Origin of the sequence: Paraburkholderia sp. UYCP14C (assembly GCF_004197395.1) — a bacterium.
GTDB lineage: Bacteria > Pseudomonadota > Gammaproteobacteria > Burkholderiales > Burkholderiaceae > Paraburkholderia.
This window is the reverse complement of sequence record NZ_SELS01000006.1, coordinates 170,130-224,930: the sequence shown is the minus strand read 5'-3', so window position 1 is coordinate 224,930 and position 54,801 is coordinate 170,130. Positions and strand designations below refer to the sequence as shown.

61 protein-coding genes and 2 tRNA genes (2 of these 63 running past the window's edge) are annotated in these 54,801 nt (G+C 62.5%); 36 read left to right on the top strand and 27 right to left on the bottom strand.

What is annotated here, in order from left to right; all coding sequences use genetic code 11:
* On the bottom strand, positions 1-363 hold the start of the coding sequence (locus EVC45_RS08110) for an acyl-CoA dehydrogenase family protein (protein WP_129957488.1). It extends 936 nt beyond the left edge of the window; 363 of the gene's 1,299 nt are visible here — the first part of the coding sequence; the start codon lies at positions 361-363; its stop codon lies beyond the left edge, outside the window.
* Complete coding sequence (locus tag EVC45_RS08105) at positions 360-611, bottom strand: acyl carrier protein (RefSeq protein WP_129957487.1); 252 nt, start codon at positions 609-611, stop codon at positions 360-362. The genes EVC45_RS08110 and EVC45_RS08105 overlap by 4 nt, the downstream gene beginning before the upstream one ends.
* 378 nt (positions 612-989) lie before the next feature.
* Between EVC45_RS08105 and EVC45_RS08100 the strand changes: the two genes are divergently transcribed.
* From EVC45_RS08100 to EVC45_RS08080, 5 genes are all read left to right on the top strand, one after another.
* Complete coding sequence (locus EVC45_RS08100; protein WP_129957486.1) at positions 990-1,523, top strand: GNAT family N-acetyltransferase; 534 nt, start codon at positions 990-992, stop codon at positions 1,521-1,523.
* A gap of 552 nt (positions 1,524-2,075) precedes the next feature.
* Entirely contained in the window at positions 2,076-3,959 is a 1,884-nt protein-coding gene (locus EVC45_RS08095) for an alpha/beta fold hydrolase (RefSeq protein ID WP_129957485.1), read from the top strand.
* Positions 3,960-4,076: 117 nt separating this feature from the next.
* The gene (locus EVC45_RS08090) at positions 4,077-4,643 is read left to right on the top strand and encodes a flavin reductase family protein (RefSeq protein ID WP_129957484.1); all 567 of its coding nucleotides are present in this window, start codon (positions 4,077-4,079) and stop codon (positions 4,641-4,643) included.
* A gap of 388 nt (positions 4,644-5,031) precedes the next feature.
* A complete protein-coding gene (locus tag EVC45_RS08085; protein WP_129957483.1) occupies positions 5,032-5,751 on the top strand; it encodes a FadR/GntR family transcriptional regulator in 720 nt (239 codons plus the stop codon).
* A 200-nt stretch (positions 5,752-5,951) separates the two neighbouring features.
* Entirely contained in the window at positions 5,952-6,998 is a 1,047-nt protein-coding gene (locus tag EVC45_RS08080; RefSeq protein ID WP_129957482.1) for a Gfo/Idh/MocA family protein, read from the top strand.
* 32 nt (positions 6,999-7,030) lie between these two features.
* Here EVC45_RS08080 and EVC45_RS08075 read toward each other — a convergent pair whose 3' ends face one another.
* From EVC45_RS08075 to EVC45_RS08045, 7 genes are all read right to left on the bottom strand, one after another.
* Positions 7,031-7,690, bottom strand: a complete 660-nt coding sequence (locus tag EVC45_RS08075) for an amino acid ABC transporter permease (RefSeq protein WP_129957481.1) — start codon at positions 7,688-7,690, stop codon at positions 7,031-7,033.
* A 185-nt stretch (positions 7,691-7,875) separates the two neighbouring features.
* Positions 7,876-8,670 carry a cystine ABC transporter substrate-binding protein gene (locus tag EVC45_RS08070; protein ID WP_129957480.1) on the bottom strand — a complete coding sequence of 265 codons (795 nt, stop codon included), beginning with the start codon at positions 8,668-8,670 and terminating at the stop codon, positions 7,876-7,878.
* 111 nt (positions 8,671-8,781) lie between these two features.
* Positions 8,782-9,804: a quinone-dependent dihydroorotate dehydrogenase gene (locus tag EVC45_RS08065; protein WP_129957479.1), complete on the bottom strand. Its 1,023-nt coding sequence runs from the start codon at positions 9,802-9,804 to the stop codon at positions 8,782-8,784.
* A 100-nt stretch (positions 9,805-9,904) separates the two neighbouring features.
* Positions 9,905-10,738: an arginyltransferase gene (locus tag EVC45_RS08060; RefSeq protein WP_129957478.1), complete on the bottom strand. Its 834-nt coding sequence runs from the start codon at positions 10,736-10,738 to the stop codon at positions 9,905-9,907.
* A gap of 101 nt (positions 10,739-10,839) precedes the next feature.
* Positions 10,840-11,577, bottom strand: coding sequence for a leucyl/phenylalanyl-tRNA--protein transferase (gene aat, locus EVC45_RS08055; RefSeq protein ID WP_129957477.1), 738 nt, complete (start codon positions 11,575-11,577; stop codon positions 10,840-10,842).
* Positions 11,578-11,586: 9 nt separating this feature from the next.
* Positions 11,587-12,132: an NUDIX hydrolase gene (locus EVC45_RS08050; RefSeq protein ID WP_035494591.1), complete on the bottom strand. Its 546-nt coding sequence runs from the start codon at positions 12,130-12,132 to the stop codon at positions 11,587-11,589.
* Positions 12,133-12,496: 364 nt separating this feature from the next.
* Positions 12,497-12,573: transfer RNA gene (locus EVC45_RS08045), tRNA-Met, on the bottom strand.
* Positions 12,574-12,796: 223 nt separating this feature from the next.
* Here EVC45_RS08045 and EVC45_RS08040 point away from each other — a divergent pair.
* Both EVC45_RS08040 and EVC45_RS08035 read left to right on the top strand, forming a co-directional pair.
* Positions 12,797-13,294, top strand: coding sequence for a heme-degrading domain-containing protein (locus tag EVC45_RS08040; RefSeq protein ID WP_129957476.1), 498 nt, complete (start codon positions 12,797-12,799; stop codon positions 13,292-13,294).
* Positions 13,295-13,298: 4 nt separating this feature from the next.
* Positions 13,299-13,637 carry a multidrug efflux SMR transporter gene (locus EVC45_RS08035; RefSeq protein WP_129957475.1) on the top strand — a complete coding sequence of 113 codons (339 nt, stop codon included), beginning with the start codon at positions 13,299-13,301 and terminating at the stop codon, positions 13,635-13,637.
* A gap of 46 nt (positions 13,638-13,683) precedes the next feature.
* Here the strand turns inward: EVC45_RS08035 and EVC45_RS08030 are convergent, their stop codons facing one another.
* On the bottom strand, positions 13,684-14,073 hold the full coding sequence (locus tag EVC45_RS08030; RefSeq protein ID WP_129957474.1) for a hypothetical protein: 390 nt from the start codon (positions 14,071-14,073) through the stop codon (positions 13,684-13,686).
* Positions 14,074-14,158: 85 nt separating this feature from the next.
* A complete protein-coding gene (locus tag EVC45_RS08025) occupies positions 14,159-14,350 on the bottom strand; it encodes a hypothetical protein (RefSeq protein WP_129957473.1) in 192 nt (63 codons plus the stop codon).
* Between the two features lie 285 nt (positions 14,351-14,635).
* Between EVC45_RS08025 and EVC45_RS08020 the strand changes: the two genes are divergently transcribed.
* Entirely contained in the window at positions 14,636-14,923 is a 288-nt protein-coding gene (locus tag EVC45_RS08020) for a hypothetical protein (RefSeq protein ID WP_129957472.1), read from the top strand.
* A 198-nt stretch (positions 14,924-15,121) separates the two neighbouring features.
* On the top strand, positions 15,122-15,436 hold the full coding sequence (locus EVC45_RS08015; RefSeq protein ID WP_129957471.1) for a DUF1488 domain-containing protein: 315 nt from the start codon (positions 15,122-15,124) through the stop codon (positions 15,434-15,436).
* Positions 15,437-15,499: 63 nt separating this feature from the next.
* On the opposite strand, the gene EVC45_RS08010 is transcribed toward EVC45_RS08015, so the two are convergent.
* The gene (locus EVC45_RS08010; protein ID WP_129957470.1) at positions 15,500-16,474 is read right to left on the bottom strand and encodes an NAD-dependent epimerase/dehydratase family protein; all 975 of its coding nucleotides are present in this window, start codon (positions 16,472-16,474) and stop codon (positions 15,500-15,502) included.
* A 146-nt stretch (positions 16,475-16,620) separates the two neighbouring features.
* Here EVC45_RS08010 and EVC45_RS08005 point away from each other — a divergent pair, with 146 nt between their 5' ends.
* Both EVC45_RS08005 and EVC45_RS08000 read left to right on the top strand, forming a co-directional pair.
* Positions 16,621-17,466 carry a TetR/AcrR family transcriptional regulator gene (locus EVC45_RS08005; RefSeq protein WP_129957469.1) on the top strand — a complete coding sequence of 282 codons (846 nt, stop codon included), beginning with the start codon at positions 16,621-16,623 and terminating at the stop codon, positions 17,464-17,466.
* A 45-nt stretch (positions 17,467-17,511) separates the two neighbouring features.
* Positions 17,512-18,648, top strand: a complete 1,137-nt coding sequence (locus EVC45_RS08000) for an enoyl-CoA hydratase/isomerase family protein (protein WP_129957468.1) — start codon at positions 17,512-17,514, stop codon at positions 18,646-18,648.
* A gap of 108 nt (positions 18,649-18,756) precedes the next feature.
* Here the strand turns inward: EVC45_RS08000 and EVC45_RS07995 are convergent, their stop codons facing one another.
* Positions 18,757-19,182: a hypothetical protein gene (locus tag EVC45_RS07995; protein ID WP_129957467.1), complete on the bottom strand. Its 426-nt coding sequence runs from the start codon at positions 19,180-19,182 to the stop codon at positions 18,757-18,759.
* A gap of 168 nt (positions 19,183-19,350) precedes the next feature.
* Positions 19,351-19,491, bottom strand: a complete 141-nt coding sequence (locus EVC45_RS45550; protein WP_168991429.1) for a hypothetical protein — start codon at positions 19,489-19,491, stop codon at positions 19,351-19,353.
* A 227-nt stretch (positions 19,492-19,718) separates the two neighbouring features.
* Here EVC45_RS45550 and ssuD point away from each other — a divergent pair, with 227 nt between their 5' ends.
* The 4 genes from ssuD (at position 19,719) to EVC45_RS07975 (ending at position 23,174) form a co-directional block, all read left to right on the top strand.
* A complete protein-coding gene (gene ssuD / locus EVC45_RS07990; protein WP_129957466.1) occupies positions 19,719-20,906 on the top strand; it encodes an FMNH2-dependent alkanesulfonate monooxygenase in 1,188 nt (395 codons plus the stop codon).
* 39 nt (positions 20,907-20,945) lie between these two features.
* The gene (ssuC, locus tag EVC45_RS07985; RefSeq protein WP_129957465.1) at positions 20,946-21,794 is read left to right on the top strand and encodes an aliphatic sulfonate ABC transporter permease SsuC; all 849 of its coding nucleotides are present in this window, start codon (positions 20,946-20,948) and stop codon (positions 21,792-21,794) included.
* Positions 21,791-22,891, top strand: a complete 1,101-nt coding sequence (locus EVC45_RS07980; RefSeq protein ID WP_129957464.1) for an ATP-binding cassette domain-containing protein — start codon at positions 21,791-21,793, stop codon at positions 22,889-22,891. Before ssuC ends, EVC45_RS07980 begins: the two co-directional genes overlap by 4 nt.
* Before the next feature lie 67 nt (positions 22,892-22,958).
* Positions 22,959-23,174, top strand: a complete 216-nt coding sequence (locus tag EVC45_RS07975; protein ID WP_129957463.1) for a molybdopterin-binding protein — start codon at positions 22,959-22,961, stop codon at positions 23,172-23,174.
* Between the two features lie 35 nt (positions 23,175-23,209).
* Here the strand turns inward: EVC45_RS07975 and EVC45_RS07970 are convergent, their stop codons facing one another.
* On the bottom strand, positions 23,210-23,470 hold the full coding sequence (locus EVC45_RS07970; RefSeq protein WP_129957462.1) for a hypothetical protein: 261 nt from the start codon (positions 23,468-23,470) through the stop codon (positions 23,210-23,212).
* A gap of 254 nt (positions 23,471-23,724) precedes the next feature.
* Between EVC45_RS07970 and EVC45_RS07965 the strand changes: the two genes are divergently transcribed.
* Entirely contained in the window at positions 23,725-23,922 is a 198-nt protein-coding gene (locus EVC45_RS07965; RefSeq protein WP_129957461.1) for a hypothetical protein, read from the top strand.
* Between the two features lie 147 nt (positions 23,923-24,069).
* Positions 24,070-24,312: a DUF6566 family protein gene (locus tag EVC45_RS07960; RefSeq protein ID WP_129957460.1), complete on the top strand. Its 243-nt coding sequence runs from the start codon at positions 24,070-24,072 to the stop codon at positions 24,310-24,312.
* Between the two features lie 226 nt (positions 24,313-24,538).
* Here the strand turns inward: EVC45_RS07960 and EVC45_RS07955 are convergent, their stop codons facing one another.
* The 4 genes from EVC45_RS07955 to dusA form a co-directional block, all read right to left on the bottom strand.
* On the bottom strand, positions 24,539-24,808 hold the full coding sequence (locus EVC45_RS07955) for a hypothetical protein (RefSeq protein ID WP_129957459.1): 270 nt from the start codon (positions 24,806-24,808) through the stop codon (positions 24,539-24,541).
* A gap of 475 nt (positions 24,809-25,283) precedes the next feature.
* On the bottom strand, positions 25,284-25,793 hold the full coding sequence (locus tag EVC45_RS07950) for a hypothetical protein (protein WP_129957458.1): 510 nt from the start codon (positions 25,791-25,793) through the stop codon (positions 25,284-25,286).
* Between the two features lie 506 nt (positions 25,794-26,299).
* Positions 26,300-26,375: transfer RNA gene (locus EVC45_RS07945), tRNA-His, on the bottom strand.
* A gap of 89 nt (positions 26,376-26,464) precedes the next feature.
* Positions 26,465-27,415 carry a tRNA dihydrouridine(20/20a) synthase DusA gene (gene dusA / locus EVC45_RS07940; protein ID WP_248295059.1) on the bottom strand — a complete coding sequence of 317 codons (951 nt, stop codon included), beginning with the start codon at positions 27,413-27,415 and terminating at the stop codon, positions 26,465-26,467.
* Between the two features lie 364 nt (positions 27,416-27,779).
* On the opposite strand from dusA, the gene EVC45_RS46150 reads away from it, so the two are divergent.
* Together EVC45_RS46150 and EVC45_RS46145 are read left to right on the top strand one after the other, a co-directional pair.
* Entirely contained in the window at positions 27,780-28,208 is a 429-nt protein-coding gene (locus tag EVC45_RS46150) for a hypothetical protein (protein WP_211193389.1), read from the top strand.
* A gap of 29 nt (positions 28,209-28,237) precedes the next feature.
* Entirely contained in the window at positions 28,238-28,483 is a 246-nt protein-coding gene (locus EVC45_RS46145; protein ID WP_211193388.1) for a hypothetical protein, read from the top strand.
* On the opposite strand, the gene EVC45_RS47590 is transcribed toward EVC45_RS46145, so the two are convergent.
* Positions 28,480-28,863 (bottom strand): pyocin activator PrtN family protein, encoded by a 384-nt coding sequence (locus EVC45_RS47590; RefSeq protein WP_306770769.1) that lies wholly within the window; start codon positions 28,861-28,863, stop codon positions 28,480-28,482. The two genes, EVC45_RS46145 and EVC45_RS47590, sit on opposite strands and share 4 nt — an antisense overlap.
* Before the next feature lie 85 nt (positions 28,864-28,948).
* Positions 28,949-29,239: a DUF1643 domain-containing protein gene (locus tag EVC45_RS07925; protein ID WP_168991428.1), complete on the bottom strand. Its 291-nt coding sequence runs from the start codon at positions 29,237-29,239 to the stop codon at positions 28,949-28,951.
* Between the two features lie 650 nt (positions 29,240-29,889).
* Here EVC45_RS07925 and EVC45_RS07920 point away from each other — a divergent pair.
* From EVC45_RS07920 to EVC45_RS07880, 9 genes are all read left to right on the top strand, one after another.
* On the top strand, positions 29,890-30,852 hold the full coding sequence (locus EVC45_RS07920) for a transporter (RefSeq protein ID WP_129957455.1): 963 nt from the start codon (positions 29,890-29,892) through the stop codon (positions 30,850-30,852).
* A 363-nt stretch (positions 30,853-31,215) separates the two neighbouring features.
* Complete coding sequence (locus EVC45_RS07915) at positions 31,216-31,956, top strand: SDR family NAD(P)-dependent oxidoreductase (RefSeq protein ID WP_129957454.1); 741 nt, start codon at positions 31,216-31,218, stop codon at positions 31,954-31,956.
* A gap of 80 nt (positions 31,957-32,036) precedes the next feature.
* On the top strand, positions 32,037-32,909 hold the full coding sequence (locus EVC45_RS07910) for an ABC transporter substrate-binding protein (protein ID WP_129957453.1): 873 nt from the start codon (positions 32,037-32,039) through the stop codon (positions 32,907-32,909).
* A 146-nt stretch (positions 32,910-33,055) separates the two neighbouring features.
* Positions 33,056-33,637, top strand: a complete 582-nt coding sequence (locus tag EVC45_RS07905; RefSeq protein ID WP_129957452.1) for a flavin reductase — start codon at positions 33,056-33,058, stop codon at positions 33,635-33,637.
* A 38-nt stretch (positions 33,638-33,675) separates the two neighbouring features.
* Positions 33,676-35,229: a 4-hydroxyphenylacetate 3-hydroxylase family protein gene (locus tag EVC45_RS07900; protein ID WP_129957451.1), complete on the top strand. Its 1,554-nt coding sequence runs from the start codon at positions 33,676-33,678 to the stop codon at positions 35,227-35,229.
* Positions 35,230-35,329: 100 nt separating this feature from the next.
* Entirely contained in the window at positions 35,330-35,920 is a 591-nt protein-coding gene (locus tag EVC45_RS07895) for a malonic semialdehyde reductase (protein ID WP_129957450.1), read from the top strand.
* A 31-nt stretch (positions 35,921-35,951) separates the two neighbouring features.
* Positions 35,952-36,842 (top strand): FAD synthetase family protein, encoded by an 891-nt coding sequence (locus EVC45_RS07890; protein WP_129957449.1) that lies wholly within the window; start codon positions 35,952-35,954, stop codon positions 36,840-36,842.
* Positions 36,843-36,859: 17 nt separating this feature from the next.
* Entirely contained in the window at positions 36,860-37,930 is a 1,071-nt protein-coding gene (locus EVC45_RS07885; protein WP_129957448.1) for a maleylacetate reductase, read from the top strand.
* A gap of 84 nt (positions 37,931-38,014) precedes the next feature.
* Positions 38,015-38,845 carry an intradiol ring-cleavage dioxygenase gene (locus EVC45_RS07880; protein ID WP_129957447.1) on the top strand — a complete coding sequence of 277 codons (831 nt, stop codon included), beginning with the start codon at positions 38,015-38,017 and terminating at the stop codon, positions 38,843-38,845.
* A gap of 87 nt (positions 38,846-38,932) precedes the next feature.
* Here EVC45_RS07880 and EVC45_RS07875 read toward each other — a convergent pair whose 3' ends face one another.
* The 5 genes from EVC45_RS07875 to EVC45_RS07855 form a co-directional block, all read right to left on the bottom strand.
* The gene (locus EVC45_RS07875) at positions 38,933-39,877 is read right to left on the bottom strand and encodes a LysR family transcriptional regulator (RefSeq protein WP_129957446.1); all 945 of its coding nucleotides are present in this window, start codon (positions 39,875-39,877) and stop codon (positions 38,933-38,935) included.
* A gap of 618 nt (positions 39,878-40,495) precedes the next feature.
* Positions 40,496-40,762, bottom strand: coding sequence for a hypothetical protein (locus tag EVC45_RS07870; RefSeq protein ID WP_129957445.1), 267 nt, complete (start codon positions 40,760-40,762; stop codon positions 40,496-40,498).
* Positions 40,763-40,810: 48 nt separating this feature from the next.
* Complete coding sequence (locus EVC45_RS07865; RefSeq protein WP_168991427.1) at positions 40,811-42,268, bottom strand: efflux transporter outer membrane subunit; 1,458 nt, start codon at positions 42,266-42,268, stop codon at positions 40,811-40,813.
* The gene (locus tag EVC45_RS07860; protein WP_129957443.1) at positions 42,265-43,872 is read right to left on the bottom strand and encodes a DHA2 family efflux MFS transporter permease subunit; all 1,608 of its coding nucleotides are present in this window, start codon (positions 43,870-43,872) and stop codon (positions 42,265-42,267) included. The genes EVC45_RS07865 and EVC45_RS07860 overlap by 4 nt, the downstream gene beginning before the upstream one ends.
* Entirely contained in the window at positions 43,869-45,284 is a 1,416-nt protein-coding gene (locus EVC45_RS07855; RefSeq protein WP_129957442.1) for an HlyD family secretion protein, read from the bottom strand. Before EVC45_RS07855 ends, EVC45_RS07860 begins: the two co-directional genes overlap by 4 nt.
* A 420-nt stretch (positions 45,285-45,704) precedes the next feature.
* On the opposite strand from EVC45_RS07855, the gene EVC45_RS07850 reads away from it, so the two are divergent.
* The 5 genes from EVC45_RS07850 (at position 45,705) to EVC45_RS07830 (ending at position 50,552) form a co-directional block, all read left to right on the top strand.
* A complete protein-coding gene (locus EVC45_RS07850) occupies positions 45,705-46,898 on the top strand; it encodes an alpha/beta hydrolase family protein (RefSeq protein ID WP_129957441.1) in 1,194 nt (397 codons plus the stop codon).
* 193 nt (positions 46,899-47,091) lie between these two features.
* The gene (locus EVC45_RS07845) at positions 47,092-48,069 is read left to right on the top strand and encodes a fatty acid desaturase (protein ID WP_211193387.1); all 978 of its coding nucleotides are present in this window, start codon (positions 47,092-47,094) and stop codon (positions 48,067-48,069) included.
* On the top strand, positions 48,066-48,944 hold the full coding sequence (locus EVC45_RS07840; RefSeq protein WP_129957439.1) for a cyclopropane-fatty-acyl-phospholipid synthase family protein: 879 nt from the start codon (positions 48,066-48,068) through the stop codon (positions 48,942-48,944). Before EVC45_RS07845 ends, EVC45_RS07840 begins: the two co-directional genes overlap by 4 nt.
* Positions 48,941-49,654, top strand: coding sequence for a Phenylacetic acid catabolic protein (locus EVC45_RS07835; protein ID WP_129957438.1), 714 nt, complete (start codon positions 48,941-48,943; stop codon positions 49,652-49,654). Before EVC45_RS07840 ends, EVC45_RS07835 begins: the two co-directional genes overlap by 4 nt.
* 10 nt (positions 49,655-49,664) lie before the next feature.
* Positions 49,665-50,552 carry a serine aminopeptidase domain-containing protein gene (locus tag EVC45_RS07830; RefSeq protein WP_168991425.1) on the top strand — a complete coding sequence of 296 codons (888 nt, stop codon included), beginning with the start codon at positions 49,665-49,667 and terminating at the stop codon, positions 50,550-50,552.
* Between the two features lie 54 nt (positions 50,553-50,606).
* On the opposite strand, the gene EVC45_RS07825 is transcribed toward EVC45_RS07830, so the two are convergent.
* Complete coding sequence (locus EVC45_RS07825) at positions 50,607-51,578, bottom strand: LysR family transcriptional regulator (protein ID WP_129957436.1); 972 nt, start codon at positions 51,576-51,578, stop codon at positions 50,607-50,609.
* 100 nt (positions 51,579-51,678) lie between these two features.
* Here EVC45_RS07825 and EVC45_RS07820 point away from each other — a divergent pair, with 100 nt between their 5' ends.
* The 3 genes from EVC45_RS07820 to EVC45_RS07810 all read left to right on the top strand — a co-directional run.
* On the top strand, positions 51,679-52,755 hold the full coding sequence (locus EVC45_RS07820) for an ABC transporter ATP-binding protein (RefSeq protein ID WP_129957435.1): 1,077 nt from the start codon (positions 51,679-51,681) through the stop codon (positions 52,753-52,755).
* A 69-nt stretch (positions 52,756-52,824) separates the two neighbouring features.
* Positions 52,825-53,538, top strand: a complete 714-nt coding sequence (locus EVC45_RS07815) for an HAD-IA family hydrolase (protein WP_129957434.1) — start codon at positions 52,825-52,827, stop codon at positions 53,536-53,538.
* A 2-nt stretch (positions 53,539-53,540) separates the two neighbouring features.
* On the top strand, positions 53,541-54,801 hold the 5' portion of the coding sequence (locus EVC45_RS07810) for an FAD-binding oxidoreductase (RefSeq protein ID WP_129957433.1). It continues 74 nt past the right edge of the window; 1,261 of the gene's 1,335 nt are visible here — the first part of the coding sequence; it begins with the start codon at positions 53,541-53,543; its stop codon lies beyond the right edge, outside the window.

Here is a 54,801-nt window from a genome sequence, read left to right as displayed (position 1 = left end):
CTGATGCATCGCATAGATCATCGCGGTCGACGCGCAGCCCTGTGCGAGCGTCTCGCAGATCGCGCCGACCTCGGCAAGCGACAGACCTGCACCGCCGTAAGCGGCGGGCACCATCGCCGAGAGCAGACGTTCACGCCTGAGCGCGTCGAATGCTTCGACCGGAAAGCGCGCTTCGCGATCGACCGCGTCCGCGTGTTGTGCTGCGACCGCGGCGCATCGATGTGCCGCAACCCGCCACGCGGGTTCGCTCGTGAGCGCGGCAAGCGCAACGGCTGCTGCTGCGTTGTCGTGGCTCTGTTTGCCGGCATAGGGCGCGCCGGCTTCAGCCGCGATGGCGGCTGGCTCTCTCAGCGGATCGCTCATGCTGCCGCCTTTGCCTGCAGCAGTTCGGCGATCGCGGCCGCCATCGAGTCGATGCTCGAGAACAGGCGCCGCGTGAGCATGCGGTCGGGAATCTCCACGTTGAATTCGTCTTCTATCGCGAGCATCAGATGCACGGTCGCGAGTGACGAGAGACCGGCGGCATAGAGATCTGCGTCATCGGCAAGACCTTCTGCCGGGATGTCGAGGCGGGCGGATTCGGAAAGGATGCGTCTTAATGCGGTCTTCATCTGATTCTCCCCTTCGGGTCCAAAGCGTCGGTTGGATAGCAAAGCGGTGATCGGAACTCGCGTCCCATCTAATCGGTTTATAGGTGGCTGGTCCGGGTGGTGTGCGCGCCGCGTGGCGCGAACACCTTTGATGCGGGGCAATTCTTGAGCGGGTCCCTCCGGGCCATCCACGCTGATGGCGGTACATGCTGGGCCGCGTTCCGGTAGCGCGTATTTAAGAGTTCTCAGGGAAAGGCGTCAGTGCGATGGCGCACGGAAGCCCTCGGTTCACGCACGTACCGTGTAGCCCATGACGAAGGGCCGTAATGCGCGAGCTTCCCATCGGGTGTCCCGTGCATGGTCGGTCCCACCTAATCTTTTTATCGCAGGGGGTGCGAGATGAACTGGAAGACGCTGGAATTCGATCAGCTATCCGCACGGGAGTTGTATGTTCTGCTGCGCGCGCGCAGCGCGGTATTCGTCGTCGAGCAATCGCATGTATGCCTCGATGCCGACGGTCGCGACGAAAATGCGTTGCACGTTTTCGCGACCGACGACATGACCCGGCCGATGCCGATCCTCGCCTATGCACGCGTGCAGCCAGGCGATGCCGAAGATCCGGAAGTGAGGATCGACAAGGTGTTGACCAGCCCGCTGCGGCGCGGTGACGGCACGGCCGAGATGCTGATCGAGCGGGTCCTCGAAGCGGTCGCCGAACGCTGGCCGGGCCGCGCCACGCGCGTGAGCGCGCCGGTCGGCCTGCGCGGTTTCTACGAGCAGTTCGGCTTTCGTAAATCCGAGGGGCCATACCTCGAGCACGGCGTGCCGTTCATCGGCCTCACGCGCCAGGTGCGCGGCAGTCAACAACGCTTCGGCGCGCGGCGCCGCGTCAGCGACGCTCCATCGTTCGTCGATACGTTCGAGCTGCTGTAGTGTCCGTGTGCGTGTCACGAAGTTGCCACAAAAATCGCATCGCGCGTTCAACGCGATCGCGCGCCGCAACATCTCCGCGCGAGGCAGTCGCGCGTCCTGGATACCGATCTGGTCTGTCACGCGCCTGTGTTGGTTGCCGTACATAGAGACGAGATCGGGAGGAAGTTAAGCTCTATGCTGATGAGGTAGCGTGTCGCGTGACCGATCGTCGATCGCACGAACCGTTGTTTCGGGATGGATGGTAGCTCCGGTTCACGGGCAGCGCGACGAACCAGCACGCGCAGCGAACGCGCGATGCATCTTGATTTGCACCCCACCTCCAAGCGGGCCGCGTTACGCGAAAAAGCCATCGCCTCTTGCGTAACGTCGTCTCCGCATTCGGTAAAGCAGCATGTCAGCGTAGAGAACGGTCCCACATTCGCGGGCTGTGATGCTGCGCGCGCCGCTTCCGATGCGTGATCCGGAGTCCGAAGCAAATGTGGTGAGGCGCACATATGAGCGAAAGGACGTTTGTTGTAATTCCCGAAAGAAGAACCCGCTAAGGAGCGTACCGTGACACCCATCGTCTTCGACGGCAACTTCGGCTGGTTGCATCCAGCGGACGGTCCGGATGGCGTTGTGCTGTGTTCTCCGTTCGGCTACGACGCTCTGGGCACGCACCGCGGCATGCGCCGGCTTGCCGAACGGCTCGCGGCGCGCGGCGTGCCGGTCTTGCGCTTCGACTATCCGGCCACGGGCGATTCGGCTGGCGATCCGACCGACATGGGTCTGTGGCGCGCGTGGATCGATAGCATCAAGCAGGCGGTCGCGCAGCTGCGCGCGGCGAGCGGCGTCGAGCGCGTGACTCTGTGCGGACTGCGGTTGGGCGGCATGCTTGCCGCGCTCGCCGCGCAGGAACTGGGCGATGTCGATGGTCTCGTCATGCTGTCGCCGGTACTGTCGGGCAAAAGCTACCAGCGCGAGTTGCGCGCGCACTACCGGCAGTGGGTGACGCTGCCTGAAACGTTGGACCGCGTGGTCGAACCTGAGACCGACGAGTTCGTCGAGGCGTATGGTTTCCGGATCTATCGCGACACGCTCGCAAGCCTGCTCGCGGTCGATCTGTGGCGCGACACGAGCCGGCCGGCCGCGCGCGTGCTGCTGCTGGATGCGCTCAATCCCGCGCGCGTCGATGCGCTTGCTTCGCACTATGCGCAGCACGGCGTCGAGGTCGAGCGTCAGTCATTCGACGAGTACAGCCGCTTCATGACGGAGGCGCTCGACAGCGAGATGCCGAACGCGGCGTTCGACGCCATCGAGAACTGGTTGGCGGCAGGCGGCGCGCCGCTCGCGCACACCCCGGCTGCGGTGCCGCAACGCGGCGAGGACGGTGCGGGCGGTCACCATGTCGCGCCCGGCGTGCTCGAAACGCCGGTTTGGCTGAACGGCGGCAAGGTGTTCGGCATCTATTGCCTGCCCGACGGCGCGGCCGCCGCGAGTGCGCCCGCGGTGGTGCTGCTGAATACCGGCGCGGAATCGCGCATCGGCAATGGGCGTTTCGGTGTGCGTCTCGCACGGCGTCTCGCGCGTCAGGGGATCGCATCGCTGCGCATCGACGCCGGCAACATCGGCGATAGCATGCCGTTGGCCGAAACGCTGAATCTCGATGCGCTGTACTCGCAGACGAGCGCCGAGGATGCGGCGCGCGCCTCGCGCTGGCTCGTCGAACGCGGCCATGCGGGTGGAGTGCTGGTCGGCATCTGCTCGGGGGCATACATCGGTCTGCATGCGGCGACGCGCGAAGCGACGGTGATCGGCGCGGTGCTCGTCAACCTGCAGAAGTTCAGATGGAACGATGTCTGCGACGAGCACGGCAAGCCGATGGCCACGGCCACCCGGTTCGGCTCGACGCGCAGCTACCTGCGCTCGCTGACCAAGCCGGACAAATGGCTGCGCTTCCTGAAGGGCGAGAGCGGCGGTCTCGGCGTGCTGCGCGAACTGGCGATGCGGATGGCGTCGCGGGCCGGTGTCACGTTGGCCGATCGCGTTGGCCGCTTGTGTGGGATCGAGCTTGGCGCAACAGATGAACGCCGCCTGTTCGCCGGGCTCGATGAGCGCGGCGTCGATATTCATCTGGTGTACGGCGTGCTCGACGCAGGCCTCGAGGAGCTCGAGCGCTGCTTCGGCGCGCGCGGCACGCGGTTGCGGCGCTTCGAGCATATCCAGGTGGCTTTCTGCAAGCACACCGATCACGCGATCCTGTCGTCGGTCGCGCAGGAAAACGTCATTTCGTATGTGGAAAAGGTTTATCGCGGCGGCTTCACGAAGCTGCGTCAGCCGCACATCGCTGCGCTCGACGGCGACCTGCGCAATCAGCCGGGCGAGCGGCAGAGTGCGGGCGCGGGCCCGGCGCTGGCCGAGCCCGGCAGCGGGTTCCAGCCGCTCGGCAAGGCGTGATGATAGTGCGCCGACACGTCCGCGTCACTCGCGCACATCGCGCGGCTGGCGCACGCGCTGCCGGTGTCGCTGGCTCGCGCCGCGTACGGCAAGATGGCCGTCACCAGGGGAGCGCCCATGCGCGCAACGGCAGTTCAGACTGACAAGCCGTCCGATCAAACGCCCGAGCCGCCGTCATTCGACGAGCGGCGCTTTCGTCATGCGCTCGGGCGCTTCGCGACAGGCGTAGTGGTGATCTCGACCGGCAGCGGCGACAGCCTTCACGCGATGACCGCCAACGCGTTCATGTCGGGGTCGCTAAAGCCGCCTCTGATCGTCGTGTCGGTCGGGCATCGCGCGCGCATGCACGCACGGCTGATGGACGCCGAGCTGTTCGGCGTCAGCGTGCTGTCCGAAACCCAGGAGCCGCACAGCCGCCATTTCGCGGGCGAGGCGCAGAGCCACTTCGCGCCACCTTGCGCGCCGCGCTTCGCGGCGGTCGACGGCCTCGCCGGCGTCGTGCTGCTCGAGCATGCGGCCGCGCGCTTCGCCGCGCGCGTGGTGGACCGCCATCCGTGCGGCGACCATACGCTGTTCGTCGGCGAGGTGCTGGTGTTCTCGCTCGACGAGCACGCGCCGCTGCTGTTCTTCGGCGGCCGCTATGCGTCGGTCGCGGCGAGCGCGTCGAACGTAGTCTCGGCTTGATCCTGCTCGATGCGGCGTCCGCGCGCGCCGAGAACCCGCCTGAGTTGATTGCGTTGTCCACGACATCTTTGTGCGCTGGAACACGCAGGCGTCTGCCCACGTCCGCGCAAATCAGACAATTTCATCACGCAAACGTGCGAATGCGCACTAATTAAACCCCACATCGCAGGCACGCTTTGTCGAGCGAGCTTTGAGCCTGACGAAACAGATAGCGTTACACGAACGAAACAAATCTTCAGAGGGATAACCCTGTCAGGAAGTGTCCCAACTGGCGCATCGGTTTCGAAGCTAGCAACGTATCGGAAAACGATCCTATTTGCATAAAACGATACGTACGGGCCCTTCATTAACAGGCCACGCGGGGACAACACCGCTTCGGGGATATCTCATGGAACACGCAAACAAGGATCGCTCGCTGGTGAGCAAAGTGATGGACGGGCTCGTCAGCGGCATCGTCGAGGAAAAATACGGCGCGATACTGCCGCCGCAGGATGTGCTGTCGAAGGAATTCGACGTGAGCCGCACCGTGATGCGCGAGGCGCTATCGATGCTGCTCGCGCGCGACATGCTCGACGTGCGGCCGAAGATCGGCACGCGCATCCGGCCGATGAACGACTGGCGGATGATCGACGAGGACGTCGTCAACTGGCGTTTTCGCGCAAAGCCCGATCCGATGTTTCTGCGTGACGTGATCGAGTTTCGCATCCTGATCGAACCGCGCGCGTCGGCGCAGGCGGCCGCGCGCGGCAGTGCCGCGGACGTCGCGGCGATTCGCGAGGCCTTCGAGGCGTTTCGCGTGATCCGTCCGTCCGAGCCCGGCTATCAGGACGCCGACGAACTGTTCCATACGCGTATCGTGATCGCGAGCGGCAACCAGTTCTTCAAGCAGATGGCGGCGATCATTCGCGGCGCGCTGTCGACCGTCAATCCGATCATGCACGACCGGGAAGGGCTGTGGGAGAGCGCGGTCGCGTCGCATCAGCGCGTCGTCGAGGCGATCGAGCGGCGCGATCCGAAGGAGGCCGAGATCGCTTCGCTCGCGATGATCGATTACTCCGCCGAAGAGCTGGGCGGCCGGTTTTCCGCGGAGCCGCCGGCGCGGGTTTGAGTTCGGGATTGGGCTCGCGTGTGAGCGCGGGCTGAGCGTATCAGTGAGCGCCAGGCGGCCGGGGAGGCGGGGCGCGGGTGTCGAAGGTCGGTGCGCGGCAGTGATGCCGCAGGGTGCGGGTTGGCCGGGTTCGCCGCGTTCGCACGCGGCATCGGCGACAATGGCGGCTGTTTCGAACCGCATGGACCTTTGCCCACACGATGACAGATACGACAGCGGCACCGCACGCATCCACCGCCCAACCGACCGATCAGATAGCTCAGGACACCACTTCATCGCGCGAGATCCGCTGGGGGATCGTCGGCACCGGCCGGATTGCGCGCCGCTTCGCGCAAGGGCTCGCCTTCGTGCCGCGGGCGCGGCTCGCCGCGCTGTGGTCGCGTCGCGTGGAATCGGCCCAGGCGTTCGCCGATGAGTTCGGCGGTACCGTCTGCGATGGTTTCGACGCGCTGCTCGCGAGCGGCATCGACGCCCTCTATATCGCGACCCTGCAAGACAGTCACATCGACTATGCGATCCGCGCGTTGCAAGCCGGGCTGCATGTGCTGTGCGAGAAACCCGCGTGTATCAATCGTGCGCAGCTAGAGCGCGTGCTCGAGGTCGCGCGCGCTTCGCAACGGCTCTTCATGGAAGCGATGAAGCCGCCGTTCTATCCGCTCTACAGAAAATTGCGCGAGCACCTCGCAGCCGAGCCGATCGGCGAGGTTGGCCTCGTGCGCGCGGGCTGCTCGGTGCCGGGCGTGCCGGCCGATCATCCGTCGCTGTCGTTCGAGCATGCGGGCGGCGCGTTGCTCGATATCGGCATCTACGAGATGTTTCTCGCGGTCGACTGGCTCGGCGCGCCACGCGACGTGCAGACCTTCGGCCGGCTCGGCGCGACCGGTGTCGATACGTTCGCGAGTCTGAATAGCCGGCACGAGCGCGGCGGCATCGCCCAGCTTTTCTGCGGGCTCGATCTGCATGGCAAGGGCGATGCGCTGCTGATGGCCAAAGGCGGTCACGTGACGCTGCACGAGCCGTGGTGGAACCCGTCGCGCGCGACGATCCGTTACGCGGACGGGCGCGTCGTCGAGCTCGACGAGCCGTTCGAAGGCGGCGGTTTGAACTACGAGACCGCGCACTTTTGCGAACTGATTCGGGCGGGCCGGCTGGAGAGTCCGCTGATGCCGCACGACACGTCGCTGCAGATGATCGCGATGGCCGACGCGGCGCGCGCGGCATTGGGGCTCAGGTTCGCCGGCGAATGAGCCGCCGGGGTGTACCAGCGGGCGCGCGGCGCTCAGTGCCGCGTCGGCAGCGACAGACGCCGCTCGTACCAGCGCTGCGCCCATTCGAGCACCTGACACAGCACCCAGTACACGGCCGCGGCAGCCAGATAAAGCGGCAGCGGCTGATAGGTCGACGCGATCATTTCCTGCGCGCTGCGCAGCAGCTCGGTCACCGTGATCACGGACACGAGCGAGGTGTCCTTGATCAGGCTGATCAGGCTGTTCGACAGACTCGGCACCGCGATGCGCAGCGCCTGCGGCGCTATCACGTAGCGCAGCGTCTGACGCCGCGACAGCCCGAGGCTGTTGGAGGCGAGCCACTGGCCCTGGTGGATGCCCAGAATCGCGCCGCGCATGCTCTCGGACAGATACGCGGCGACGTTCGCGGACAGCGCGATCACGCCGGCCGGCGTCGGATCGAGCGAAATGCCGAAGCTCGGCAGGCCGTAATAAATCACGAAGATCTGCACCAGCAGCGGCGTGCCGCGCATCACGCTCACATAGACGCGCGCGATCCAGTTCAGCGGACGACTGTGGCTGATGCCCATCAGCGCGAGCACGGCGCCGCCGATCAGACCGAAGATCATCGACAGGATCGCGAACTTGATCGTCAGCAGGGCGCCTTGTGCGAGCACCGGCAGCGATTGGAGCAGCAGGGATGTGATGGACATGGGCAGTGTTGTTATTGACGCACAAAGCGCACATCATAAACTTTGGCGCGCGTTAAGGCGCGGGTCGCGCGATGCGGCTTGGGGTATACGCGACGCGCGAAGCGGGTCGTCGGGCTCGCGCGGGCCGCAAAAACGCGAAGGGCGGCATCGATCACGATGCCGCCCTTCGTTCGATTACACGCGTGTTACTTGATCGGCTTGCTCACGTCGATGCCGAACCACTTGTCCGAGATCTTCGTGAAGGTGCCGTCCGCTTCGAGCTGGGTCATTGCTTCGTCGAGCGCCTGCGCGAACTTCGGGTTGCCCTTCCTGAACGGGATGCCCGACGGGTTGCCGGCGCCGACGTTCGCGCCGGTGCGCAGCGGCAGGTTCGAGTTCTTCAGCAGGTACGCGAGCATCAGGCGGTCGTTCAACGCCGCGTCGAGCCGGCCGGCGGCCAGATCGCGCAGGTATTCAGGCGCGCCCGGGTAGGTCTTCACGTCGATGCCGGGCACCGACTTCGCCATGTCCATGTAGTTCGTGCCGAGACCGACACCGAGCTTCTTGCCCTTCAGGTCTTCGAGCGAGGTGAACTGGCGGTTGTCGTCCTTGCGCTGGATCAGCTGTGCGGCCGAGTACGTGTACGGCGGCGAGAAGTCGAGCGTCTGCTTGCGCGCGTCGGTGATACCAACCTGGTTGACGATCACATCGAACTTCCCTGCCTGCAGGCCGGCAATGATGCCGCTCCACTCGGTCGTGACGAACTCCGGCTTCACGCCGAGCTTCGCGGCGACGGCCTTCGCGATGTCGACGTCGTAGCCGACCAGCTCGCCCGACGGCGCCTTCGAATTGAACGGCGGGAAGGTGCCTTCGAGACCGATGCGCAGCGTGCCGCGCTGCTTGACCTGGTCGAGCAGGTCTTCCGCGTGCGCCGCGACGGCGCTCAACGACGCGCCGATCAGCGCGGTGGCGAGGAGCTTTTTCAGCAGACCGAATTTCATCGTGTTCCTTTTTGTACGTCTGACGTTTTGACGGTCGAGAGCATAACAAACGAGACTATCGCGATCTAAATATCGTTTGTTTATGTCTATATACGCCGGCGACGCGGATGCTCAGCGCAACGCCTGCGCGCATTCGGCGACGAGGGCCGGTCCGCGGTAGATGAAACCAGTATAAAGCTGCACCAGCGACGCGCCGGCTGCGAGCTTCGCGCGCGCGTCGTCGCCCGAGAAAATGCCGCCGACGCCGATGATCGGCACCGCCTCGCCGACTTCGGCGCGCAGCTTGCGGATCACCTGGTTCGACGCGTCGAACACCGGCTTGCCCGACAGGCCGCCGGCTTCGTCGCCGTATTGCATGCCGGCGACGGCGGTGCGCGATAGCGTCGTGTTGGTCGCGATCACGCCTTCGAATTTGTGGCGCAGCAAGGTGTCGGCGATCGATTTGATCTGCTCGTCGTCGAGATCCGGCGCGATCTTCAGCGCGAGCGGCACGAGCTTGCCGTGCATGTCGGCGAGCCGTTGCTGCTTGTCCTTCAGCGCGGCGAGCAGCGCGTCGAGTTCGTCGGCGCCCTGCAGCTGGCGCAGGTTCTTGGTATTCGGCGACGAGATGTTGACCGTCACGTAGCTCGCGAACGGGTACACGCGTTCGAGGCAGTAGAGATAGTCTTCGGCGGCGCGCTCGATCGGCGTGTCGGCGTTCTTGCCGATGTTCAGACCGAGGATGCCCCGATAGCGCGCGGCCTGGACGTTCTTCACGAACTGGTCGACGCCGGCGTTGTTGAAGCCCATCCGGTTGATCACGGCGTTCGCCTGCGGCAGCCGGAACATGCGCGGGCGCGGATTGCCCGGCTGCGCGCGCGGCGTCACGGTGCCCACTTCGATGAAGCCGAAGCCGAGCGCCGCCAGACCGTCGATGCACGCGCCGTCCTTGTCGAGGCCGGCCGCGAGCCCGACCGGGTTGCGGAACGTCAGGCCCATCACGGTGCGCGGCGAATCCGGCGCGCGCGCCGCGAGCGCGCCGGCGAGGCCGGTGCGGCCGGCGGCGCCGAGCATGCGCAAGGTCAGATGGTGAGCGTCTTCCGCGTCCATGCGAAAGAGTTGGGCGCGAACGAGCGGATAAAGGGAACTGAGCACGGGATGAAGCCGGACGGCCGGAAAATGGGAACCCGCTATTTTACCGGCTTTGGGCTTTTGTGAGACTGGAAGGGCGTTGCTGGCGGCGAGCAGGACTCGATTACGGCTTGAGCGGTCCGCGTCGCCCATGCAGCGCGAAATCGACCGGCGGCAGCTCGATGCTGGTCGGGTCGAGCACGCGCCACGCGCCGTCGATCAAGCCTTCGAGCGGCCGGAAATTGGCCTTGTACGCCATTTTCGGGCTTTCGCGAATCCAGTAGCCGAGATACACGTACGGCAGATTCAGGCTACGCGCCTGCTCGATCTGCCAGTAGATGTTGTAGGTGCCGAAGCTCGCGTGCGGCAGGTCCGGCTCGAAGAACGTGTACACCGACGACAACCCGTCGCCGAGGATATCGATCATGCTGATCATGCGCAGCGCGCCCTGCGCATCGGGGCGTCCATCGGGCCGCAGCGGCGCCGGCTCGCGAAACTCGACGAGCCGCGAGTTGATCCGGCTTTGCAGCAGGAACTGCTCGTACTGGTCGCGGCTGTCGCGGTCCATGCCTCCGCCCGCGTGGCGCGCCGACTGGTAACGCATATACAGCGCGTAGTGCTCCTCGTCGTAATGCAGCGGTGCGACTGTCGCGATCAGGTCGCCGTGCTTTTTCCATACTCGCCGCTGCGTGCGGTTCGGTTGAAAACGCTCGACCGGCACGCGCACCGGCACGCACGCGCGGCAGCCGTCGCAATACGGGCGGTACGTGAACACGCCCGAGCGCCGGAAACCCGCCTTGACGAGGTCGGTGTAGACGTCCGAATTGATCAGGTGACTGGGTGTGGCGACCTGCGAGCGCGCGATGCGGCCGTCCAGGTAACTGCAGGGATAGGGCGCCGTTGCATAAAATTGCAGCGCGGAAAGCGGTGAAAGAGGCAGCTCGTTGGGATGAGTCACGTTGGCAGCTCTCGAAGCGTCTCTGTATTGCAAACCCGGCGCACCTGGCAGTTGATGCCGCATTTTCGTAGGCGGCGGACCCGGATTCGGCCTGATTTTTCCTACGCCGCCCGCGTGACGATTTCGAGCAGGGCGGTCTTGTCGAAGCGCCATGGAATGGCCGGTGCGCCGACAGACGCGCGAACATGCGCGACGAACGCCTTGCGCGCTATCTCGCGGCCGCCGAGCGACGCCAGATGCGACGTGTTCTGCTGGCAGTCTATCATTTCTATTTCGTGACGTCGCAAGTGGCCGACCAGCGCGGCCAGCGCCATTTTCGAGCCGTCGGTGACGTCGGTATACATCGATTCGCCGAAGAACATCCGGCCGAGCGACACGCCATACAAACCCGCTACACGCTCGCCCTCGAACCAGGTTTCGATGCTGTGCGCGTCGCCGAGGCGGTGCAGCGACGAATAGGCTTCGACCACATCTGCGGTGATCCACGTGCCGCGCTGGCCGCGGCGCGGCGCCTGCGCGCAGGCGCGCATCACGCCCGCGAAATCGTGATCGACGCGGATTTCCCATGCGTCGTCGCGCAACACCCGCTTGAGCGTCTTGCGCAGCGACGGCGACAGCTTGAACTCGACGGGACGCAGGATCATGCGCGGATCGGGGCTCCACCACAACACCGGCTGACCGTCCGAGTACCACGGGAAAATGCCGCGCCGGTAAGCGTCGATGAGGCGCGAGGGCAGCAGATCGCCGCTGGCCGCGAGCAGACCGGGCGCGCCGCTGGTGGCGCCGAGCGCGCGCTCGACGGGCGGAAACGGATCGTCAGCTCCGAGCCAGGGAACCATGCGCGCCGCTCAACCTTCGCGCAGGGAGCGGAAGATGTCGCCGGTATGCAGGCCGAAACTGCCGGCCGCGCGGTCGGCGAAAAAGAAGCGCAGCGTCTGGCCGACGGTCGGAAACGCGATCTCGTCCCACGGAATCTCGTGCTCCTCGAACAGCTTCACTTCGAGGCTTTCCTCGCCGGCGGCGACGTCGAGATCGAGCAGCCGTGCCATGTAGAACAGATGCACCTGATGCACGTGCGGCACGTTCAGCAGTGAAAACAGGTTCTGCACCTCGACGCGCGCGCCGGCTTCCTCGAGCGTTTCGCGCGAGGCGGCTTCGGCGGTCGTTTCTCCCATCTCCATGAAACCGGCGGGCAGCGTCCAGTAGCCGTAGCGCGGCTCGATTGCACGACGGCACAGCAGCACCTTGTCGTCCCACACGGGAACGGTGCCGACCACGTTACGCGGATTCTGATAATGCACGGTGCCGCAACTGCCGCATACGAAGCGCTCGCGATTGTCGCCCGGCGGAATGCTCAGACTGACGCCGTGGCCGCAGACAGAACAGAATTTCATTGGAAAGGGGACGAGAAGGAGTGATAGGAGTTTATCACCGGGGCGGGGGATTACTGAGGCGCCGGCAGGGGCTGCGCGATGGGACGTTCGATGCGGCGAGCGTCTTTGCGCCTGACATTGGTTGACAGTCGATTTTCGGATGCGCTGATAGCATCGGTCCTGATGGTTGCGATGGAGGCCCCCCGCGTCCACCACAGTCATCTTTTCTCTCTTGTACATTGCCTCGTAGTCTTGGCGCGTCATTCGGTTGACGCGCTTTTTTTTCGTCTGAGGGCAGGGCAATGAACGGGATCGCCAATACGACGCCGCAAAAACAAAAAAGGGTTACACGCCAATGCGTTGTAACCCTTCAATGATTTCGTCTTGGTTGCGGGGGTAGGATTTGAACCTACGACCTTCGGGTTATGAGCCCGACGAGCTGCCAGACTGCTCCACCCCGCGTCCGTCGAAGAAAAGATTATAGACCAGCCTGACAGCCAGCGCAATAGCCATGTAAGGATTGGCTTCATTGCGCTTCGCGCCGCCCGCGCGACGCCACCTATCGGAAGGGCTCTGGAAAGCCGGGCGTGGGCGCTGCGCTAGAATTCAGATTCTCCACGCGGCTCGTCCGGTCTTCGCGACGGCGCCTCGTTCGACACTGATCCTCCGACCCGTTCTAAACCCCATGGATATCGCTCACGATCTGCAGGTCATCGCCATTCAGGAAAAGACCCTCGTGTTTCCTCGCTTCGATGCCGACCGCGCGTGGCAAGTCGGCGCGTATCTGCATGAAGTCGCGAAAGCGCGTGGCATTGCCGCCGCGATCGACGTGCGCACGTTCGGCCAGCCGCTGTTCTTCAGCCTGCTCGACGGCGCGACGCCCGACAACGTCGACTGGGCGCGGCGCAAGGGCAACACCGTCGCGCAGTTTCGCCGTAGCTCGTACGCGATCGGGCTGAAGATGCAGCTCGCCGGAGCGACGCTCGCCGACAAGCACGGTCTGCCCGCCACCGAGTACGCATCGCACGGCGGCGCGTTCCCGCTGACGGTGGAAGGCGCCGGCGTGATCGGTTCGATCACGGTGTCCGGACTGCCGCAGCGCGCCGATCATGAACTCGTGGTCGAAGCGCTGTGCGCGCATCTGGGTCACGACTACGGCAAGCTCGCGCTCTCGAAAAGCTGACGCGATGCGTGTACCCCCGTATGCACTGCTCGCGATCGCGATCGTCGCCGAAGTGATCGCGACTTCCGCGATGCGCGCGTCGGACGGCTTTTCGCGGCTGCTGCCGTCGACGGTCGTCGTGCTCGGCTACGGCATCGCGTTTTATTGCCTGTCGCTGACGCTCAGGAGCATTCCAGTCGGCATCGTCTATGCGATCTGGTCCGGCGCGGGCATCGTGCTGATCACGCTGGTGGCACTGGTGCTGTACCGGCAGGTCCCCGACCTGCCGGCGATCATCGGACTGGGATTGATCGTCGCTGGCGTCGCGGTGCTGAATCTCTTCTCGAAGATGCAGGCGCATTGAGCGCCCGCGCAAGCCGCCACGATCGCCACCCAGCACGTAGCCCGGCTTATTTGCAGCGCACGATCATCGAGCGGCCTTTCACATTCGCCGATGCGACGTTCGTGATGCTGCCGCCGGCCGCGCCGCCTTCGTCGTTATCCTTCGACACGATGTCGTAGCCGGTCGCGCCGCAGGCTTTTCCCGCTTGCACGTAGCACGAGGCCCAGCTCGAGCCGGCGTCGGCGCCGCTGCAATTGACCGCGAAGCCGCTCTGGCCGTTCGGCAGATTGATCAGCGTGGTCGTGTTCGACGACGCGCAGCCGCCCAGTCCCGCGGCGAGCAACAGCGCGGCAGGCAATGCGGCCGACAGCGACGCGCGACGCACGAGGGCAAGCGCGGCGCTGGATCGAAGGCAGTGGAATCGGCCGGCGCGCCGCGGTTGCGTCGTGAATTGCATCGTGTTGTGTCCTTTCATTCAAATGGAGGGGGCTGCCGGGCCGTCGCCGGGGGCGGTTGCGGGACGCGATGACGCGGGCCAGGTCTCAGGGCGCTTCGACCGTGATGCCCGCCGCACTGACGAGCCGCCGGGCTTCCGCGCCTTCTTCAGTGGCCGCGTCTTCCCAGATGCTGATCGCTTTCGGGATGTCGATGCCGTGACTTTCCGCGTACTCAAACCATTTGTTTGCCGCATCCGGCTCCGGCAGTTCTTGATTCTGCAGAAAATATTTTCCCATATTGCGCTCGCTGGCCTCGAAATGACGTTGTCAAAGGTACCGTGCCGCAGCACGGAGCATGCCGATCAGGACCATTCGACCCGCGCACGCGACCGAAGTGCGACGCGGCTTTGAGTGCGGTGCGGGGGCCCGTTTCGCGGGGAGAACTTATCGCGCGGCGACGCGCCTTATCGTAATGGGGCGGGCCGCTCGCACACCCGGTGCAGCGGCGCGCCGCATGCTGAAGCAGCAAGGCGGCGCCGTCGCGACAGGCGCCAGTTCCCGAACCGCAACAGGAGGACGAAGATGGCTGAACGGGTCAGTGGCCCTTATCGCGGCTATTACATCAGCGCCGCCGCGCGCCTCGTGCCATTGGGCAGCACGTCGGGCACGTCGGGCGACGCGCAAGCCAAAGGGGATGGTACCTACGTCGGTTCGGTCAGCCTCGCCGAAGCCGGCCCGGACGATCCGCATCGGATGGAAACGTTGCTCGAACTCGGCGACCGGCAACGCTTCGGCAGCGAAGAAGAGGCGCTCGCGTTCGTCGAGCAAGCGGCCCGTGACTATGTCGACCGCTTGCTGGATGGGCAGTGAGCGTGCCGCTGATTCCCGCGCGAAGGGCCTGCCGAACAGGTCGCCAACGCAGCGGCCGAAGCCCTGAATCAGGCACCCGCGCGCGCTGGACCGTGATCCGGCGGCGCGAGTACCATAGCGGGACCCGCGAGGATCGGCGGCACGCAGCGGCGTTCCGCGCGGGCTACCTTCTCGCCGCCACCTTCTGACGAGGCGACCATGGAAATCCGCTTTCCCGCAGACGAGCCTGCTTACCGCGACTCCAACCTGACCGTCGTTTTTTCCGCGCTGGTGGACGGTGAGCCGGTGCCGTGCGCGATCTCGGTGGAAGCGCTCGAGGATCATTTCGGCGCTTACAGCGAGGACCTCGAAGGCTGGCTGCGCGCGTTCGATGTAGGCAGGCCGCGTATCGAGGCCGTTGCGCGTGAGCATTTGCAGATCAGCAACGGCACACCCGTGCTGCTCAAGAGCGGCCACTTTCCGCCGGGCCAGATGGCAGGCAAAGCGGAACGGCCGACGGACCATCGGCGCTAAAGGCCGGGCGCTCGTCCAGCTCTGCGGTTTTCCCTCCACCAACGCATCGCCAACACCTTGCCGCTAGTTCACGCCGCGTGCCGGCACCGCCTCGCGCGCCGCTTCGAAGCAGCGCCTGATCCCTTCCTGATACGACGTCTTCCTGAGCGGCCCAATCAACGCCGCCAGCGCCGAATCATCGAGCACGACCGGCTCGGTCAGCAGATAGTTCATCTCGACCAGTTCGCGCATCAGCGGATTGAATAACCCGAGCACGCGCAGCATGCCCTTGCCGGCGACCATCAGCTTCGGCTCGCGGCCCGCGAGCGCGTAGGCCTCGCGCGCCACTTCGTGCTGTGTGATCGTGCCGGCGCCCGCGAGATGCCACCAGCGGCCGTAGGCCTCGGGCGTGCGCGTCAGCCGCTCGACCACGGGGCCGACATCCGGCAGAAAGATGAATTCGTGCGCTACGTCGATGGGACCGAGCACCTGCGCGCGCTTGCCCGTAGCGGCGCCGACGAAGACGCCGTTCAACAGGCTGCGCTCAACTCCTGGTCCGTAGAAATCGGGCAGCCGCAATACCAGCGTTTCGAGACCATTCCGGCCATGCGCGGCCAGCACGAGCTTTTCCTGTTCGAGCCGCATGCGGCCCTTGAACGTGTGCGGCTCGCGCGGATGATCTTCGCGGATCGGATTGCCGCGCGCGCGCCCATACGGATACACAGTGCCGATCAGAATGAAGCGCTCGACGCCGGCGGCCGTCACGCCGGCGAGCGTTTTCTCCATCAACGGCGGATGCTGCACGAACTGGTCGTAGGGCACGCCGACGAGGTAGATCACGGTCTGCAGACCGGCGGCCGCGGCGCGGACCGAGGCGGGATCGTCGGGGTTCCAGGTGACGATCTCCGCGTGCGGGTCGCTACCGAAGCTGCGTTGCAATGCGTCGCGCGAGCGGCCGACCACCCGATAATCGCGGCCCGCCGCGCCAAGCGCCGCCGCGATGCTTTGACCCGCCGCGCCCGCGGCACCGAATAGACCGACCTTTCCCGTAGCTTGCATCACGACTCCCTGAGATGGCGGCGCGACGTCGTCGCGTGCCGCTGTGGCTGCACAATTTGACGGACGAAAATTTTATGAACATCGTTCAGTAAACGGTGTTCAGTTTAATTTGACTTTTCAGTTTGTCAATCTGAAAATTGCGCATCATGGGAATCGCCGAACGAAAGAATCGCCAGAAGCAGGCGCTGCGCGAACGCATCCTCGATGCCGCGCGGCGTATCGTCGTGCGCGAGGGCTTTGCCGCGCTGTCGATGCGCAAGATCGCCGACGCCATCGAGTATTCGCCCGCCACCTTGTACCTCCATTTCGCGAGTCGCGACGACATCGCGCGGGCCTTGTGCGCGGAGGGTTACGCGCAATTGCTCGCGACCTTCGTGCCGCTCGTGCAGATCGCCGATCCGGCCGAGCGGCTGAAGGCGCTCGGGCGCGCGTACGTCGCGTTTGGCGTCGAGCATCCGGAAACCTACCGGCTGATTTTCATGGAGGATCCGAGCTATACCGGCGCGGCGCTCGGCGGCGCGGCTGGCGCGGGCAAAGACGGCGGCAACCCGGGTGACGCAGGCGGGAACGCCGGGCATCGCGGTTCAACCGCCTCCCGAGGCGGGGCCGCCGACGAAACGAACGACGACCCCGGCGACGCCGCGCTGCACATCATGATCGACGCGCTCGACGAGTTGCGGGCGGCGGGGCGTGTGTCGGCGTCGGTCGCATCGATGGAGCCGGCCGTCTGGGCCGAGGCGTTGTGGGCCAGTCTGCATGGCATCGTCGCGCTGAATCTCACGTGCCCGGTGTTTCCGAGCGCGCCGCTCGAGACGCTCGTCGGCGTGACGCTCGACGCATGGCTCGGCGCACCGCAGGCCGTGGAGGCGGGCGCAACCCACGGTGCCGCAGTGCGCGGCAGAAAACCCGTCGCGCGGCGCCACGCCGAGCCCGCCGGCTCCACGGATCCAGCCCCCGAGCCCGCCAGCAAACGCAAAGCGGCAGGCCCGTGATAACGTTCAGTTCCACCTGATCCCACGCTCCCGCGCCAGCTCTCCATGTCCACCTCCGCCTCGCCCGCCGCTAGCGACGAAATCGCGACCCACGTAACCAACCGCATCGGCTTCATCGAACTGGAGCGGCCGAAAGCGCTGAACGCGCTGTCGACCGGCATGATCCGCGCGATTCACGCGGCGCTCGATCAGTGGCGCGAGGATCCCGAGGTGCTGGCCGTCGTCGTGCGCAGCCGGCATGAGCGCGCGTTCTGCGCGGGCGGCGACATCCGCTTCATGTACGAGGCGGCGCAGCGCGGCGACCAGCAGGCGCGCGACACGTTCTTTACCGAGGAATACCGTCTCAATCACGCGATCTTCGTGTATCCGAAGCCGTATATCGCGTTGATGAACGGCATCGTGATGGGCGGCGGGATGGGCATTTCGCAGGGCGCGCATCGCACCGGCGGTCTGCGCGTCGTCACGCAATCAACGAAGATGGCGATGCCCGAAACGCGTATCGGCCTCTTTCCCGACGTCGGCGCGAGCTGGTTTCTCGCGCGCACGCCCGGCGCGATCGGCCGCTATCTGGCGGTGACCGGCGAGACGATCGGTGCGGCCGACGCGCTGTACGCGGGCCTCGCCGATGCGTACATCGACGACGCGGCGTTACCCGCGCTCGTCGATACGTTGAGCGGCGAGCCGTTCGAGCGCGGCGCGGATGTGGTGGCGTGCGTCGAGCGCGAGACGGCCGCGTATCAGGTCGCGCCGCAGCCTGAGGAGAGCGCGCTGGCGAAGGCGCGGACGTTGATCGACCGGCATTTCGCGCTGCCCGACGTCGCGCGGATACTCGCGTCGCTCGAACAGGAACGCGAACGCGGCGGCGACGCGGCCGAGTGGGCCGAGCAGACGATCGCGGTGCTGCGCGAGCGCTCGCCGCTGTCGATGGCGGTCTCGCTCGAAGTGGTCACGCGCGCGGAAGGGTCGATGGCCGACGTGCTGCGCGCCGATCTCGATCTGACGCGCTCGAGCTTCCTGCTCGGCGATACGGTCGAAGGCATTCGCGCGCGCATCATCGACAAGGACAACGCGCCGCGCTGGCGTTTCGCGCGCATCGAAGACGTCAATCGGACCGATGTGGAGAAGATGTTCGACAGCCCGTGGCCGGCGAACGAGCACCCGCTAAGCGCTCTGCGTGGATGAGCGGTTACTGAACGCGCGCTGAGCTTGCGGTGAGCTCGCACCGAACGCACGGCGTCGCGATCCCGCCCGCGCGAATCTACGCGTTGCGCGAATTCACGCGCGCCGCGCTTATTCCTCTTCCTCGCTCGCCATGAACGCGCGCATGAACACGAGCGCGCCCCAGCCCCACATCGCATTCGCCGCGAAGCCCACCGCGAGGCGCGGCAGCATGTTGCCGCTCGGCCAGATGCCGCGCAGCGGATCGACGACGAACACGCTCGCCGCCGTCAGCACGATGCCGCCGAACACGAACGCCGGTACCCAAGGCGCGTGCCGATGCGGCGCGACGCGCAGGAGCCAGGCCATCAGCACGGCCCAGCACGCGCTCCAGATCGCGTTCGCAATGAACTCAGGCAGGCCGAGCGGCAAAAAAGGCGCTATCGAAAAACCGCTGGGATCGATCATGCCGGCGGCGTGCATCAGCGCCAGCGTCGATTCGCGAAAGAACAGGGAAGCCAGAAAACCGGCGACGAACGGCAGAATAATTTTGTGCATGCATTGCACCGGCAACGTACAGGCGACGCGAATCGCAAGACCTGTACCGGGTGATTGGAAACGAGCGCCATTATATCGATCGGGGTGCGGCGGCCGGGGCGGCGTGTATAAAGCGCAACAACCGTATGCGGTAACGCCGGGCTAATCAGGAAAGCGGAAATCCTAAGCTCAAAAAAATCGTTCAAAAGCCGCGGACCGCTCCATAGACTGTTTCCTCATGCAGACGGCGCGGGTGTCGCCGTCATCCGTTAAATCGAGCGCATCACGCGCCCGCTGGTCGAGGAAAGCCGTCGCAATGTCGAGCCTCACGCCGAATCTCCGTTGTTGCAGAACCCGCGCGCGGTCGTGTTCGCGGTGCCGTCCGCCAGGCGCATAGGCTTTCGTTGCTTTGATGCAGCCGCCGATGGACTGAGTCCATCGTCCGTATCTCAATCCTTCAACACGTCGCAGCGCCTTGCCGGTTGCCGGCTCGATGCGCGCGGCCGGCGCTCGCGCCCACCGTTTTCAATCCGTCAAGAACAGGCAGGAGCAACAACATGAATGTGTTCTGGTTCATTCCGACTCACGGCGACAGCCGCTATCTCGGTACGTCCCAAGGCGCACGCGCAGCCGATTACGACTACTTCCGGCAGATCGCCGTCGCCGCCGATACGCTCGGCTACGAGGGCGTGCTGCTGCCGACCGGCCGCTCGTGCGAGGACGCCTGGGTCGTCGCGTCGAGCCTGATTCCCGCGACGCAGCGATTGAAGTTCCTCGTTGCGATTCGCCCGGGGCTGTCGTCGCCGGGGCTCGCCGCACGCATGGCGGCAACGTTCGACCGGCTGTCCAACGGGCGTCTGCTGATCAACGTGGTGACGGGCGGCGACGCGGCCGAGCTGGCCGGCGACGGCGTGTTCGTCGATCACGACACGCGCTACGAAATCACCGACGAGTTCCTGCATATCTGGCGCAAGCTGCTCGCGGCTTCGCACGGCAACGAAGCGATCGATTTCGACGGCAAGCATCTGCAATCGAAGGGCGGCAAGGCGCTGTATCCGCCGGTGCAGAACCCGCATCCGCCGCTGTGGTTCGGCGGCTCGTCGGCGGCCGCGCACGATATCGCGGCCGAGCACATCGACACCTATCTGACGTGGGGCGAGCCGCCCGAAGCGGTCGCGAAGAAGATCGCCGACATTCGCTCACGCGCGGCGGCGCGCGGCCGGCAGATCCGCTTCGGCATCCGTCTGCACGTGATCGTGCGCGAGACCGAGGAGGAAGCGTGGGCTGCCGCCGACAAGCTGATCAGCAAGCTCGACGACGACACGGTCGCGCGTGCGCAGGCCTCGTTCGCGAAGATGGATTCGGAAGGGCAGCGCCGCATGGCCGCGCTGCACGGCGGCAAGCGCGGCGGGCGCGAGCAGCTCGAAATCTATCCGAACCTGTGGGCGGGCGTCGGGCTCGTGCGCGGCGGCGCGGGCACCGCGCTGGTCGGCAGTCCGGAGCAGGTGGCCGCGCGCATGAAGGAGTACGCCGCGCTCGGCATCGAGACGTTCATCCTGTCGGGCTATCCGCATCTCGAGGAATCCTACCGTTTCGCCGAACTCGTGTTTCCGCTGCTGCCGCAACGTTTCAGCAAGGTCGCCAACGGGCCGTTGTCGGGGCCGTTCGGCGAAATCGTCGGCACCAGCTATCTGCCGAAAGCGGCGAGCGCGAGCGGAATGAACGCGAACGCGTGGTCTGGGTGACACGCGCACGACGATCGACAGGCAAGGAGAAGAGCCAACATGAGTGACACTACTTTGAGCGCGGGATCGGGGGCAGCCCCACAGCCCGCGCCCACGACGCGCGCTGTCGCGCTGCGCCGTTTCGGCGCGCACGTGCTGCCCTGGCTCGCGCCGATCGCGATCCTGCTCGCGTGGGAACTCGCCGCGCGCAGCGGCGCGCTGTCGACGCGTGTGCTGCCGGAGCCGCTCGCGGTCGTGAAGGCCGCATGGTCGCTGATCCAGTCCGGCGAAATGTGGGCCGACGTGAAGGTCAGCACGTGGCGTGCGGTGTCGGGCTTCGCGATCGGCGGGGGCATCGGTCTCGTGCTCGGACTCGCGACGGGGCTGTTCAAACCCGCCGAAATCGTGCTCGATTCGACCGTGCAGATGATCCGCAACATCCCCGCGCTCGCGATGATCCCGCTCGTGATCCTGTGGTTCGGCATCGAGGAAGAAGCGAAAGTGTTTCTCGTCGCGCTCGGCGTGTTCTTCCCGGTCTACGTGAACACGTTCCACGGCATCCGTTCGGTCGACGCGAACCTGATCGAGATGGCGCGCAGCTATGGCGTCAAAGGCTTCGCGCTGTACCGCCACGTGATTCTGCCGGGCGCGCTGCCGTCGATCCTGGTCGGCGTGCGCTTCGCATTCGGGCTGATGTGGGTCACGCTGATCGTCGCCGAGACCATTTCCGCGCAATCGGGCATCGGCTACATGACGATGAACGCGCGCGAATTCCTGCAAACCGATGTGGTGGTGGTCGGCATTCTGCTGTACGCGGCGCTCGGCAAACTCGCGGACATGCTCGCGAAGAGCCTCGAGCGCGTGTCGCTGCGCTGGCATCCGGCCTATCAGCGAGGAGCAAAAGCATGAACGCAACGACGCTATCGACGACTTTCGGCGGCATCGCGGGCAGCGATCTCGAGACCGAACTCGCGCAGCCGCGGCTCGCGGATCATGACGCGAACGAGGCTGCGCAGGTTGAGCGGGATGCTGTGGGCGGTGCAAGTTTCGGCTCACATCACGGCTCGCAGCGCGGCTCACATCACGGCTCACATCACGGCTCACTTCACGGATCACATCACGGATCACATCACGGATCACAGCGCGGCTTGCAACCCGCCGCGCTGGCTCGCGGCGATGCGCGCCGCGCCACCGACTACGCGGTGCAATTGCGCGGCGTCGGCAAACGCTATGGCGAGCGCGAGGTGCTGTCGGGCTTCGATCTGTCGATCGAGCGGGGCAGCTTCGTCGCGATCGTCGGCCGTAGCGGCTGCGGCAAATCGACCTTGTTGCGGCTCGTCGCGGGTCTCGAAGAGGTCAGTTCGGGCCTGCTCGAAAAGCGCGCGGAGAACGGCGGTCCGCTCGACACCCGCATCATGTTTCAGGACGCGCGTCTGCTGCCGTGGAAAAGCGTGCTGCAGAACGTGATGCTCGGCCTCGGCCGCGGCGCGCGCGACGATGCGCGCGCGGTGCTCGCGGAAGTCGGTTTGCTCGAACGCGCGAACGACTGGCCCGCGCAGCTATCGGGCGGCCAGCGGCAGCGCGTCGCGCTTGCGCGGGCGCTCGTGCATCGTCCGCAATTGCTGCTGCTCGACGAACCGCTCGGCGCGCTCGATGCGTTGACGCGCATCGAAATGCATACGCTGATCGAAAGGCTGTGGCGCGAGCATCGCTTCACCGCGCTGCTCGTCACGCACGACGTGCACGAAGCCGTCGCGCTCGGCGACCGGATTCTGCTGATCGAGGAAGGCCGCATCGCGCTCGATCAGCCGGTCGCGCTTGCGCGTCCGCGCGCGCGGGCGTCGGCGGGCTTCGCCGCGCTGGAAGAGCACGTGCTGCAACGCGTGCTGAAAAACGCGCCGAACGACGACACGCTCGCGCATCGCGCGTATGAGCCTTATGACCCGTACGGCTTGCCCGAAGCGGGCCGTCTCACGCGGCCGAGCGAGGTGCGCTGGGCCGTCTGAGTTTTCCGGCCGAATCGATCCGATCCGTTCCGTTCCGTTATCAACTGCTTCTGTGGAGTTATCTGAAATGAGCATTACCGCCATCAACGTGCGCAATCAGTTCAAAGGCAAGGTCAAGGAAATCATCCGCGGCTCGGTGGTGTCCGAGGTCGACGTGGAGACGCCGTTCGGCATCGTCACGTCGGTGATCACGACGCGCTCGGTCGACGAACTCGACCTGAAAGTCGGCTCGGAAGTGGTCGCGCTCGTGAAGTCGACCGAGGTGTCGATCGCGCGGCTCTGATGACTTTCCGCTGATGCGAGCGGCGCGCGCGGCGGCTACTTCGCGTTTGCGCCGCTTGCGGGCGGCTCGTGCGACATGTGGTCATTGGTCGGCCTGGCCGGACGCTTGATCGGCATGTTGTCCGGGTTGCTCGAACCGCCGGCACCCGATGCCGCCTCGGGCGGTTTGGCCATCGGCGGGTGGCTGTCCGGTGGTGCGCTGGGTGTCGTTTGCGCGACGGCGCTCGCGCCGCCCGCGAGCAGCGCCGCCAGCGCGACGCCAGTGGCCGTCAAGCCGGCCCATTTGTCTCGCTTCATGTCGTTCTCCTTCGATGTCGCGCGCCATCGGTAGGCACGCGACCGTGTGCACGATTGGCTAGTAGCAGGCGGTGTTCCGGGGCCGTTGCCGGCGCGATGAATCGCGCTGCTAACGGTGCCGTTGCTAACTCACGCCGCGTCCAGACGCCAATTCCCAGACTCGACGCTCCAGCCAGCGGTCGTATCGGGCGCGCACACCTGCATCGGCCGATGAAACTTGCTACGATGAATTGAGCATTCCGACGGAGACGGCCATGTCGAAGTCCTTGAGTCCCGAAGCGGTCGAAGCGTTGCGGCGTCTGAACGACGTCGGTGTCGGACAGACGGCGCCCGAAGTCGCGCCGTCCGTCGTGGCGGAGTTACTGGCATGCGACCTCGTTGCCGAAGCGGGCAGCGGTGGGGTCGAAATCAACTGCAACGGCCGGCAGTACCTGTCCGGCGATTGCAACTGATCCGCTGATCGGCGGCCGGCTGCACGGCCGGCGTCGAGAGCGAGGCGGCGCGTCGCGGGTAAGTCGCGAGCAGGTGCCTGGTCATCGCGAGGCCCGCTGGATGCGCGCGTTCGCTTGCCCGCAATCAGGCATTCGACGGAGGCGAGCATGGAGCCGAAGGGCGTCGACATGGGCGACTACCAGGCGCGCTATGGCGACTACGACATCGAAGTCGCGGTCGAACAGGTGCTGACCGGGGTCAAGGCGCATTTCCGGGTGTTACGTGACGATTCGACGGTGGTCGACTGGCAGCTCGTGCATATCGATAGCTTGTGGTCCACCGAGCATGCGGCCGCGGAGGCGGCTTTGCGCGCGGCGCGCGAATTGATCGACGCGGGGCTGGCGAGTTAGAGGTGACCCGGCGCGTCGCGGCGGAACGGGACACCACGCGAACCGGACAAAGTTGCGGCAGGCTCGCGACAGAAGGAGGCAGCAAACGTATGGCTGCGCGGACAGGGTGTCAGACGCAGTACAGCCGACGTAAACGCAGCTGGGCGCCGGCATCGATACTGCATGCGCGGCGCCCAGTTTGATCGCTGCCTTCAGAGGCAGCGGATCGGACAGTTCTGCTGGCGGCTTAGTGGCCGAAGAACACCGATTGCGGACCCGTCGTGGGTTCGCTACGCGTGCCCGATTGCGTCGACACGCTCTTCACGCCGCCGTACGCGTTCGATTGCGTGTTGGCTTGTTCGGCAGCGACGGTCTGCGCGCTCTGACCTTGTTGCGAAGCCGGTGCGCCAACCGCCGGACGATAGTACGGTGCCGGACCGTAGCCGCTTGCGAAAGCGGGAGCGGCGATCGAGGCCGAAGCGGCAACCAGCAGGGCGGCGATGAACTTGGTCTTCATGGTAGGACTCCGATAACGTTTCGACTGCATTTCAGGAAGATGTTGCAGGAGCCAGTGAACCCAGGTGTCTGCAACTTCGATGGAAGGCAGTGTATACCCCTACTATCGAAAATTTGTATCGATAATCTGAAATTACTGTTCCCGATCGAGAAACAATCGGTCAGACGTAAGCGTGGCAAGGCAGGCCGGTGATCCGGCCCTGTTGACCAAGCAATTTTTGAGGCGCCGGGGAAGGCGGGAAGGGACGGGGTGAGGGCGGAAAATTGCAAAAACGTTCTGGAAAGTGCAGAAGACCGCCAGCAAAACTGAAACGGCGTCGTGATTGCTCACAACGCCGTTTGCTTGAATTCTTTGGGCGGCTCATGGGAGTCGAATCCACGACTCGCTGCGCATAAGTTCAGGGATGGGTGCGCGCGCCGGTTACTCGTCCGGGCTGCGGGCGACGGTATTTATCGACGTCGGTTCGGCGGCAGGGTCAGCGAGGTACTGCGCTGAGTTTCCACAACGGATACTTCGTCGGCTTCATGATCTGGGAGAAGTTGTCTTCGAAGTCCTGCGCGTCCAGGTAACACGACAGGGACCAGTCATTCTTCATCTCCACATCGCTTCCGTCGTCGGCCGCGAACATCTCGGTCACCACAATGAAGCGGTCCCAGACGGAGGTGGACTTCAGCAACACCGCCACGGCATGGACGGTCCATTGGGTTCCGCGTCGGTTCGGGTTGAGCGAGTACACGAGAGCCATTCCATCTCCTGGCTCGAAGCCCTCCCGGGTGGCGTCTACAGCGTTGTTTATGCGGTGGGGGGGAAAGGCGTCGAAGGCGATCTGGTTCATGTCATCAACGTCGATGTCTGCCGAGGTGCCGCCGATGGACATCAAGACGCGCGCGCCGATGCCATCGTCAATGCGCGCCCCGGAGTGCGCGTTTGCATGAACGCACTTGAGCGTATGTTCGGCACATTCGATACAGGTGTCAGGCAGCATCAGGCTGCTCGCGCGAAACAGGTGGTATTTCGCCGAGGTGGCATCGCTGGCGTCACCATATGAGTGCCCGTGACGAGTCGGTGCGCTGACGGCAGATCACGGCCGTTTTGGCGTCCGGCGAGCGTCCAAGCGCATCGCTCATCAAATTGCGAGCGGCTAATCGTTGGGCGCGCGCACGCCTCGCGTTTAAGCTGCCGCGCATCGTTGCGACGTGGTGCGCATCGAAGACGGACTATCGTGGCTTGATTGACCCGCGCTGGCAGTACGCGCGCGATTCCAGGAACGGTGGATTTGGCAAGATTTCGGCCGGCGAGGTGGATTTCAGATGCCTGGCGCCGAGCGGAGCGAAATAGCGCCACGCGTTAGCGGAGCGGCCGGAGAATCTAGGAATCTCCCCGGTCGCAGCTTCCGCACGCGGCGCGCCGGAATTCCCTACGTGGCGCCTACACGAGCGCCAGAAAGCAAAAAGCCCAGTCGTGAGGACTGGGCTAGGTGCTTGAATTCTCTGGGGTGGCTGATGGGACTCGAACCCACGACGACAGGAATCACAATCCTGGACTCTACCAACTGAGCTACAGCCACCATTAACATCTGCTTGACTTGCTTCAAAAACCTGTCTCGCCGACGAAGAAACGAGATTATAGGGACTAGATTCGGGTTTGCCTAGTCCTTTATTCAAAAATATCGATGGGCTCGCGCAGATGCTGCCTTGCCTCGTCGAAGATGGTCAGATCGCGGGCCGCGAGCCGCTTGCTGTCGGACAAAACTCGACGCCAGCCACGCGCACCCGCTTCGCCGCGATACAGCCCGAGCGCATGGCGCGTGATCGCGCCGAGATAGGTGCCGCGCGCCATTTCGGCCGCGCAATACTCGATCAGTTTGGCTTCGACCTGCTCGCGCGTCAGCGGCGCCTGCGCGGAGCCGTAGAAGCGCGCGTCGACATCGGCGAGCACATAGGGGTTGTGATACGCCTCGCGCCCGAGCATCACGCCGTCGACGTGCTGAAGATGCGTGTCGACCTCGTCGAGCGTCTTGATGCCGCCATTGATGATGATCTCCAACTGCGGAAAATCGCGCTTCAGCTGATACGCGTAGTCGTACTTGAGCGGCGGAATCTCGCGGTTTTCCTTTGGGCTCAAGCCCTTCAGGATCGCGTTGCGCGCATGAACGATAAAGACCTCGCAGCCGGCTTCGGCGATCGTGCCGACGAAATCGCGAACGAAGCCGTATTCCTCGACCGTATCGACGCCGATGCGGTGCTTGACCGTGACCGGCACCGATACGACGTCGCGCATCGCCTTCACGCAATCGGCGACGAGTTGCGGCTCGTTCATCAGGCACGCGCCGAACGCGCCGCGTTGCACGCGCTCGGACGGGCAGCCGCAATTCAGGTTGATCTCGTCATAGCCCCATTGCTCGCCGAGCTTGGCCGAGCGCGCGAGATCGTCGGGCTCGCTGCCGCCGAGTTGCAGCGCGACCGGCGCTTCGTCGGGCGTGAACGCGAGATGACGCGGCACGTCGCCGTGCAGCAGCGCACCGGTCGTCACCATTTCCGTGTAAAGCCACGTATGGCGCGAAATCATCCGATGCAGCGAGCGGCAATGACGATCGGTCCAATCCATCATGGGCGCTACAGAAATTCGGCGAGGGCTTGAATTCATTGGGTTTCGGCGCCAGCACTGAGCTTGGCGGGTGTTTCGGTGTGGCGTGATTGCACGCGGTTTCTGTGCGATTTCCGGGTGTTTCCGGTCAAGTGCTACGGTGTAGCACCGACTTCTGGTCTGTAGCACCGGGGAGGCGAGGGGAACAATCTCGGCGCGGGAGCGCAAAGACAAGAGTATAGGCTACCCGGCACAGATACGTCTGAAGGCAGGCGGGAAGGTCGTCTACACCGGGCCGAAGACTTTCGACCGGCGCCAGGCGGCGCAGTCATGGATCCACAAGCGTGAGCGCGAGCTGGCGCAGCCTGGCGCGCTAGAGTCTGCCGTGAAGGAAGATCCGACACTGGCCGACGTCTTCGACCGGTACGTCAGGGAGCCGCGCCGCGCCATCGGGCGCGCAAAAGAGCAGGTGCTACTGGCGAACCTGGTGGCACCGATTGGCGAGATGCAGTGCAGCCGGATCGTCAGCCAGACGTACGTGCAGTTCGTGCAGAGCCTGAAGGTCAAACCTCAGACGGTTGAGAATGACATGTTGTGCCTCGCCGCGCGCGTACACGTGGCGCGGCCGGCGTGGGGCTACCCACTCGACGAACGGCAGCGCGTGGATGCGCGCACGGTGCTGAAGAAGCTCGGCGCGACGGGCACGTCACGGCAGCGCGATCGCCGTCCGACGCTCGACGAACTCAACCGAATCATCGAGCACTTTGCCGAGATTCGCACTCGGCGCCGAACAGCGCACCTATGCAGGCGCTAACTGCCTTCGCGATCTTCCCGGCGCGCCGCATGGACGAAATACTCCGGATCACGCATGAAGATCTGGACGAGACGCATAGCCGCGCGCTGGCGCGTGAGCTGAAGCACCCGGGCCCGACGCCCATCATCAAGGGGCGGCCGACGAAGTCGGGCAGGATCTTTCCCTATGCGGACGACGCCGTTGGCGCGGCGTTCGCACGCGCGTGCCAGTTTCCGGAGATTTTGGCTCAGCACCTGCACGACATGCGGCATCACGGTGTGTCGCGCCTGTTCTAACTCGGCTGGACGATACCGCATGTCGCAGCCGTGCCGGGCCATAGGTCGTGGTCATCGGTGAAACGGTACACGCACATGAAAGTGCGTGGCGATTGCATGGAGGGATAGAAGTGGTTCGACGTGATTGCACCACTGCAGACGACGCCGGCGAGCTGATTGCACTCCTTGATAGCCGCGTTCCGGCGCTTGTCGATGTACCCGGCGAGATCTGTCAGGTGAACACCTTTCGCACCTTTCTGCGACGTCTCCATGCGCACGAGAGGCAGCGCAATCTCCCTGGCCGAGATCTTGCGCAGCAGAGTCGGCACTTTGAGCGACGCGAAGTAGTCGCGGCAGACGACAACGATCGGGATAACCGCCGCCGAGTCGTATTGCGCCATCAACAGAAAAGCCGCACTCATCTGACACCTCATGTGTTGCGGCTGACCTTGATGACTCGCGGTGCTGCCCCGGTCACGCTTTGAATCAGAAAGAGTTGGGCCGCGCGCTGGCGGCGATGTAGAGCGGGTGCTTTGGGCTGGCGTCCAGGTTCATACCGGGATGAAATAGCTTCCAGTCCATGCTGATGGTGCGAAGGAGGTGCAGCACATCAGGCGCGCGGGTCGACACGGCTTTGTGCGAGCCCCACGCGCAGATGACCATCTGACGCACGATCGACCACGACGTTACCAACCTGTTCCCGCTGCCGACCGATTTCACCAACTCGCTGCCCGAACCAACCACACGTGAAAACCCGCAAAGCCGAAATTGGGTCATGCACCGCATTGCTGCGTCCTCGTGCGGATTGCGCCACTGAAATGTCGAGCGGTAAAGAGAGCGCCGGCCACGTCACTCCGGTCCAAATCCAGGTCGGCTCCATTCCGCGATGGAATAGTGTCTATGACGTCGCGTCTATAGAGCGATTAATTTGGCGGCCCTAATGTAGTCCAACAGCGACGGTTCGGAATACACGGTGCCCCTGCCAAATCCCGAGCCTTCTCCATTGCGGGCGGGTAGTTGGTCTGTCCGATACCGGGAGAAGTGAAATGTCCTACGCCAAACTATCACGACAAAAGCCGCCCCGCGGACTCAAGCACGAGTACGCGTTGTTCTGCGCTTCACGTCGACATTCAGGTGCAGTCGAGACTGCGGCGAGTAACCGCCGCACAAACCTCCCGACAGGTGAACAGTGTCTCCCCGATGCGCTGCCTCCACCCGATTGCCAGATCTCCGGCCACGGGAACCGAATCCCACCGCGTCTTTCAGGCGCAATCTAGTGCCTCTCGTTAGAGAAAGCGTACACGCCGTTTTGGACTTTCCGGCTGACGGGCGATACGCACGCTTTCTTTAGGGCACTTCATTTTCAGTCCAACCAGTGAGATACACCAACGGCGCCGTGCGTTCCCGCCGGGCGCGAAGGGGAAGGTATGCCTTTTTTCGAGTCTCGCGGATTCCGTCGCTGTGTCGGCATCCCGCTTATAGCGAGCGGCGCGGTTACATCATGCTGCTGGGTGGATGCCGTCCATGCGACGGAAGGAGGCGGGACCAATTATCCCGTCGGCGTGAACACGTTGCTTCCGGGCATTCAGCCCGCGCCTGGTAACCACATTTATGTTTACCTGCAGGATTACGAAGCGACGACTTTCGAAGGAAACAATGGTGACCCGTCAAGCAGCGTATCGAATTTTTCACTTCATGCACAGGCTGCGGCATTCCGCTTGTCGCATGTCTGGCGAGACGTGACATTGTTCGGCGCTACGCTCGAGTCACGGACCAACATACCATTCGTGAATCTCGATATGCACTTCGACGCATTAACGCCAAAAGGTTCGGTCTACAAGAGTGGCCACGCGACGGGTCTGTCCGATATGACCGTTGGGCCGTTGTTCCTCGGGTGGCATGTCGGCAATCTCCATCAGGTGGCAGGCCTTGAATTCTTTCTTCCGACAGGCAGTTACGACCCAGGCCGGCTAGTGAATCCAGGTCGCAACTACTATTCGATGCAGCCGAATTACGCCGTTACATGGTTGCCGACACCGAAAATCGAATTCAGTGCGCGGGCACTGTACAGCGTGAATTCCGTCAATCACGCAACCGACTATCACTCCGGGAATGAATTTATCGTCGACTACAGCGCGGGGTATCGCTTCACGCCAATGTGGCAGCTCGGGGTGAGCGGCTACTTCTACAAACAGGTCACGGACGATACGCAGCACGGGCAGTCAGTCAATGGCAATGGCAACCGCGGGCAGGCATTTGCGGTCGGCCCCTCCATTGCGTACGGCAACCGGAAGTTCTCTGTGGCACTCAAGTACCAGCGCGAAATGCTGGTCCGCAACCGGCCGGAGGGAAATCGGGTCTGGCTGCAGGTCTACGTGCCGTTCCAATGACGATATCTGGTCGAGGGCACGCGGTACGTCGTATTCGCAATCGAATCATCCCGCCAATCATCGAACCCTGACGAGCAACGCAAGCCGCATTCTGCTACGGAATAGTGTCTATGACGCCGCGCCCGTAGAGCTGGAAATCCGAACGAGGTACTGTAGATAACAGAGAGGCACGTAATGAACTTGCGATGCAGTGAGTGAAATAAGTGTCTGTACTTTCGGAATACTGAGTTGTTGGGCGACGCATCATTACTGACCAGAGAGAGGAGTCGTTTCACTCATGTTCGTAACATATTTTCTTCACGGGGAGCCATGCACGTGCTCCAGCAATGAATATCCAATCAGTCTTGAAACGGAGGTGATCTCATGGCTGTCGCACTAATCACCGGGGCAAGCCGCGGTATCGGCGCAGCTATTGCGACCGCTTTGGCACAGCAAGGCTACAAAGTCGTCGTCAACCATCGCAATAGCGCGCCGCAGGCCGATGATGTCGTGGCTGCGATCGCTGCCGGCGGCGGAGAAGCGATGGCGATTAAAGCCGACGTAACCAGACCCGACGATGTCTCCGACATGCTCCAGCGGATCAGTGAGCGCTGGGGCGGAGTCGACGTTCTTGTACACAACGCGCTCACACCGTACGACGTCACGTCGTTCGCCGACCTTAGCTGGGAACAGCTCGGTGGCAAGTTGGACACTGAACTGCGTGCCGCCTTTCTCGTAACCAAGGCCGTTGTGCCGGGCATGATGTCTCGTGGACATGGGCGGCTGATCTATCTGAGTGCCCTGCTGTCGCGCCGACCGCGTGGCGGAATGATCACGCTGGGCACTGCCAAGGCGGCCCTCGACCAGTTCGTGCGCTATGTCGCTCTCGAATTGGCGTCGCACGGAATCACCGCCAACCTCGTTGCGCCGACCACAGTGGAAGGCGCGACCTCGGCGGGTCTGATTTCCCCGGAACGTCTGAAGACAATCGCCGCATCGATACCCATGGGCCGGCTTGCGCGCCCCACTGAAGTGGCCAATACAGTGGTCTACCTGGCAAGTGACGCATCAGGCTTCACCACTGGGCACTACCTTCCCGTAAGCGGCGGTTTTGGAATGGAGTGAACGACGAGCGTCCGGATCAAATCCACGACTCAGCGAAGCACCGTTTCAAATCCGTCTGATTGTCCTGACAGGAGTTTAAATTGGCAAAGCTCTCAATCGATCTGACTTATGTCGGCGCTGGGATTCACGAAGAACTGATCGCGCATGTCGCCGATCAGGAGGGATATTTCGAAGATGAAGGCGTTCACGTTGCGCTGCGTGACGGCGCCGTTTGGAAAACCGAACGTGTGCGTGCCGGTGCAACGATCGGTCTTGGCCGCGCGCTGTTGTCACGAATGACCGATGGTATCCAATGGACAGCTCTGAGCGTCAACACGCACCGACCGCTCTTCTGGTTCGTCGGCGCTAACGGCGTGAAGTCGATGGAAGACCTACGTGGCCGTCGACTGGCGGTGCACGGGGCGCGAACCGCTCCGGGCGTCTTCGCGCGGATCGTGCTGCGCAAGCACGGATTGGATCCCGATCGCGACGTCGAGTGTGTGGAACGAATCCCCGGCGACTACCAGATGGATCTGCGACGCCTGCGCAACGGATCGATCGACGCTGCTTACGTGGGTAGCACGTTATCGGCTGAACAGATCGCCGGCGAAGAGGGTTTCTCTGTACTTGCATGGGTTGGCGATCACTTCCAGATACCCACCGTGGGGCTGGCGGTGGATCCCTCGCGCATCGCACTCGACGACCCAGCGCTGCAGGCGCTTGTACGTGCCTACAAGCGTTCCCTGAAAACGATCGCCGAACAACCCAGCCTCGCAGTCGAACACATCTCTTCGATGTTGGGCCGACTGACCCACACGGAAGCGGAGCGGCACTACGAGCGGTACATTCGCCAGCACTTCACCTCAGACGGACGCGTTGACCTGAAGGTCGCCAAAGAAGGGGTGGCCGCCGTCGCCGCTGAACTCGGGGTCGCTGCGGGGAGTGCCCACGAGATGTACCTCGCGACTTTGTAATCGTGTCATGAAGTAGACCGGGACGGGTTGGAATAGGCGAGCAGTACCGAGTCGCATCTCTTCGCTTCCCGGTTTTTGAGGCGCAATCCACTCCATGAAAGTCTGGAATCGCAGCCCCAATAACATTCGATTTGGAGACACGCGTCATGCCTAACACACAGAAGAGACGAGAGTTGGCATCGCACTCGGCAATTGCCACGCTGCTGCGAAACCTGCCGGCCACGGCGGCTGCGGACGTGAGCGCGACCGACTTCAGGGAGGCACTTTCCAGAGCGATCACACCTGTGACGATTCTGGCCACCGATGGCCCCAATGGTAAAGCTGGCGTTACCTGCTCCGCGGTCTGTTCAGTATGCGACACGCCTCCGACTGTGCTGGCATGCGTAAACCGGAAGAGCTTCGCCAATGGCGTCATCAAGGCGAATGGAGTACTCACCGTCAATTGGCTAGGTGCTGAACAGAGCGAACTATCCCAGCTTTTTGCCGGAGTCGGTGCACTGTCGATGCAACAACGGTTTGACGGCAGCGAGTGGGGAACGCTCGCAAGCGGCGCACCATATTGCAAGCAAGCACTGATGACGCTCGACTGTCATCTGGTCGATGCGATCGAGGTTGGCACGCATAGTCTTCTGTTCGCCCGCGTCATCGCAACCACTAAATCGGACGAGTGCAATCCGCTGGCTTACTATCAGCGCGCCTATGTGACGACTCAACCCGCAATGTGTTAACCAGCGGTCTTTTCAATTTTAAACGCAAAGGAATACTCATGATCCGAACCGGTCGCCAATATCTCGAATCCCTGAACGACGGGCGTCAAGTCTGGGTGGGAAACGAAAAGATCGATAACGTCGCCACGCACCCGAAAACGCGTGACTATGCGCAGCGCCACGCAGATTTCTACGATTTGCATCACCGTCCGGATCTGCAGGACGTCCTGACCTATGTCGACGAGAACGGAAGGCGGCGTTCAATGCAATGGTACGGACATCACAACAAGGACCAACTCCGGCGTAAGAGGAAGTATCACGAAACGGTGATGCGCGAAATGGCCGGCGCCTCGTTTCCCCGTAGTCCGGACGTGAATAACTACGTGCTGCAGACTTACCTCGATGATCCCGTGCCCTGGGAGACTCAATCGATCGGTGCGGAAGGTTACATCAAGGCGAAAAATATCGTCAAATTCGTGAACTTCGCAAAAGACAACGATTTCAATTGCGCACCGCAATTCGTCGATCCGCAAATGGACCGGTCGAATCCGGATGCGCAGGCGCGCTCGCCGGGTCTTCGTATCGTCGAAAAGAACGAGAAGGGCATCGTTGTCAATGGTATCAAGGCGATTGGTACCGGTGTCGCGTTTGCCGACTGGATTCACATCGGCGTTTTCTTCCGGCCCGGAATTCCGGGTGAGCAGGTTATCTTCGCGGCAACTCCGGTCAACGCGAAGGGGGTGACGATTGTCTGTCGCGAAGGCGTGGCGAAGGAAGATTCGATCGAACATCCGCTGGCCTCACAGGGCGATGAACTCGACGGAATGACACTCTTCGAGAACGTGTTCATTCCGTGGTCGCACGTGTTTCACATCGGCAATCCAGAACATGCGAAGCTCTATCCGCAACGCGTTTTTGACTGGCTCCATTACCATGCGCTGGTTCGCCAGATGGTGCGCGCGGAGCTGATGGCCGGCCTTGCGGTGCTGATCACCGAGCATATCGGGACCAGCAAGATCCCAGCCGTGATGACTCGCGTAGCGAAGCTCATTGGTTTCCATCAGGCGATGCTGGCGCACGTCATCGCGGCGGAAGAACTGGGTTTTCACACGCCTGGCGGCCACTATAAGCCGAATATTCTTGTCTACGACTTTGGCCGCGCACTGTATCTCGAGAACTTCTCGGAAATGATCTACGAACTGGTCGACCTGTCCGGACGAAGTGCGCTGATATTCGCGAGCGAAAAGCAATGGAACGATGCGACGCTGAATCCGTGGTTTGAACGCCTGAACAGCGGCCCCGTCGGCAAACCGCATGACCGCCTCAAAATCGGTCGCGTCATTCGCGACCTGTTCCTGACCGATTGGGGCAGCCGTCTGTTCGTTTTCGAGAATTTCAACGGCACGCCGCTGCAAGCAATTCGCACGCTGACGATGCAGCGCGCGGAATTCTCGGGTTCGGGCCCATACGCAAAGCTCGCTCGCCGCGTTTGCGGAATCGAGTCCGAGGCCGATGACAACAGCGACTACAAAGCGACAGCAGACTACGCCAAGGCGCTTGATTCGGCACGGCACCAGGAATCGCTGGCACTCAGCGGCACCATGGCCATCTGAAGCGCGGTCAACCCGGTTTCACCGGTGATAAGAACGGCATGCAATGCGAGTACCGTGCGTCGGGCACGGTACCGTTTCTCTGATAGAAGGTGACAGAACCATGGTGGATGAAGACTTCCTGGATCGCGTTTTCCGCAAGGGACGTAGCCAGAACGGATGGCTTGCGGAGCCCGTGTCCGACGAGCAGTTGAAGCAGGTGTACGACTTGATGAAGTGGGGTCCCACGTCTGTCAATTGTTCACCGGCGCGGATCGTGTTCGTGCGTAGCGAAGCCGCTAAGGCAAAGCTGAAAGAGGCGCTCAGCCCGGGAAATGTCGAGAAGAGTATGACGGCGCCGGTGCTGGCGGTGGTCGGCTATGACACTCGTTTCTATGACGATCTGCCGCGACTCTTTCCGCACAATCCAACGGTAAAAACGTGGTTTGAAGGCGAGGCCAAGGCCGGATTCGCCGAAACAACGGCTTTCCGCAATGGGACGCTGCAGGGCGGCTATCTGATCGCGGCGGCACGCGCCGTCGGTCTCGACTGCGGGCCGATGTCGGGTTTCGACAATGCGAAGGTCGATGCCGCAGTGTTCGCCGGGACGTCGATCAAATCGAACTTCATTTGCGGCCTCGGGCGCGGAGATCCCTCCCGGGTCTTTCCTCGCAGCCCGCGGCTCTCTTTTGAAGAGGCGTGCCGGCTGATTTGATTCACGCTTGAATGGGTTACGGGAGTCTTCCATGATAGTCATCTCCGATCCAGGCGCATTCAGACTATCCACGTCGGTGGTGTCGGTCGGAATGTTCGACGGCGTTCACCATGGACATCGACATGTGCTGGGGAAGTTACGAGAACGAGGATTGGCCTCGCAACTTCCCACCGTCGTGGTCACATTCGATCCTCATCCGCTTGCCACATTGCGTCCTGCCTCCTGTCCTGCGTTTTTGTCGACGCTCGAAGGTCGCATGTCGCTTTTGGCGTCAACTGGCCGTGTTGACTATTGCGTGGTTCTAAGATTCGACCGGACGCGAAGTGAGGAATCGGCAGACGAATTCGTGGAGCAAACCCTGGTGAGAATGCTGGGCATGCGCTCACTTGTCGTCGGCGAGAATTTTACCTGTGGCAGAGGTCGGCAGGGGGATACAGATTATTTGGGAAAGCTCGGTGCCCGGCTGGGGTTCGATGTCTTTCCCGTGCCGCTGCAACGGAATGCGAGTATTGCGAGTGGAGCGCATTGTTCGTCGAGCGAGACGAGGCGGTTGATTCAGCGGGGCGATATTGTCGCTGCAAATGCAATGCTGTCTCGTCCGCACGAATTATCTGGAACGGTATACGGCTTGATGAAAACTCCCTGGCGTGCAATAGACGTCACCGTGCCTGCCGATATGTGTTTACCCCCAGCGGGAGACTACGCGGGAACGGTAAAAAAGCGGGACGTCGTAACGCCATCGATCGGCGCCATCCTGCAAGTTCGGGAGCAACAGCCGGAACGCGACGGCCACGCCGTTCGCGTGCTTGTCGACGGAACCACAGAGATCGCAGTCGGTGACGCAATGACCGTTCAATTCCTCGATAGAGCGAAGGTGTTTGCGAACTGCGCTGCGATCGCCACGACAGTCGATCTGAGGTAACGGAGACAACTACTATCATGAACGAATTCGTTTATACGAGCCATTCTCAGCGGGTTGTATTCGGTGTCGGGGCTTTGAGCCGGCTCGAAGCGGAAGTTGATCTGCTTGGCGCGCGTCGCGCCCTGATACTCGCGACACCTGATCAACGGGAGGACGCCGAGCGGATCGCAGCGATTCTCGGCGTGCGGGTGGTGGGCGTGTTTGCGAAAGCGGCAATGCATGTACCTATCGAAATTGCCCGCGAAGCACGCGAGACAGCACGCCGTCTCGACGCTGACTGTGCTATCGCAATCGGTGGTGGATCGACGACGGGACTGGGAAAGGCCATCGCACTGGAGTCGGACTTCCCGATCCTCGCTATCCCTACGACCTATGCCGGCTCTGAAATGACGCCGATCTACGGCATAACCCAGGCTGGGTTGAAAAGGACCGGTCGCGACAGCCGTGTGATACCGAAGACGGTGATCTACGATCCCGAACTCACCTATTCGTTGCCGGTATCCATGAGCGTCAGCAGCGCAATCAATGCGATTGCTCATGCGGCGGAAGGCCTTTACGCGGTGGACGCCAATCCGATCAAGGATTTGATGGCTAGCGAGGGCATCGCCGCCATTGGACGAGCACTGCCTTTACTGACATTGGATGCCGACGATGCAACCGTACGGCGAGCAAGATTCGACGCACTCTATGGCGCATGGCTATGTGGATCCGTGCTAGGGGCGGTGGCGATGTCTCTGCACCATAAGCTCTGCCATACGTTGGGCGGTAGCTTCGACCTGCCGCATGCGGAAACGCATACCATCATCTTGCCCCACGCATTGGCCTATAACGCGAAAGCCGCCTCGCGTGCAATGGAGCGAATCGCTCGTGCCCTTTACGGCACCAGCGCACCCCAAGCCGTTTTCGACCTCGCGAAAAGGAGCGGCGCACAGTTGGCACTGAAAGATATTGGAATGAAAGAGTCGGATCTCGACAAGGCATGTGAGGTTGCGCTGCAGAATCAATATCCCAATCCTCGGGCACTAGAAAAATTGGCGATAAGGCAATTGCTACAGGACGCCTACGACGGAGTGCGACCGAAAATGTAATTGGACGATTCGCGGCAAGCGGTGTGAGGAATCATTCTTATCGCCTGAAAGCGGTTAAACATGCAACGATCAATGGAGTCAAAGATGCGCAATCTTGACGAGCAAACTGTCACACAAGCAGTACTCGATCTCCTGGCCGGTACACCGGATCCCCGTTTGAAGTTCATCCTCACGAGCCTCATCACGCATTTGCACGACTTCGCCCGCGACGTCAAACTGACCGAAGCGGAGTTGCGCGCGGGGATCTCATTTCTGACTCAGACAGGACAAAAGTGTGACGACAAACGCCAGGAGTTCATCCTGTTGAGCGACGTGCTCGGACTGTCGATGCTGACCGTCGCGATGAACAACAGGAAGCCGCGAGGTTGCACGGAATCGACCGTGTTTGGCCCATTCCACGTGGAGGGCGCGCCTGAGTATGCAAATGGCGCTGACATCGCCAATGGAGCCATTGGCGAGCCTTGCCTCGTGCGAGGCACCGTGAAGGATCTGCACGGTGCGCCGATTGCGGGCGCGGAGCTCGAAGTCTGGCAGGCCGACGCCACGGGCAATTACGACGTTCAGTACCCGAACCTCGAGACCCACCAGGGGAGGGGCGTGCTCAGGTCACAGGCGGACGGTAGTTTTGAGTTTCGTACCGTGGTCGCTGTCGCATACCCAATTCCTGCCGATGGCCCGGTGGGCGATTTGCTGCGTGCTACCGCGCGACACCCGTGGCGTCCCGCTCACCTTCATTTCATGATCAAGGCAAAAAATTATCAGACGCTGGTCACGCATGTATTCCGAAACGGGGACCAATATCTGGATTCCGACGCAGTGTTTGGAGTTAGACAAACGTTGGTTGCGGACTGGGTCAAGCAGCCAGAAGGCGGTTACACGTTGAATTACGATTTCGTCCTGAATCCCGTCGGTTAAGCCATTCCGTACGCGCATCATTCTGGTGGTGCGGTTGCGCTGGCGTTGCAATCCCGGCGGGTTTCCGTTCAATGAGGATCTGGCTGCCTAGGACCGGGGCGGCGTCGAAAACAGCTTGCGAAAAGTATTCCGAAGCCATTGATTGCCCGGCTCGAGGTGACATCGATCGTGCCAGTACTGGGCAATTTCCAGTCTTGGCAGTTCGATCGGCGGCTCGACCAGTTGCAGGTCGAGATCGTCGCACATGGCAACGGCGAGGCTTCTTGGCACTGTGGCAATGACATCGGAGTGTTTTGCTATCAGCGCCGCCGATGTAAAGACGGGGACGCGACACACGATGTTCCTGCTCGGTACCGCGGACTCGATGAGCCGCTCGACTGCAAGGTGTTCATGCCCGGTACCGAGTGCCGATACGAGCGCATGCTTTTCGGCGATAAACTCTGCTCTGCCTGGATGAGTACCGATGCGCGGGTGGTCCTTGCGCGTCACGCTCACGTAGGTCTCGGTCCACAGCGGCACGCGCCGGATCCCCATTGTCAGGGAAGGGAACGAGCCGATGGCCAGATCGACGAGGCCTGATTCGAGCCAGAGGTCCAGGTGCTGAGCGTCGCAGGGAATCGACTGAACGCATATGCCCGGTGCTTCCGTCGCGAGGTAGTTCAGGAGAGTTGGGAAAATCTTGATTGCCCCCGCATCGACCAGAAAAAAGCTGAACTTACGCGTGGAGGTTTTAGGGTCGAACGATGCGTACTCCGAGCGGAGAGCGCGAATGTTCTTTAATATCGATCTCACTGGTTCTGTGAGTTCCTGCGCCTTGGGTGTCGGCTCCATGCGCAGCCCAACGCGCACAAAAAGCGGGTCGCCAAAATACAGTCGAAGTCGCGCGAGTGTCTTGCTCAGTGCGGGCTGCGAAAGATTGAGTACGCGCGCAGCTTTGGTGAGGCTGTGTTCGGTCAAGAGGACATCGAATACTTGCAGATGGTGAAGATCGAGCTCGACGTCGCCCTCACTTTTTTGTGGAATAGTGTCCATATGGCAGAAGCCCTATCAATTCAGATCCGATCTGACCACTGTAGCTGATCCAAATATCTGTGCCACTCGGAGTAATTACTGACTTCCTGCTTTCTCTGTCAAATCGCTTTATTCCGATGTGTCGGTTTCGCGCGCTATGTGCGGAATCGCCATCCACCGCAATGACCTCGAATTTTCGTCGATTGACTCGCCGCTCTGTTCGCTCAAAACCGGGCGTTACGGGGAAGAGTGCACCGAGTTGCCATGCTCCGCACGACGCGTTACTCGACGCGGCAATTGCATCGCGTGAGCTTGCGATAGATCTGAAACGCGAGCAAACAGGTCGCGAGTCTTGGCGATCGCATGAGCGCGACTCGATTACCTCACGGTCAATCGAGAATCTTCGATGAAGCGGGGGCGCGCGAGTGCAGAGCAACTTGGCGGCCGCCATCGGCGGCGAGTTGACGCAAGACCGTCTTTGTCGAACGGCTGTGGCGCAGCGTGAAATACGAAGATGCGCCCTACGAAAGAAGCGGGCGGACAGAACTCGATCGCGTTACATTGCGACGAAGCTGATCAGTCGAAGGTGCGGGCACGGTTTGGCTCAGTCGGTCGATCGAATTCGTCTGCCGTTGTTGTTCAGTCGGCCACCACCCCCTGATGCACCGCATCTTCGTCAGCCAGCGATAGCAGGTCCTCAGTTCCGAAGAAATCGTTGGGACGTTCGTCCAGCCGGGTTCGATCCAGCCCTCCATCGCGATTGCACAGAGAGCGGAATTTGTAGGGGAACGAAGGTACCGTCCGTGGACTCGCGTCGGTCATGACTGGCTCCTGTCCTTCAACGATCGCCACTGGAGGATCGCGAAGGATGTCGTGATCGTCGACGTGGCCGCGCTTTTCGATCAATGTGCTCGCGCGAGACGCGACAGCGCCGCAAGCTCGAAGCCGGCATCTTCATCGGTACAACTGGGCCGGCGTGACGACCTCGCCCGCTTTCCAGCCGCCTCCGAGGGCTCGCACCAATTGAACGCTCGCAACGAGCGCCTGCGTGCGGTTCTGCAGCATGGCCCTTTCGATGGAGAGCATCGTGCGTTGCGAGTCCATCACGTCGAAGTAAGTGGCCAGGCCCTTGTCGAAGCGAAACCGCGCGACTGCCTCGGCACGACGGGCGGCGTCGAGGGCCTTTTGCCGCTGCTCGACGGCCGCTTCGCCCGCGGCGATTTCCGTCAATGCATCGTCGACTTCCTTGAGCGCCAGCAGCAGTTTGCTTTTGTGCGACGCCACGGCCTCCTGGTAGCGTGCGTCCGCCGCAGCCAGGTTCGCCTTGTTCCTGCCGCCATCGAAGATTGGCAGCGAAATGGCAACGGGCCCGAGCGAAAATTGCTGGCCCTCCAGCAGCGTGCGGAGCTCCATCGATGCGAAGCCGAAATTGCCCGTCAGCTTGATGGAAGGATAGAACGCCGTTTCGGCGATATTCCGATCGGCGATGGCAGCCCGGATGTGCTGGGCACTCGCCGCCAGGTCGGGGCGACGCGCGAGAATGTCCGCCGGCATACCGGGTGCGATCCTCGGCGGCGGGGGTAGCAGGAAATCCCGTTGTAAATTCGTAAAGGCAGGCGGCACCGAGAAATCCGCGATCGGCCGCCCGGTCAAGGTCGCCAGACTGTGCTCGCTCAGGTCGCGCCGCTTGCCAGCATCCGCCAGTTCGGCCGCGGCGCTCGCCACATCGGCGCGTGCCCGGGCCAGTTCCAGTTCGCCGATCAGACCTCCCTTGTACTGCGACGCCAGCACCTGCTCGGTTTCTGCGCGCGACTGCTGGAAGGCCCGCAGAATCGCCGAGTCCAATTCAGCCGAGCGCATTTGCCAATAGGACTGGACCACCTCGGCGCACAGGATGAGCATGTACGAATCGATCTCTATCCTGGCGAGCACGACCCTGGTGTCGGCCACTTCGACAGCGTTGGCCACGCGCCCCCAGAGGTCCGGCTCCCAGGCCACCGAAGCCCCGACCGAATACTGTCTGCCCTCGATGGACTGCTGTCCCAGCGCCTCGCCGAACGGAGTATACGGTGACGTGTGCAAGTAGCTGAATTCCGCGTTGGCGTCGATGCGCGGCAGCAAGCCGGCCGAGGTTGCCTTGACCTCCTCGCGCGCCGCCCGCAACCTGGCGAATGCGACATTGAGGTTGGGGTTGTTTCGCAGCGTCGCCTCGACCAGCCCAGTCAGGACGTCGTCGTGGTAAGCCTTCCACCATTCCCCTTGGATGGGAGCGGCGGCCGGGTCGCCGCCTTTGAATCGTGCAGGCGTGTCGACGGGTCCCTCGATTGGCGTCAGCGGACCCGTACTGCATCCGGCCTGCAGCAGCAGGACGAAGCAGAGAAGCAGCCAGCCCTTTTTCCTGATTGCCATCATTTGGCCCCTGCCGCAACGACCCGGTCCGACAGCCATATGATCGCGACGGACGCAGCCAGAACCACGCTCAACACGAAGAAGCAATCGTTATAAGCCATGACGAACGATTCGCGTCTGACGATGTTCGATATCGCCGCGAACGCCTGGCTGCCTGTGCCAGCAGTGTCCGCGGTGTCGCGCGAAAAAGCGGAGGACAACAGATCGACCCGTGACAGGACGCCGTCGGAGAATGCAGACACCGATTCGCCCAATCGGACCGAATGGTATCTTTCGCGCAGCGTGAGCAAGGTCGCCAGGATTGCCGTGCCAACCGCGCCCCCCAGGATTCTCGACATGTTGAACAGACTGGAGGCGGAGGACATGTTCTCCAGCTCCATTCGTACCGTGGCGAAATTGGACAAGGTCAACACGATCATCGGCTGGCCCAGGCCCCTCAAGATCTGCGAGGCGATCAGCTGGTCGCGCGCCGTGTCCGCCGTCATGGTGGAGTTCAGGAACGATGACATCGCGAAAAGCAGCAGACCCAGCGAGCAGATGAGCCGGTTGTCGTAGACCTTGGAGAACCTGGCGACGATGGGCATCATCACCATCTGGGGCGGCCCCATCCACATGATCACCATGCCGATCTGCAGGGAGTTGTAGCCGGCGATCTGTGCCAGGAATAGCGGCAACAGGAACGTGGAGCCGTAGAGCGCCATGCCGGTTGCAGTGCCAACGATGGAAGAGACCCCGAAATTGCGGCGCCCGAACAAGCCGAGGTTCACGAACGGATTTTTCCGGGACAGCATGAGGAAGATCCAGATGCTCAGGTTCACCAAAGCCGATAAAAAGAAGAATTGAATGAAGCGTGAATCGAACCAATCGCGGGTATTGCCTTCCTCGAGGTAAATGATGAGCGAGACGAGTCCCGTGGCCATGGTCGCGATGGCCAGCCAATCCGCCTGCCGGAGGATGTCCGGTTTGCGCGCGCCCCGGTCCAGCCCATATGCGAGACCCGCCACCATCACGATGCCCGGCGCCCAGTTGATAAAGAAGATGGAGGGCCATCCGTAGAGTCCCGTCAGGATGCCGCCAATCGTCGGGCCAAACGTCGGCGCGAGCGTGGTTGCGAGCATCATCCAGGCGAGCCCCGTCGTGCGCCTGGTCGCCGGCAGTCGCGTCAATAGCAACGTCATGGCCATCGGTATCAGGCCGCCGCCGGCCAGGCCCTGGAGCATCCGGAACACGATCATGCTCTGAAGGTTCCATGCATAACCGCACAAGGTCGAGAAGAGCACGAAGAGGATCGAATTCGCCAGCATGTAGTTGCGCAGGCCGAAAACGGTCATAAAAAGAGTCGTCAACGGGATGACCGTCACTTCGGCCGCCAGATAGGCAGTGGACATCCATGAGCCCTCATCCTGCGTTGCCGACAGTGATCCGAAGATTTCCTTCAAGGAGGCGTTCGTGATCTGGATGTCCAGGATGGACATGAAGACGCCGAGTGTGGCGGCCGCGACCGCGATCCAGGTCCGCCGAAGTGCGGCGTCCTCAGTCTCCGGGGACCGGGTGGCAGACCGATCGCTCGTTGTTGGCGCCGGGCTGCCGCCGAAGTGATTCTTCATGGACCACCCCGGCGCAAAGGGTGCTCGACTGCCGGCGCATCGACACGGATATAGTCGTGCCGCTGGATCGGCGGCTGCGCGGCATGACGAGCCGGTGCAGCCACACGGACGGCGGCCGCGCTGGCCGGCTGGTCCCATCCCGATTCGACTATCCGCTTTTGCATCTCGTCCGCGGTCTCGGCGCTCAACGCTGTGAGCGGCGCGCTCGTGGTTGCGACCGGCAGCGCGGCGGACTGCGTGAGCGCGTTGCCCCGCGATCTGGCTCGCGGCGTCTGTCGCTCAGCAGCAGACTCCGCAGTCTTGACGTCAGAGCCTCCCTGCACCTGCCGCAGGTCGATCTCCACCAATGCAGACATGCCCGGCATCAGGCGGTCCTTGAAGGCTCCGACGGAACCCGGCTCAAGGACGATCTTGACCGGCACGCGCTGGACGATTTTGGTGAAATTGCCGGTGGCGTTGTCCGGCGGAAGCAATGCGAAATGAGCGCCCGAGGCCGGAGAGAAACTGTCGATGCGGCCGACGAAGGTATGCCCGGGAACGGCATCGATGCGGACTTGAACTAACTGCCCCTGAGCCAGGCCGGCGAGTTGGGTCTCCTTGAAGTTCGCATTGACCCACACGCTGTCCTGCACGATGGCAAGCACCTGCTCACCTGGCTGAATTCGCGATCCGACCTCGACGTTCTTTTTCCCGATTCGGCCGCTCACAGGCGCATAGATCCTGTTGTAGTCCAGATTCTGCCGGGCTTCCTGCAAATCGGCGAGCAACACGTCCCGGTGCGCGAGCAAGGTCGACCTCGAAGCGGCGAGCGAGGCTTGCTTTGCCTGAGCGGCGGACGCCTGGTCCTTCTGCGCCTGCAGTTCCGATGCCGCCATCTCGCTCGCGGCGATCGCATTGTCCAATTCCTGTTTCGAAACGGCCTTCATGTCCTCGGCATACACCGACGCATAGCGCAATGCGTCCGCGCGCGAGTGGCGCGCCTGTACCTCGGCTCGTGACACCTGCGCGTCGGCCGCCGCGGATTCGGCAGCCGACTGCTGCACTTGCGCGTCGACCTGCTTGACGTGAGCGTCGATCTCGCCGAGTTCCGCCAGCACGTGCTGGACCTTGATCTCGTAATCGGCCCCATCGAGTTCCAGCAGCAGATCGCCGCCTTTCACCCGTTGGTTGTCGCGCACGAACACCGCGCGCACCGTGCCGGCGACGCGCGGAGAAACGAGCGTGACGTCGCCGTCGAGATAAGCATTTTCGGTCTCTTCGTAATAGCGGCTGTGCCACCACATGCGCCCCGCGACGAGCGACGCACAGACAAGGATCGTAACGATGATCCAGCGTTTCTTTCGGGAGGTCCGTCGTTCGGCGGGTGCGCTGGAAGGCAGGGCAAGCGCTGCCGGAGCTTGATTCTCAGCCATCACGGCCTCCCGGATCGCGTTCGCTCATGTGCTCTCAACAAGCCAACGCCGAAAAAGACCCCAACGCCCAACCCGGAAGATGCGGACGATTGCATCACTGGGTAGATTTCTCGGCATAAGCCTCTAACCAGATCACGGCATTGGCTGTGAGCACGCCCCTCTATTTATGTGGTTGCGATGTTTCGCGCCTCGCTCGCTCTCCTGCGTGGCACTCCGGCCGGCGGATCTCGCGCCATCTCGACACGCGCTAACGTCTGAAGTCCCGGCGCGCAACGCTGTTGGTTATCCGCGGCCTTGATAGAAATACGATCTATCGCGCGCGGAATTGAAAGTCCGGTGAATAAGAAGCGTCGGCCGTCAATTCTGAGAATGTGCGCTAGCGAACGCGGTTCACGGATCTGATTAAAAAATGGCTGCTGTTTGATCGACCAGATTAAAACTGTGGGAAAAAGCTTCCATCTCCCTGATAGGCAATCCGGCACGAATCTGCACTGGCGTTTCGTCAGCACGCAACTGCCGCGCTCCATTAGCAATGCAGGTTGGAAAGGAAATTCCGTGGAAAACCATCCGTCGAATGAGCTCCCAATCGGGACGCTGCGGCCAGGTCGCATGACCGCTATGCACAAAGGCTTCCTCGATAACCTGTACGCTTACCTCACGAATGCACGATCGAGGAACAGAACGTGTCCGTTCTTCTCGAAAGGCTGGGGAGATCCAGGCGCGATCGAGGCCGTTAAGAAGCGGCTGCTGTCGGGGCTGCCTCCAGCGGACATCACCATTCATTGGGAGACCCCATGGAGGCGGCGTGGCGATCATGCATTCCGAGACGGCAGGTTTGAAACACCGTTCTTTCAGGAGTTTCTTCCGAGTCGGTGTAAGACCGCGCACTTTCGCCTGATGCAGCCAACCGCCGATCGGTGTTACCCAATTTACTTGCATATGGCGCCCACAGGGGAAGAGGGCTATACGATTCGCGAAGACCGCATTGCGATTCCCCTGCTGAAGAAGGGAATCGGCGCGCTCATGCTCGAATATCCGTTCCAGGGAAAGCGACGCCCGGGCATAAAGACGCCTGCGCGACTCGACTACGTTTCCGATCTGCTGTTACTCGGGGGCGTCGCCATTGAAGAGGCGCGATCACTGCTCGTCTGGCTATTTAGCACCGGCTACAACCGGATTGGTGTGACCGGCGTCAGCCTGGGCGGATATCTGGCGACAGTAACGGGCGCACTAACATCATTCCCGCTAGCGATTGTTCCGTGTGTTGCCCCGCATAGCGGGGTCCCTGTATTCACCGAGGGCTTGTTCAGCCGGAGTTGCGATTGGACGAAACTGGGATCAAGTGTCGGTGGAATCGATTGCGCGAGACAAAGATTTCGAGACTTACTCAAGTTCACGGGCGTAGACACGTTTCCTCCCGGCAAGCCTACAGATTCAATCATTTCCGTGGCTGCCACCGACGATAGATTCGTCCCGCGGCATTCGAGCGAGATGATATTGCGTCATCTGTCGGGAACTGAAATACGGTGGCTATCAGGAGGCCATGTCAGCAGCATCCTTTTCCAGAAGAAGGCATTCAGAGTCGCTCTTGCCGACGCGATTTACAGGCTTTGAGCCCAAAACGCATTTGCGCAATTTCCGCCAGGGAGTCGATGGCAATGGCCAGCCAGAAGTTTGCAAGATTAGAAGGATGAATCATTGAAGCACGGGTGGTTCAGTTCGTCTTTAGAAGCAGAAGGGATGTGTCGGTGATCTTGGCAGCAGGGTTATGCGACGCGAGGTGCGAGTGGAGCAAGGGGGTATGCACATGGACGGAAACTCGAAACGTTCAGGCACGCAAGGCAAGCTCAAAGTGAGCGCAGCGGAACGATATGCTTCGGCTGTACGCGTTAAGACTTCTCGCGAGTTACGCGCAGAGCGGATCATTCTGATCGGTCTTCTGGGGTTCCCGTTCCTCGGTGTGCTGGTCGGCGCTGGACTGCTATGGACGAACGGCATCTCGGCTCTCGACGCTGCACTGTTCGTATCTCTATATGTGTTCACCGGACTCGGGATCAGTGTCGGATTTCACCGACTCTTCACTCATCTGAGTTTCAGATGCCCGCGATGGATTCGAGGCGTGTTCGCAATCGCCGGATCGCTCGCCGTGGAGGGACCGTTGATCCGATGGGTTGCCGACCACCGTCGACATCATCAGTATGCCGATCGCGCTGGAGACCCTCATTCGCCTCGCCTTGGCGGAGCCGGTGCGATCGATCTCGTTCACGCCCATGTTGGCTGGTTCTTCGCCCATGACATGGCCCGCGCAAGTTACTTCGCAAAGGACCTGCTCGACGACCCGATGATTCGCAGAATCGATCGCCTTTACCTCGTCTGGATGTTCCTCACGCTGGCCATCCCGACCTTGATTGGCTTCGCATTCACCGGGACGGCGCGGGGGGCGTTCTCCGCTTTCATCTGGGGAGGGCTGATTCGAGTTTTCTGCGTTCACCATTCGACATGGCTGGTCAATTCAGTGTGTCACACCGCCGGCTCTCGACCCTATCGTTCGAACGACGGGAGCACGAATAACCTGCTCGTCGCTTTGTTGACGTTCGGAGAAGGGTGGCATAACAACCATCATGCGTTTCCGGGCAGCGCGCGCCACGGCTTCAGGATCTGGCAGATCGATGTCAGCTGGTGGGTCATTCGGAGTCTCGAGTTGATGGGCGCCGCAAGCGATGTGCGTGTCCCCGATTCTCGTCAGTTGGCACGCAGGAAAATCCAGACCAAGGAGGCGCAATGACTCAGTTCGCTCAGACCAGCCCGGGTGCTTCACCGGACGCGATACAGTTCCACTACGACGTATCAAACGACTTCTATGCGGCATGGCTCGACTCCACGATGACCTACTCGGCGGCCATGTTCGATTCGGGCGATGTCGGTCTCGAGCAGGCACAGACCCGCAAGCTCGACTATCACCTGGAGAGCGCTGGCGCATCGGAGGCAGGGCGGATCCTGGATGTTGGCTGCGGCTGGGGCTCCCTGCTCAAACGCTGCGCTGACTGGGACGTCGGGCACGCAGTGGGGCTGACTTTGAGTCGCGCGCAGCAAACGTACATTGAAGGGCACGCTTTCCCAAACGTGGAAGTCCGGCTCGAGAGCTGGTGCGACCATTCATCGCCAACGCCGTACGACGCAATAGTTTGCATCGGCGCGTTCGAACACTTTGTCAGATTCGAGTTGTCAGCTACCGAGAAGATTCGGGCGTATCGCGACTTCTTCAAGTTCTGCCGGGCAAATCTGAAGCCCGGCGGAAAGATGTCTTTGCAGACGATCACCTGGGGAGCGCTACGTGCGGAGCAGGTGCATCCGTTTATCACGAACTCGATCTTTCCCGAATCGAACCTCCCGTACCCGTGGGAGATCTTTCAGGCGGCAGATCGCGTGATGGAAGTCGTGCAATGTAGAAACGATCGGCTCGACTACGCGAAGACCTGTCGGCTCTGGCTGAACCGGCTCATAGAGAACCGAGACGCCGCAGTCCACGCGGCGGGGGAGGAGAAGGTGGACCAGTACCAACGCTTTCTCAAGATGTCGGCCGCGGGCTTTGAGACCGGTGCGCTCCACCTGTACCGCCTTGTATTGCAGTGCCCTGGAACACAGGAGAAAAGAGCATGAACACCATCGTCGAAACTCCGCAGCAACTGGCAGAGATGCCTCAAGACTACCGTGACGTGCTCCTCCATCAGATGCTGGCGCATACCGAAGGCGAACTGATGGGGGTAGCGGAATATCTCCGGATCTCTCACATCGCACCGACAGCCCTCGAGAAAATGTATTGCTACGAGGGCGCCAGGGACGAAATGCGGCACTACATTATCAGCGCCGAGGTTCTTCATGCCATCGGTGTCGACACCGGGTACATGCTCGAGCAGGATTCGGCACGCGCGGCCTATCCTCAGGCCTGGCTCGCAGGAAAGGAGACATGGGCCGAGCGTTCGATCACTTCATATCTGGCGGAGTGGGGCGCGCTTGAAATCATCGAGGACATGGCGAGGAGCAGCTACAAGCCGTGGGCACTGATCATGCCGGAGATCATCGCGGATGAGTCACGGCATCGGGAACATGGACGGCGGAACACGGCGGAACTCTGCGAGCAGGAGGAAGGCCGCGCCGCGGTTCAGCGTGCGCTCGAGTTCATGTGGCCCGAGGTCCTCGACATGTTCGGACGCTCAAACTCAAAACGTTCATCCGTGGCGGTCGAATGGGGTGTTCGCCAGCGCACCAACGAACAGACACGAAACGATTTTGCATGCGCCGCCCGATCCGTCCTCGAAGGGATGGGACTGGTTGTCCCGCCGGATCACAAGGGACGAAAGTTCATCTAGTCGGTCTGCCGTGAGCATTCGCAAAAGACAACTCAGGTTCGATGCGCGGGATGGCCTCCGTCTCGCCGCCTCGATCTTCGAGCCGGAACGCCTGGGCGATGCTCGGGCAACCATTCTTGTGACCAGCGCAACGGGAGTAAAGCGTCATTTCTACGATAGCTTCGCGACCTTTCTCGCGGAGAACGGGTTGGTGGTGATGAGCTTCGACTATCGTGGCATCGGTGACTCGCTCCCGGGTACGCTGCGAGACTTTCGTGGCGATATCAGGGATTGGGGAGCGCTCGACCTCGTCGGCGCCGTGGCCATGCTGCGCTCAAGTTATCCAATGCTTCCACTTTTGGTAGTGGCGCATAGCGTGGGTGGCCAGATCCTGGGCTTCGCGCAGAACTCGGATCAGATATCGGGCTTACTTTGTGTGTGCGCGCAGCATGGCCATTGGGGAAACTGGCCGCTGCGCCACGGTCTTTTCTTTGCCGGACTCTGCTATTTTGCGATGCCTGCGCTTTCGCATCTCGTTGGATACTTTCCCGCCCACGCGATGAGGCTTGGCGATGATATTCCGAAGGGCATCGCGCTTGGATGGGCGAGATGGGCCCGGGATGCGACCTACCTGGATGATGTGCCTTTTGCGCCACACGATATTCCGGGGCGATCGTACAGCTTTGCGGACGACATCCTGGCGCCGGAGAAAGCGTGCGATAGCCTGTGCGTTGCCTATCCGGGCGTGAATTGGGAGCGTTGTCACATGCACCCGCAGACCTTCGAGGTGTCGAAGGTCGGGCACTTTGGTTTCTTCCGGGATCGCTTCAAGGAGTCGCTCTGGGCGCAATCGCTCTGCTGGCTCATCGCGACTGCTTCACGTGCGGAAGTGGCGCCGATAGCACTGTCCCGCCCTTAGACCAGCAAGTCGTTGCGAAATGATTTGAGAAGTGGGCTGCGCTCCGGCGCCGGCCTAATCGAGCATGATGCCCGTCTGCCTGAGCGCATCGCGCAAGCCGAGCCCTGGATACGTGCTGTCGACGACCTGCATGTCACTGCGCGTTTCCTCGATGAGCCAGTCGCGCACGTGGGCGACGATGGGCCTGAGCGGCCGGTTGGGCGGCGTGAGCAGGCAGCAGCGCCGGCTCGTCACGATCAGTTCCTGTTCGGCCGGCACCAGCGCGCCTTGCGCGAGCCAGTGCGATGTCACGGTGAGCCAGCCGAGCGCGATGCCCTGGCCCAGCAGCGCGGCCTGCACCACGATCGCGTAATCGTTGAAGCTCAACATGCTCTGCGCGTGCCGCCGCTTCGAGGCAAACGCCTGAAAGCGTTCGTGCCAGCCGCGCTCCTCGTCGTCCATGATGATGACCGTGTCGCCGTGCTCGCGGCCCGTGTCGCTTAGCGCGTGCTCGTGATAGCGCGCATTGCATACCGGCAGAAGCGTCTCCGGCATCAGCAGCACGGCGTTCTCGTCGATCTCTTCGTCATGCACGAAGCGCATCCCGAGATCGACATCGACGAGCGGGCCGCTAATGCGCCCCGATATCAATTGAAACCGCAGGTCGATCGAAGGAAACGCCTGATGCAACCGGCTCATGCGCGGCATCAGCCAGTGCGTGGTGAAGCCGGTCGATACCGACAGCGTGACGGTCTCCACGCCGGTCGCACGCGCTTCGATCTCGCGTATCGCACTCTCGATGCCGCTGAAGCCTTCGGAGATCTTGGCGTAGAGGATCTTGCCGTTTTCGGTCAGCTCGATGCCGCCCCGCACACGGTCGAATAACTTCACACCAATGTGATCTTCCATGCGCGCGAGCATCCGGCTTACGGCAGGCTGACTCACATAGAGCTCCTGCGCCGCGCGCGTGAAGTTTCCGCATCGTGCGGCCGCTTCGAACACGAACAGCGCGTTGGCGCTCGGCAATTTCCGGCGAAGGTTTGGCATGACCTGATGTTATGCCTGATCCAACAATTTGGGAATTGCCGACAAAAATATCGCACCTTATATTTTTTTCAACCGTTGCTTTGACCGTGAGAGCCACACCATGGATGCGAGTGCAAAAACCGGAGTGTCAATCAGGGGTGCCACCAGGCGCTATGGCGCTGTGACAGCACTCGACGACGTCTCGCTCGATATCGCGCCGGGTGAATTCGTGTCGCTGCTGGGCCCATCCGGATCGGGCAAAACGACGCTGCTCGGCATCCTGGGCGGCTTCGTTCAGCCGAGCTCGGGCAGCGTATGGGTCGGCGAGCGAGACATTACATTTGCGCCGCCGCACAAGCGCAACATCGGCATCGTGTTTCAGAACTACGCGCTGTTTCCGCACATGACGGTGGGTGAGAACGTTGCGTTCTCGCTGCGCGCGCGGCGTGAGCCGAAGTCGACATGGGCAAAACGGGTTGCCGAAGCGCTCGCGATGGTCGAGCTCGAGGGTTATGAAAGCCGCAGCGTGCATCAGCTTTCGGGCGGCCAGAAGCAGCGCGTCGCGCTGGCGCGCGCCATCGTGTTCCAGCCGCAGCTCATTCTGATGGACGAGCCGCTCTCGGCGCTCGACAAGCAGCTGCGCGAGACCATGCAGATCGAGCTGCGCAGGCTGCATCGGCAACTGGGCGCGACCATCGTCAACGTGACGCACGATCAGCGCGAAGCGCTCACCATGAGCGATCGTGTCGCGGTACTCAGGAATGGCAAGCTCGTTCAGATAGACACACCCGAGCGCCTCTACGATCGCCCGTGCGATGCCTTCGTTGCCAGCTTCATCGGTGAGGCGACGCTGCTCGACGTGAGCCGGGCTGGCGACCATGCCGTGCGTCTCGGCAACACGCTCCTGCGCACCGCGCATCCGATGCCGCGCGGGGACAAACTCCTGCTCGCCGTGCAAACCGAAAAGCTCGTCATCGACGGCGATAACCGTCATGCCGATGCCAACCGCCTGTCGTGCCGGGTGACCGAAGTGCTGTATCAGGGTGAGAGCCTGCGTGTGTTCGCATCGCTTGCCGACGGCACCGCAATCAGCCTCAGACAGCCGGGCGGCCATGACGCACGGCTTCGCATTCCCGCGCCGGGCGCACCGATGACGGTCGCGCTCGATCCGCAGGACACCATCGTGGTACCCGCATAAGTTCATTCCCCGCCTGTGCACGGGCGATTTCGACGCAAACGCAAATACGCAACCGTAGAGGATGAAGCAATGAAGCTCACCGATTTCAAGGTCCTGACGTTCGATGTCGTCGGCACGCTGATCAACTTCGAGGCGGGCGTGCTCGATTCCGTGCGCCGCCTTGGCGGTCCGAAGGCGCAAGACCTGAGCGACGACCAGATCTTCGGACCGTACATGGAAGGCCGCGCGAAGTTCTATGGCCGTTCCAGTCATGAAATGGCGAACGTCTACCTGCATCTCGCGAACAAGCTCGGCCTGCCCGACAATGCCGGTTCCGCCGCCGCGTTCCAGCGAGACGTGCTCGACTGGCCCGCGTTCGAGGATTCCGTCGCCGCATTGAAGCGTCTGCGCAAGCACTTTCGCCTGGTCGCGATGACCAACGCGGACCGCGTCGCGCTGTCGGCCTATGCGCACACGCTCGGCGATCCTTTCGACGACACCGTGTGCTGCGATGAAACCGGCGTCGCCAAACCGGACCCGCAATTCTTCGCGTATAACCGCGGACGCCAGGCGGCCTTCGGCTACAAGTTCAGCGAGATTCTGCACACGGCGCAGAGCCAGTATCACGACATCGGCATCGCGACGAAACTCGGCTACGCGACATGCTGGATCGAGCGCCGTCAGGGCATGAAGGGCTACGGCGCCACGCCCACGCCTGACAACTTCACGACGCCGACCTGGAAGTTCGCGACGCTCGCTGGCCTCGCGGACGCCGTGGACGACGAGCTGCGCGTCGCGGCCTGACGATGCACGCGCCGACCAACTCACCGGGCCCGCATGCCGAATCGCTGTGGCGAGCGATGGCCGCGCGCTTGCCGACGATGGACGCGCCGGTCAGTACCGGCGCGCCGCTCGCCCGCGATCTCGACGTGGAAGTGGCGATCATCGGCGCGGGCTATTCGGGGCTGAGCGCCGCTCATGCGCTGCAGCAGCGCGGCGTGGACTGCGCGGTGCTCGACGCGAATCCGGTCGGCTGGGGCGCGAGCGGACGCAATGGCGGCGTGGTGTCGTCCAAGTTCCGGCTGTCGTTCCCGTCGATCGCGAGCTCGCATGGGCTGGACGTCGCCAGACAGATGCACCGGCTCGCGCATGACGGGGTGCGCGCGGTCGAGTCCCTGATCGACGAGTTCCGGCTCGAGCGCGCGCGCTTCGAACCTACGGGCAGCCTGCGTTGCGCACATACCGGGCGCGCGCTGGCATCGATCTGCGCGGAAGCGGACTGGGTGCGCAACACGCTCAAGGACACCTCGATGAGCGTGCTCACGCGTGCGCAGGTCGAGCACGAAACGGGATCGAAGGGTTTCGTCGGCGGTGTGCTGAGCGCCGATTCGGGCACCATCCTGCCGCTCGAATACGTGCGCGGCCTCGCGGCGGGCGTGACGGCGCGAGGTGTGCCGGTCTACGAGGCGACGCCGGTCATCGACATGAAGCGGGCGGACGACGGGCGCGTTCTGCTGGTCGCGCCAGGCGGGACGGTGCGCGCTAACCAGGTGATCGTCGCGACCAACGCGTACTCGAACCTGACCGATGCGACGTCGCCGTACCACCGCGAACTCGTGCCGTTCAGAAGCGCGATGATCGCGACCGCGCCGCTGCCGCCCGAGCTCGATGCGCGTCTGATGGTCAATCGGCGCAGCTACACCGAAACGCGCCGCATGATGAAGTGGTTCCGCAAGGTCGATGGCCGCATGCTGTTCGGCGGCCGCGACGCGTTCGGCAAGGAAGGGGAGCCGACGGGCTTCGATGCGCTGCAACGCGCAATGGTCGCGCTGTTTCCCGACCTGAAGCACGTGCCGGTGCAATACCGCTGGTCGGGCTATGTCGGCATGACTTTCAACGCGCTGCCGCACGTTGGCCGCAGCGACGCCAGGACGACTTTCTGTCTCGGCTACAACGGCGCGGGCGTGGCGATGGCGAGCCTCGTCGGCCAGCACGCGGCGGCGCTGGCGCTGGGCGAAAAGCCCGAACTCGCGATGCTCGCGCAGGACGGGCTGCGGCCCGTGCCAT

Coding starts and splice junctions, on each gene's coding strand:
- EVC45_RS08085 (WP_129957483.1), top strand. CDS start 5,032: ATGGAACACGCAAACAAGGATCGCTCGCTGGTGAGCAAAGTGATGGAC.
- EVC45_RS08030 (WP_129957474.1), bottom strand. CDS start 14,073: ATGCAATTCACGACGCAACCGCGGCGCGCCGGCCGATTCCACTGCCTT.
- EVC45_RS08080 (WP_129957482.1), top strand. CDS start 5,952: ATGACAGATACGACAGCGGCACCGCACGCATCCACCGCCCAACCGACC.
- EVC45_RS08075 (WP_129957481.1), bottom strand. CDS start 7,690: ATGTCCATCACATCCCTGCTGCTCCAATCGCTGCCGGTGCTCGCACAA.
- EVC45_RS07915 (WP_129957454.1), top strand. CDS start 31,216: ATGGCTGTCGCACTAATCACCGGGGCAAGCCGCGGTATCGGCGCAGCT.
- EVC45_RS07895 (WP_129957450.1), top strand. CDS start 35,330: ATGGTGGATGAAGACTTCCTGGATCGCGTTTTCCGCAAGGGACGTAGC.
- EVC45_RS07875 (WP_129957446.1), bottom strand. CDS start 39,877: ATGGACACTATTCCACAAAAAAGTGAGGGCGACGTCGAGCTCGATCTT.
- EVC45_RS07835 (WP_129957438.1), top strand. CDS start 48,941: ATGAACACCATCGTCGAAACTCCGCAGCAACTGGCAGAGATGCCTCAA.
- EVC45_RS08015 (WP_129957471.1), top strand. CDS start 15,122: ATGGAAATCCGCTTTCCCGCAGACGAGCCTGCTTACCGCGACTCCAAC.
- EVC45_RS08025 (WP_129957473.1), bottom strand. CDS start 14,350: ATGGGAAAATATTTTCTGCAGAATCAAGAACTGCCGGAGCCGGATGCG.
- EVC45_RS07950 (WP_129957458.1), bottom strand. CDS start 25,793: ATGCTGCCTGACACCTGTATCGAATGTGCCGAACATACGCTCAAGTGC.
- EVC45_RS07955 (WP_129957459.1), bottom strand. CDS start 24,808: ATGAAGACCAAGTTCATCGCCGCCCTGCTGGTTGCCGCTTCGGCCTCG.
- EVC45_RS08105 (WP_129957487.1), bottom strand. CDS start 611: ATGAAGACCGCATTAAGACGCATCCTTTCCGAATCCGCCCGCCTCGAC.
- EVC45_RS08100 (WP_129957486.1), top strand. CDS start 990: ATGAACTGGAAGACGCTGGAATTCGATCAGCTATCCGCACGGGAGTTG.
- EVC45_RS08050 (WP_035494591.1), bottom strand. CDS start 12,132: ATGAAATTCTGTTCTGTCTGCGGCCACGGCGTCAGTCTGAGCATTCCG.
- EVC45_RS07820 (WP_129957435.1), top strand. CDS start 51,679: ATGGATGCGAGTGCAAAAACCGGAGTGTCAATCAGGGGTGCCACCAGG.
- EVC45_RS08020 (WP_129957472.1), top strand. CDS start 14,636: ATGGCTGAACGGGTCAGTGGCCCTTATCGCGGCTATTACATCAGCGCC.
- EVC45_RS07860 (WP_129957443.1), bottom strand. CDS start 43,872: ATGAAGAATCACTTCGGCGGCAGCCCGGCGCCAACAACGAGCGATCGG.
- ssuC (WP_129957465.1), top strand. CDS start 20,946: ATGAGTGACACTACTTTGAGCGCGGGATCGGGGGCAGCCCCACAGCCC.
- EVC45_RS46145 (WP_211193388.1), top strand. CDS start 28,238: ATGGACGAAATACTCCGGATCACGCATGAAGATCTGGACGAGACGCAT.
- EVC45_RS07880 (WP_129957447.1), top strand. CDS start 38,015: ATGCGCAATCTTGACGAGCAAACTGTCACACAAGCAGTACTCGATCTC.
- EVC45_RS07890 (WP_129957449.1), top strand. CDS start 35,952: ATGATAGTCATCTCCGATCCAGGCGCATTCAGACTATCCACGTCGGTG.
- EVC45_RS08000 (WP_129957468.1), top strand. CDS start 17,512: ATGTCCACCTCCGCCTCGCCCGCCGCTAGCGACGAAATCGCGACCCAC.
- EVC45_RS07885 (WP_129957448.1), top strand. CDS start 36,860: ATGAACGAATTCGTTTATACGAGCCATTCTCAGCGGGTTGTATTCGGT.
- EVC45_RS07995 (WP_129957467.1), bottom strand. CDS start 19,182: ATGCACAAAATTATTCTGCCGTTCGTCGCCGGTTTTCTGGCTTCCCTG.
- EVC45_RS07960 (WP_129957460.1), top strand. CDS start 24,070: ATGGAGCCGAAGGGCGTCGACATGGGCGACTACCAGGCGCGCTATGGC.
- EVC45_RS08010 (WP_129957470.1), bottom strand. CDS start 16,474: ATGCAAGCTACGGGAAAGGTCGGTCTATTCGGTGCCGCGGGCGCGGCG.
- EVC45_RS08035 (WP_129957475.1), top strand. CDS start 13,299: ATGCGTGTACCCCCGTATGCACTGCTCGCGATCGCGATCGTCGCCGAA.
- EVC45_RS07905 (WP_129957452.1), top strand. CDS start 33,056: ATGCCTAACACACAGAAGAGACGAGAGTTGGCATCGCACTCGGCAATT.
- EVC45_RS47590 (WP_306770769.1), bottom strand. CDS start 28,863: ATGGCGCAATACGACTCGGCGGCGGTTATCCCGATCGTTGTCGTCTGC.
- aat (WP_129957477.1), bottom strand. CDS start 11,577: ATGGTTCCCTGGCTCGGAGCTGACGATCCGTTTCCGCCCGTCGAGCGC.
- EVC45_RS08090 (WP_129957484.1), top strand. CDS start 4,077: ATGCGCGCAACGGCAGTTCAGACTGACAAGCCGTCCGATCAAACGCCC.
- EVC45_RS07815 (WP_129957434.1), top strand. CDS start 52,825: ATGAAGCTCACCGATTTCAAGGTCCTGACGTTCGATGTCGTCGGCACG.
- EVC45_RS07840 (WP_129957439.1), top strand. CDS start 48,066: ATGACTCAGTTCGCTCAGACCAGCCCGGGTGCTTCACCGGACGCGATA.
- EVC45_RS07865 (WP_168991427.1), bottom strand. CDS start 42,268: ATGATGGCAATCAGGAAAAAGGGCTGGCTGCTTCTCTGCTTCGTCCTG.
- EVC45_RS07975 (WP_129957463.1), top strand. CDS start 22,959: ATGAGCATTACCGCCATCAACGTGCGCAATCAGTTCAAAGGCAAGGTC.
- EVC45_RS08070 (WP_129957480.1), bottom strand. CDS start 8,670: ATGAAATTCGGTCTGCTGAAAAAGCTCCTCGCCACCGCGCTGATCGGC.
- ssuD (WP_129957466.1), top strand. CDS start 19,719: ATGAATGTGTTCTGGTTCATTCCGACTCACGGCGACAGCCGCTATCTC.
- EVC45_RS07845 (WP_211193387.1), top strand. CDS start 47,092: ATGGACGGAAACTCGAAACGTTCAGGCACGCAAGGCAAGCTCAAAGTG.
- EVC45_RS07925 (WP_168991428.1), bottom strand. CDS start 29,239: ATGACCCAATTTCGGCTTTGCGGGTTTTCACGTGTGGTTGGTTCGGGC.
- EVC45_RS07980 (WP_129957464.1), top strand. CDS start 21,791: ATGAACGCAACGACGCTATCGACGACTTTCGGCGGCATCGCGGGCAGC.
- dusA (WP_248295059.1), bottom strand. CDS start 27,415: ATGGATTGGACCGATCGTCATTGCCGCTCGCTGCATCGGATGATTTCG.
- EVC45_RS07825 (WP_129957436.1), bottom strand. CDS start 51,578: ATGCCAAACCTTCGCCGGAAATTGCCGAGCGCCAACGCGCTGTTCGTG.
- EVC45_RS08005 (WP_129957469.1), top strand. CDS start 16,621: ATGGGAATCGCCGAACGAAAGAATCGCCAGAAGCAGGCGCTGCGCGAA.
- EVC45_RS07965 (WP_129957461.1), top strand. CDS start 23,725: ATGTCGAAGTCCTTGAGTCCCGAAGCGGTCGAAGCGTTGCGGCGTCTG.
- EVC45_RS07900 (WP_129957451.1), top strand. CDS start 33,676: ATGATCCGAACCGGTCGCCAATATCTCGAATCCCTGAACGACGGGCGT.
- EVC45_RS07855 (WP_129957442.1), bottom strand. CDS start 45,284: ATGGCTGAGAATCAAGCTCCGGCAGCGCTTGCCCTGCCTTCCAGCGCA.
- EVC45_RS07920 (WP_129957455.1), top strand. CDS start 29,890: ATGCCTTTTTTCGAGTCTCGCGGATTCCGTCGCTGTGTCGGCATCCCG.
- EVC45_RS08040 (WP_129957476.1), top strand. CDS start 12,797: ATGGATATCGCTCACGATCTGCAGGTCATCGCCATTCAGGAAAAGACC.
- EVC45_RS07970 (WP_129957462.1), bottom strand. CDS start 23,470: ATGAAGCGAGACAAATGGGCCGGCTTGACGGCCACTGGCGTCGCGCTG.